Here is a 51,585-nt window from a genome sequence, read left to right on the forward strand (position 1 = left end):
CACGGTCGCCGCCCTGGTCACCATGGCGACTACGCCGCCCGATTGAGTCTGAACCCTAGGCTGCTTCATAGTTGCAGCCCCAGATTTGCTATCAGATGTCAACTGCTTGGGCGCAGTCTGACCGAGAGGCCCGCGCGTGGACCCTACCGAACCGCCGACACTTGCGGTATGCTCTTTGCACCGATGTTGACAACGTAGAATACTGTCCTTCCAAAAAGAGGCTACGCCGGGATGAATGAGCCTATCGGAGGGAACGCAACTTTCGGGTCGACACCGGTCGTTGTCACGGATCCTGTACGGCCGCCAGTGCCGAGACAAGAAAATGTGTCTTCCAGCTTACCGAGCAGCGATGTTGGTACGTTGGTACTGCACTGGATCTCCGTGATCGCGGTGGTGACGAGCCTAGTCACAGGCATCAGAATTTCGGCCGACGCGCTGGATGCCGTCGTCTCGAAATGGATGGAACCAATCTTGCCTCAAGGAGAGATTTGGAGCGTCCATATTTGGGCCGGTCTGGCGCTGTTTGCGACGTCGACCGCCTATTTGATCTTCATGGCGACAAGCGGGCTGTCCGCGCGCATTTCGGCCCGGAGGCTATCGCCGTTGAGGATGCGAGCCCCTGCCAAACTGCGTTGGCTGAGCGTCAACGTCTTGCTCCATTGGCTGCTCTACGGTCTGGTGGTGGCCCTGACGATCACCGGGGTGCTGCTCTATCTTGGTTTCGGCGGGTGGGTCGTCACCGTACATCTTGCGGCAGCCTTCGGCACGTTGGCTTACACCTTGGCCCATATAATCGCGCATTTCGGATATGGCGGCTGGCGCCAGTGGCTGCGCATCTTCCGGCCGGCCCGGCTCGCGCCCTCCGTAGGCCAGCGCAGCCGCTACCCGTTGCTCATCGCCTCGTTCGTTGCCGTTCCGACCGCCGTCGCCATCGCCGCGCTAGACTATGAGAGTCGCGACGAACTTCTCGTGCAGACGACGACGGACATACCGACCCTCGACGGCACCACTGACGATGTCGCATGGCGATCCGCGCGCCCCGTCCGGGTCAGGACGTCCCAGGGCGCGAATCTCGGCGGGACCGGCGAGTCCACCGTCGAGATCCGGGCGGTCCGGGACGCGAACAAGATCTATTTCGCGTTCAAGTGGCAGGACCCGACCCGCTCCCTCGCACGTCTGCCGATGATCAAGCGAGAGGACGGATGGCGATTGGTCGGTCACGATGGCGATCGTGCCGACGTCGTGGATTTCTACGAGGACAAGCTCGCTGTCATCTTCTCGGCGAGCGACGCATTCGCCGGCGGCGGCGCGACGCATCTCGGCCCGAAGCCGCTTCCCGACCGGCCATCGTCCCTGAACGAGCGCGGCCTGCATTACACCACCGACGGCTCGTATATCGACATGTGGCAGTGGAAGGCTTCGCGCGGAGGTCTGATCGGCTACATGGACGACCAATATATCGGTCCCCCCAGGGAAGCGACCGCCGACGAGGCGGCCAAGCGCGCACGCTATCAGGGCGGGTACTGGAACGACCCGGGCCGGACCTTCTACAGCTATAATTTCGGGTTCGAAGGCCCCGGCGGCTACAAGGGTCCCGTCTCCCCAAAGCGCTTGCCGAAAAACGCGGAGGCCGCGGCACGCGCGATCGGGACATTCGACCCGACCAATGCCGATCTGAGCCAGGACGAGGGCAGCATCTGGTGGCTGACCGAGGCGGAGAGTGTGCCCTACACGATTGAGGCGGATGCCCGATTCCCCGTCGGTAGCATCATGCCCGGCGTTCTAATCCAGGGCGACTACGAGGGTGATCGTGGTGATATCCGCGCCGGCGCTCGGTGGAAGGACGGATACTGGACTGTAGAAGCGTCTCGGAACCTGAGCACGGCGAGCCGCTACGATGCCGACTTCACTGGAAAGAGCCCCCTGTACATGTGGGTGTCCGTCTTCGACCATAACCAGACTCGGCACACGCGCCATGTCAGGCCGGTTGAGGTCAGGCTGCGCTAGACTGCGCATGGTGAAAGTCTTGTCCCAAAGGTCCCGATGAAACGGACGGCGTCGCTCGTTATCAATGCCAAGAAGATCTCAGCCACCACGGGCCAGACCGTGCTGGACGCCGCGATGGGCGCGGGCATCTTCATTCCACATGATTGTTCGTCGGGCCAATGCGACACCTGCCGCGTTCGGGTCTACGACGGCGTCGTGGATGATCGAGGCACGCGTCGTGGCGCTACCGTGCTTGCTTGCCAAACGCGGGTCACGGGCGACGCCGTCCTCGAGTTCGACGCCGTGCCGGAGCCGATCAAGGTTCCGGCGATCCTGACGGGCATCACACCTCTTTCGCCGGCTATCCTGGAACTTGCGATCGGGCTTCAAAAAAGCTTGCCCTTTTTGCCCGGACAGTACGTGAAATGCGCCTTCGGCGGCTTTCCGGGGCGGGACTACAGCCCCACCCAACGCGTCGACGGAACCGGCGCGATCGATGAATTGATCGTCCACGTCAGGCGACTGCGCGATGGGGTGGTGTCATCCCGGCTAGGCACCAGTATCGGCATCGGCCACAAGGTGACGGTCCACGGACCCTTCGGCAGCGCGTTCCATCGCCTGGGCGAGGGTCGGATCGTCCTGGTCGCCACCGGCACGGGATGGGCGCCGGTCTGGGCCATTGCGCGAGCGTCGCGGTTTCGGCAGCCCGATCGCGAGATGGTGGTCGTCGTCGGCGCTCGCGCTGTCGAGGACATCTATATGAGGGAGTCGCTGGAATGGTTGGCCGCGACAGGGGTTCGGACGGTCATCGCAACCGCCAGCGCGCCGGTGACCCGAGATGGAGACGGCGTCTTATCTGGTCGCGTAACCGACCATCTCCCGATCTTCGCCGCTGAGGACACGGTCTATGCAGCCGGTAATCCATCGATGGTTGCAGCGGTGCAGGCGCTCTCCCATGAGGCCGGCGCGACATGCCACTGCGATCCGTTCACCGCATCGCCGGTGCAGCAATCGATCGGACGGCGGTTGCTCTCGTTCCTGAAGCGACCCGGCATTGCCGAAGCGGGCCCCACCACGGCGGCGGGCCAACAGGGGTGAAGCAACAGTTCAGTTTGCCGCCGGCAGGGCGCCGTAGCTTCGGATGATCTCTGCTGCCTCTCCCGCCCTGGAGAAGGCGATGAACTTGGACACATCGTTTGGCAGACCTTCCGGGCGGTAGACATAGGCGAGTTCGCCGGTGCTCGGATAGCCGGGCTGCGACGGATGATGGCCGTCGATTTCCAGGACTGTGGTGCCGATGTCGAGTATCTTGCTGTACGGACCAAAGCCGATGGCCCCATCGGTCAAGCGCACGCTTTCGACGGCCTCCTGCGTTGAAACCGCAGTCTTCGACCGTTCCGTGATCTCAAGGTTCTTCCAACCGGGCATGTTGGCACGCAGCGTCGTCAGCGTGCTGTCGGCATCCTCCCGGCGGACGACCCGAATGCGGATATCCATACCTCCGACCTCCTTCCAGTTCGAGATTTGGCCGGAGTAGATCGCCGCAAGCTGCACCGTATCGAGGCGCGATATCCCTGCACTCGGATGCACGAAGAAGGCGCTCGGGATCTTCGCGACAGGCACGTAGGCCAACCCTCTCGCGCGCTCGGCATCACTGAGCGGCCGGGCTACGCGCGCTAGGCGGGCCGCTCCCGATCCGACCGCGGCGATTCCGCCGCCTGAACCGATGCTAGGCGGGATCCGCACCTCGATCGACGGCTCCATTTGGCGAAAGCGAGCTGCGACAGCTTGCAGCATCTCGATGCCGTCGCCGGTTCCTACGACGGATAGCTCTTCTGCAGGTAACGCAGCCGAGCTCGTCAGCATAAGCACTACTAGCGGTAGATATCGCATGGCTCGTTCTCTGCGGTTGGAAACGTGAGCCTACCAGCTGCCCCGTAAACGATTGCTAACCGTAGCCGCGAAACATGGTCGCGTTCCTTTGGAGCATAAGATTTTACCTTGACTTCATGCTTTGTCCCTAACATCCCGCGGTACGAGGATCAAAGAGGGCGGCCTGGTGCCGGAGAAATCCCATAGTAAACCGATGGAGGTCTCGCCGAAGAGGGTGGAGATCGCCGGAGGACTGTGGGCGACAGGCTACCGTCTGATATCGCATGCGGCATCACGAGGATCCCTGTGGTTACGCGCGCGAATGTCGGACACCCATGTCGGGGCGCACCTTGCGTGGGTCGTGCTTTTGACCGGCGCGTTGGCGTTTGCGGCTATTGGCGTCGTCTCTCTCATTCGTCTGAGGGCCGACGCGGAGGAACAGGCGACCGCACTGGCCCAGCTATCGCGTCAGCAGCTTGCTCGGAAGCTCGATGGGGAGGCGCGTCTGGCCGAAGCCAGGTTGCGGGTCTTGTTCGACGAAGCGCACCGCCAGACGCGATATCTCTCGCAGCGACAAGACGTCGTAAAGGCCATCGTCTCGGCAAACTCGGTCGCCATGCAGCTTCTGCTGCACCCTGCGAGCGTCACGGGCGAGCTCGATGCGTTTCTTGTCAGCGATCCGGCCGGAAACATCATAGGATCGAGCCGAACGACCGACCTCCTTGTCGCTCGGGAGGCGATCGCGCGATTGGGACTCGACGATCGTATCGTTTCGGTTCTGACCGATAATCGCCGAAGCGAAAGGAGGTCAGATCGGACGACTTTGCGCGTGATGCCCGACGACGATCGCGCCATCGGCATGCCACTGGGAAGGACGATTGCACATTTCGCCATGGAGCCGGTTTTCGACGATTTCGGCGACGTGGCAGGGGTGTTGATCGGTATCCGTTCGCTGGCGCCTTCAGAGGCCACGTTCGAGAAATTTTCCAGCATCGTGAATGCCGGTGTACTCGTGAAGGATGGAGACCTCACCCTTTCCTCGGGCGGTCTCCCCACCTTCAATTTCCATGCAACGACGGCATTAGCTGACGACGAACTGATATCCGCCTCCGGTGGCAACCGCGTTGGCCGCTGCGCGGCCCACGAGCTCGGCCTCCTTGTCTGTACCCACGTCGAGGCTTCGGAAGTCCAGGAAGCTCAGCAACAGATGCTTCGCGTGAGCGAGCGACAAGCCGGCGCCCTTTTTACGTGGTTCCTCGTGCTCGCGGCGGGCTCGCTTGGCATCCTCGTGTCCGTGGTGCTGGTAGCCGTTAGGCAGGTCACACGAGGCTTGCCGCAGCTCGCATCGGCTGCTGCGTCCGTGGCGCGAGGAGACCTCGACGTGCCTTTCCGCGCAATCGGGGTCGGTGAGGTGCGCAGCCTGGGGCAAGCCTTCGAGGTCATGCTCGCGAACCTGCGCGAGAGCCTCGGCCGGACGCGAACGCTGGCATTCTTCGATCCGGTAACTGGTCTGCCCAACCGTGCCAGCTTGCGGATCGATGGGACGGAGGCGCTGACGTCACGGAGGTCTGACGTCGTATTCCTATTCATCGATCTCGATCGCTTCAAATCGATCAACGACACTTTCGGCCACAAGTCCGGCGACATGCTATTGGGAGCGCTGGCTCAGAGGCTCGCCAACTTCTTCGATAGTCGGGTCCGATCGAATGAGATTAACGCCTTCCGCGTCGGCAGGCTCGGCGGCGACGAATTCCTCGCGATCCTCGATCTCACCGCGACCGAGGCGCGGCTACAACGCCTTGTAGAGGACCTCATCCGGCGTCTTGGCGAAAACTTCGTCATCGGCTCGTCGCACATGACGGTCGGAGCAAGCGTAGGTATCGCCATCGCTGGTCGCGACGGCGCTACATACGACGATCTGCTGATCAGTTCCGATGTAGCCATGTATGAGGCCAAGCGCTCCGGCCGAGATTCATACGCGTTTTTCACTGCGAAGGCGGCTGCGCTGATGCAGGAGCGGCTTGCAATCGAGAAGGAGCTGCGCGTTGCCTTGAGCGAGCAGACCCTGAACCTGCTGTACCAGCCGCTTTTCTCCTTGCGGGATGGCACCATCGTGGGCGCCGAGGCGCTAGTGCGCTGGCGCCATCCGACGATGGGGGACATTCCACCAGGAAAGTTCATCGGGATCGCCGAGGATGCGGGTCTGATATCCGAGCTTGGGCAGTTCGTGCTGGAGCGTGCGGTCACCGAGACGGCTGCGCTCGTGCGCGACAGCAGCGACCTCAGAATCGCAGTGAACGTGTCGGTCCTTCAATTAGAAGATCCGACCTTCGCCAACCGGATCGAGGCTTGCTTGGCCAGGGCCGACTTCCCACTCGACCGGCTCGAAATCGAGATTACGGAATCGGTCGCGATGCGCGACTCCGACGTAGTCCAGCGGCAGATCGTCGATCTGAGACGAGCGGGGGTTCATTTCTCGCTGGACGATTTCGGCACGGGGTATTCGAACCTTTCCATGCTGGCGCGGTTACCGGTCGATACGCTCAAGATCGACCGATCATTGGTCGCCGGCATACATCATAGCGTAGAACAGCAGGCGATCGTCAGAACCATCCTGGCGCTGTCGCAGTCAATGGGTTTTGCTTCTATAGTGGAGGGCGTGGAAGCCGCCGAAGAACGCGATTTTGTGATCGCAGCCGGTGCGGATATCGCGCAGGGATTTTTCTTCAGCCGCCCTGTGTCGTTTGACATGCTCAAAGGCATGCAACTGACGCGAGCACTAAGCAGGGTTACCGATCGTTCGGAAAACGGCGTTGGTCGGTCCAAGGCGGCCTCGAGCCGCTAGCCGGTTACGAAAGAGTACTGCACGGCAACGCTCTTAGCCGATTAGCGCGAGGCTGTGGACAGTGACCACCATCTTGCAATCCATTTCATCGACCGAGCGGAGCCGGCTTTGGCAATCAGGGCGGCGCCCGTACAGACAGATGCCACCCAAGCGGCTCGTTTGGATTGCCGGCGCGAGAGAGCGAGCGTGGCCAGATTGTCGACCTCTCGACGCGTGCCTTGCCCGCCCGGCACGGGCAGACCATCCATCTGCGGTGCCGCAGCGAAGGTGGAGTGAACGCCGGCATGCAAGCCTTGGGATGACATGACGCCGGCACCGCTCTCCGAGACGCCACGAGTTCGCGATCCGGCAGACGCCCGAGCATACATACAGGGCCAAAGACGTCGAGCGTCTCGAACTGCTCGAGCAGCACGATCCCGATCGTGCGCGATTGGGATGGAATTGTCGTCGTCACATTGGGCTTGGTGATGTCGCCTCGCGGGTTACCCACCCTGTCACATGCGACCCGCATCCGACAGGGCAGCAATGCTCGGTGCGCCCGTCACTCAGCGATGGCCGGAAGGCCGGGCAGAAGTTTGTCCAGCGTGATCGGGAACTGCCGCACTCGCACGCCTGTAGCGTTGTAGACGGCGTTGGCGATTGCAGCGCCGGCCCCGCACACACCCAGCTCCCCGACGCCCTTGGCATGCAGCGGATTGGCGACAAGGTCGCGTTCTTCCAGGAACTGGATGTCGATGGCAGGAATGTCGGCGTGAGCCGGCACATGATACTCGCCGAGATCGCGATTGACGATCTTACCGGTTCTTGGATCGTGGACCAGTTCCTCAGTCAGCGCGCCGCCGATGCCGAACACCACGCCGCCGATCGCCTGCGATATTGCGGTTTGGAGATTGAGGATACGACCTGCGGCGAAGACGCTGGTCCAGCGCGAAACTCGCACTTCGCCCGTAACCGCATTCACTCTGACCTCACAGAAATGCGCGCCATAAGAGGTTTGGTTGAAGCGCCGGTTGCTTTCTCCGGGCTCGGTCGCTCCCTCCACCGAAAGCCCGTTGCCGACGAGCTCGGTGATGGGCCGGCTGATACCGGGAGCCGTGAGGATGCCATCCGTCAGAGTCACCGCATCGACACATGCGCCGGCGGCGGCGGCTAGGCGGGCGCGCAGTTCGGCGCAGGCCGCATACAGTGCTGAGCCGCTGGTCGTCGCGCCCCAGCTGCCACCCGAGCCTGCACTACGCGGATCGTCGGTATCACCGAGGCGGACCTCGACCTGCTTCAACGGCACGCCGAGCAGATCCGCCGCGATCTGCGCCAGGATGGTGTAGGTGCCGGTGCCGATATCGGTCATCTCGGTTTCGACCACGACCCGGCCGTCGCCTTGGATCGTCGCGCGAACCCTGCTGGGGCCGAAGAGATTGCCGCGCGCCGCTGCCGCAACGCCGTGCCCGACAAGCCAATCTCCATCGCGCATCTGGCCCGGGCTGGTGTTGCGCCTCTCCCAGCCGAACCGCGCCGCACCCTGGCGGAGGCAGTCAACGAGCGCACGGCTCGAAAACGGCATATCCATCTCGGGGTGGCTTTTGGGCTCGTTGCGCAGCCGCAGCTCGATCGGGTCAAGGCTCAGCGCTTCGGCAAGTTCGTCCATCGCGCATTCGAGCGTCAGCAGCCCGACGGCCTCGCCGGGCGCCCGCATTGACACGGCGAGCTGCTTGTTGGTGCGGACGACCTTGTGATCGACCACCCGGTTCTCGCCTGCATAAAGCAGATGCGTGGCCAGTCCCGCCGGCTCGAAGAAGACCTCGCCTTCAAGTTGGTCGGTGATGGTCTCATGCTGCACGAGGGTGAGCCGCCCGTCGCTGTTCGCGCCAAGTCGTATGCGCTGACGGGTCATCGGGCGCCGTCCGGTGGTCTCGAAAACCTGCTGGCGGGTCATGACAACCTTCACCGGCCGGCCGAGCTGCTGCGCGGCGATGGCCGCGGCCACCGCTTCGGGCATGACTCCCAGTTTGCCGCCGAAGCCGCCGCCGACGAACGGCGACAGCACCCTGATCTGCGAGGGCGGAAGGCCCATCACCGTCGCAAGCTGATCGCGCGTGACGACCGGTGACTGGTAGGAGCCATGGAGCGTGAGTCGCCCCTCCTTCCAGATCGCAACCGAAGCATGGGGCTCCATCGCCGCATGGTTCTGGCTCGGCGTTTCCCACACCGTGTCGACAAGAGCCTGGGCTTCGCCGGCCGCCCGCTCCACATCGCCCTGCTCGGTATGGATCAGGAACAGGCCGAAGATATCATCGGTTGGGGGCAGGGCGCTATCGCGGGCTGCCATCATGTCGAAGACGCCCGGCTGTGACTCGAACGAGACGCGCACGCATAGTGACGCAGCACGCGCGCGCTCCAGACTGTCCGCCACGACGAGCCCAATCGGTTGCCCGAAATAGGCAACCTCCTCGACGCCCTGCACGGGCGCGGCATCTCCTCCGAAGTCGCCGGCATTGCGGATCATCCGCTCATCGCGGATCACCGCAAGAACGCCCGGCATCGCCAGCGCAGCGGTCGCATCGACCAAGCTGATGCGGCCACACCCGACCGGCGCGCGCAGAAGCACGCCATGCAAGACTTCCTCCGGGAAATGTTCGGCAGCATAGCGTGCAGCCCCCGAGACCTTCCGCGGCCCGTCGATCCTCGCGATCTCCCTGCCGATCGTGGGCATGGGGCTTTCGTCGAGCAGGCTGTGCTCGAAGGGCGCGTCCATCTTCACGCTTGCGTCCATCATGGCTCGGCTCCGGTCAGCTTGGTGAGGCAGGAAACCAGCGTTCGCCGCAGCAAGGGGACCTTAAAGTCGTTGCCGCCATGGCCGTTCGCCTCGGCGAGTACCACGTCGGCGCAGCGTTCGAAGAGCGCGGCTGATGGTGCCTGGCCGACCAGCAGTGCCTCCGCCTCGCGATTGCGCCACGGCATGGGGCCGACGCCGCCGAAGGCGAGCGCAGCCTCGGTGATCCGCTCTTCCTCCACGGAGACGACAGCGGCCACCGAAACGAGCGCAAAGGCATAGGAGGCGCGGTCTCGCACCTTGCGATAGCTTTGCTGTCTGGCAGGGGGAGGCGGCAGCACCACTGCGGTGATCAACTCGCCCGGCGCAAGACGATGGTCGACATGCGGCGTCTCGCCGGGCAGGCGGTAGAGCGCTTCGAGCGTGTGCGATCCCGTTTGGCCATCCGGCAGCCTTGTCTCGACGCGGGCATCGAGGACCCTCATTGCGACGGCCATGTCGGAAGGATGGGAGGCGATGCAATGCGCCGAGGTTCCCAGTATCGCCATGATGCGGTTGAAACCGCCGATCGCGCTGCATCCCGCACCGGGCTCGCGTTTGTTGCAAGGGGAGGCCGGGTCGTAGAAAAAGTAGCAGCGCGTCCGTTGCAGCAGATTGCCCGCGGTCGTCGCCTTGTTGCGCAACTGCCCCGATGCTCCCGCGAGGATCGCCTGGGAGAGAACGGGATAGCGCTGCCGAACCAGCGGATGCGCCGCGAGCGCTGCATTCGTCACCAGCGCGCCGATCCGCAGCCCGCCCCCAGGTGTCTCCGTCACCTCTCGCAGATCCAGAGCTCCGATATCGACAAGGTGCCGGGGCCGCTCGATGCCGAGTTTCATCAGATCGAGCAGGTTAGTGCCGCCGGCGATGAAGCGCGCTCCGGGGCGCTCGGTCGCCGCCTGCAGCGCCGCCGTCTCGTCGGCGGGACGGATATAGTCGAAGGCGATCACGTGTCCGCTCCTTCGTGAATGGCGTAATGCTCGATCGCTTCGACGATGCGCGGGTAGGCGGCACAACGGCAGAGATTGCCACTCATCCGTTCACGGATCTCGGCGGCGTCGATCGCCGATGCTGCGCCGGCATGGTCTCCAAGATGGCTCGGCCACCCTTTGCGCCATTCGCCCAGCATGCCGATGGCGGAGCAGATCTGCCCCGAGGTGCAATAACCGCACTGGAAGCCGTCTTTTGCCACGAAGGCGGCCTGGAGAGGATGAAGCTTGTGTGCCGTGCCCAGCCCTTCGATGGTCGTGATCTCGTCGGCCTGGTGCATGACTGCCAACGAGAGGCAGCTGTTGATGCGCCGGCCATCGACCAAAACTGTACAGGCCCCGCACTGGCCGTGGTCGCAGCCCTTCTTGGTGCCGGTCAGTTGAAGATGTTCGCGCAGCGCGTCGAGCAACGTCACGCGCGCATCCAGTTTGAGGTCGTGCCGCGTACCATTGACGCTGAGCGTCACGGCAGCGCCGGAATCCGCTTCGATCCAGGACAAGTCGTGCCTCCTCTGCAGGCGATTGGGAAAGGGTACTGGGTGCCGGTCAGCGCGCGGGTGCGGGCAGCGCGAGGGCTGCCTTGAAGCTGGGAATGTCGAGAAAGGCCGTGACAGCGACGACCCGGTCGTCCTTGACGGTCATGATCCAGAGATAGCTGTTTCTGTAAGTCGTACCGTCGAAGAGCTCGGCGCTGCCGTCCCAATGGACCAGCACATCCTCGCCATCCGCCCAAATCCTGCGGACGACTGGCTTCAGCGGCGTCGTCAGCCTGGCGGCGAGCGGACGGGCCGCGCCGGCCAGCAGCTCCTCGCGGCTATGATAGGTCCGCGCGATCTCCGGATCCGAGCCGATGATCTGCCAACGAGCGTCGTCCGTCAGGAGGCTGAAGACATCGCCGTTCCCGCTTGCCCAGCGCTCGAAGGCAGTTGAGATCACCTTACGATTTCTCTCCTCGACCGGTGACGCCGTGCTGCCGATACCCTGGGCTCTTGGCTGCTCAGGCGCCGCAAGAAGCAGTGTGCCAGCAAGAACCATTGCCATGCGGAATGCCATCGTTGCCGTCTCCGTGTTTGCTGCGGATACGGGCGATAATGCCTGAGCGGCGGGTCAGGTTCGTCTCCGAAACGTCGTGTCAGCGAGGACGCGAGGTCAACATCTCAGCCGGTGAGGCGCCCGAAATCCTGCTCGAAGATGAAGCGCTTGAAGGCCTGGACAGCAGGTGTCGGCCGGGCCGTCCTCGGCGAATAAAGAAAGGCTGGCCAGAGATGATGGTTCCAGTCCGGCAGGACCTCGACGAGCCGGCCGGTGCGCAGATGGTCGATGACCAAAAAATCCAGCAGCCGGACGATCCCGACATGGGTCAGCGCAGCCCCCACCAGCAGCGGGGCATCGTTGACGACGAGCCCGCATGCAGGCTCGACCAGCCGGCGCTCGCCGGCTTCATTCAGGAATAGCCAGCGATAGGGCTTGCCCGTGACGTCGTTCAGCAGACGAACGCAATTGTGGCCTTCCTCGACGTCGCCGGGCGTCTCTGGCATGCCGTGCTCGGCGAGATAGGCGGGCGAGGCACAGGTGATGATGCGGCTCTGCAGGACGGCCCGCTTCTCCAGCCCATCTGAATCCGGTTCCCCGAAGCGAATGGCCACGTCGACGCCTTCGACGAGAAGTTTGTCGATCCGATCCCGAACCAGAAGGTCGATCCGCAGCCGGGGATGCGCGGCGAGCAGAGTTGGCAAGACCGGCATCAGCAGGGCCGGGCCAAACGCGGCGTCGGTAGAAACGCGGAGCCGGCCGCGAATCTCAGCCGGAGAGGTCGGTGCCGCGATGACGCCGAGCCGCTCCAGCAAAGGCGTGACCTCTTCGAGAAACCCGCGACCCTGGTCGGTCAGCTTGAGCGCCCGGCTGGTCCGATCGAAAAGCCGCATGCCGGTTCGGTCTTCCAGCCGTGCGATGGACTTGCCTACCCCGGAGCGTGACAGCCCGACCTGGTCCGCCGCTCGGGCATAGCTTCCGGTGTTGGCCACCGCGACGAAGACGGTGATGCCTGCGATGATCCTTCCGTCAAACAACATGGCCTGGTCCCCCAATGCCGCTCCTCATTGACGCGTGCCGCAGTATGGAAGTCGACGATCGGCCGACTTGCCGACCGATGATCGCATTTTTTAGCAGCGCTGCTGAGGCCGGCAGATTAGCTCAGCGGTTCACCATGGCGAGTGCGGCCGTGCCATAGCGCTCTCCGGAGACCGCGAAGGCGGTGAGTGCCCCATCAAGCCGCTTCACATCATCTGGGTAGAGCTTGAGACTGTCGGCACGGAGGTTTTCTTCGAGGTAGCTTCGCCGCTTCGTTCCCGGGATCGGAACGATGTCATTCTTCCGCTGAAGCAGCCAAGCTAGCGCCACCTGGCCCGCAGTGGCTCCATGAGGCTCGGCGATCTCTCGCACCAGATTGGCGATCCGCATATTGGCGTCGAAGTTCTCGCCCTGAAGGCGCGGATCGCCCTTCGCCCGAAAATCCTCGGCCGGATAGTCTTCGGCCCGCTTAGCTGTGCCTGTGAGAAAGCCCCGGCCAAGGGGGCTGAAAGGAACGAGGCCGATCCCAAGCTCCAGAAGAAGCGGGACGATCTCGTCATCGAGATTCCGTTCCCAGATCGAGTATTCGCTTTGCAGGGCCGAGACCGGCTGCACCGCATGCGCCCGACGAATGGTGTCGGCGCCCGCCTCGGACAAGCCGAAATAAAGGACCTTCCCCTCGGCAATCAGGTCCTTGACCGTTCCGGCAACGTCTTCGATCGGCGTAGCCGGGTCGACACGATGCTGATAGAGCAGATCGATACGGTCAGTCTGGAGGCGCTTCAAAGAAGCGTCGACGACCTCGCGGATATGCTGTGGCCTGCTGTCGGCTCCCGCGAACAGGCCCTTGCCGATCACGAACCCGAATTTCGTCGCGATCTGCACCTGCTCGCGCCGCCCCTTGAGCGCCCGCCCGAGCAGCTCCTCATTGGTGAATGGGCCGTAGACCTCGGCCGTATCGAAGAAGGTACAGCCGAGTTCGATTGCGCGATGAATGGTTGCGATCGACTCCGCATCATCCGGTTGGCCATAGGCATGGCTCATCCCCATGCATCCCAGACCGAGCGCCGAAACCTCCAGGCCCTGCCGGCCGAGCTTACGCCGTGTCAGCATTTCTGCTTTCCAATTCCCAGTGTCGACGATGTGGTGACGGGGTTGCAGGCGATGCGCACGCGCCGCCACTGCGAAAAGCTCGTCCCGTCCCGCTTGGAAAACAATGGGCGATCATGGAAGATGGTCCGCCGATTCTGGAAAATGCATGGACTGGAACGATCTGCGATATTTCCTCGCCGTGGCACGGACGGGCAGCCTTACGCTGGCTTCGTCCAATCTCGGTGCGAGCCAGTCGACGGTCAGCCGGCGGATTGCGGAGCTTGAGAAGAGCATCGGCGCCAGCCTTTTTCGAAGGCATCAGACCGGCTATTTCCTGACCGATACGGGGCAGGAGGTCCTGCGCCATGCCGAGCTGGTCGAGGACAGCGTCATGGCGCTGGAAAGAGCCGCTGCGGGGCTCGATCGAAGCCCGGTGGGGACGGTGCGGCTGGCCACATCCGACAACCTGGCCACCGACCTCGTCATCCCGGCTCTTCCGGCCTTCAGGGAGCGATATCCCGGAATCTGCCTTGAAATCTTGACCAGTACAGCGACGGCAGAACTTGAACGACGAGAAGCGGACATCGCGCTTCGCGTCGTGAGACCGTTGCGCGGGAACCTGAAAATCCGGCGGGTCGGGCATATGACCTATTCGGTCTACGGCAGCAGGGATTATGTCGAGCGCCATCCGGCCCAGTCTGGCGAACCGCTCGGAGGCCGCTATGCGATCGCCTGGGACGCGTCCCACGCACATCTGCCGGCTGCAACATGGCTGGCTCGGGAGCATCCCGGCTGCCGGATCGCCATGATCACCACCAGCCTCGCCACGCAGATCGCCGCCGTACGGGCTGGCCTCGGCCTTGCCGTCATTCCAGATTTTCTCACTGTGAACGAGGACTTCGTCCGCGTGATTCCGCCAGAGCGGATGTTCAGCGCAGAGGTCTGGCTGGTCACCCACGCCGACCTTGCCGCGTCCGCACGTATCCGAGCGCTGGCGGATTTCCTCTGCGTTGAGGTGATGCAACGCAATCGCGACCTTCGCCTGCCCGAGTTGGCTTAGGCCGGACGGCATCTGGCGCCTGGACCTGCAAACGCGTCCTCAGTTCGGCCGCATCTTCGAGGAGGCATCCTCGCCCACGACGGTGGCCCACTCACGAATGCGCCACTCCCGAACGAGACCATTGTTGATATAGGGATCGTCCTTCACGAACCGCTCGACGATCTCCGGGCTATCTCCCTTGAAGAGAATGACACCCGTATCCAGGGGATCGGTCAGTGCTCCTGCCAAAACCAGCTCTCCGCGCGCAGCGGCGGCCCAGGCCTTCTTCAGATGTTCATCCCGAAACTCCGGCCGGCGGGCCTCGTAGCTGTCTGAGAATGCAAGGAAGAGAACATAGTGTTTCACGGCATTGTTGCTCCTCATACAATGTACAGTCTGAGCGGAGGCACGTGGGCCACGAAGGCGCTTGCTGTCGCGATCAAATGTCACCTCGGCGGGCCTTCAGAAAACTTGGTCAGATCAGGTTTGTCCAAAACCCTTGCTCTAAATGGGCGCTAAACATTACACCGCCCAAGGCGTGCGTCAGACGCCGATTTGTCGGTGCAGTGCGGACGATAGGTACGTAACTAGCGATTTCGCCCTTCTTAGTCCGTGTCACAATTCGCCGATCCGAAGCATTTGGCGCCCCACAAGCCTAACCCTTGCGGACTGATAGGACGCCGAGCTCGAAGTATTGGTAGCACCAACTGCGGCCATTAAGGCCAGTGCGCCCGAACCAGGCATCGGTTGGGCAACATGCTACCTGACGCTATTGTTCAAATCTGCGCCCTGTGGCAGCGGTCGCACCAGCGCAATCAATCCGTGTTCGACGCGACGAAGCTGCTCAATGGCGTCGCCTTTGCGGAACAGCGTTTCGCCTGCCGCCAGACAGCGTTCGCGACCGTGCTCGACCCAGAATTCCTGCAGCGCGAAGTCGGACATGATCATGATCAAGTTCTGTCCCGCGATTGCCAGCCGCATCATACCATTTCGCGTTGCTCCTGCAGCGCCTCAAGGTCGGCGGAGCGTTCACTCGACGTGCCATGCACCGCTGCGGGCAACGGTCTGCGGCCCGAGTGTGCCTCATGGCTCCGGTTGGCCGGCGTCGGAGAGATTCTGAACCAGGCAGCGTAGAGAGCCGGCAGGAACAGCAGGATCAGCACGGTGCCGATGGCCGTCCCGCCGATCAGGGTGTAGGCCATCGAGCCCCAGAAGACCGAGTGGGTCAGTGGAATGAAGGCGAGGACTGCCGCAAGAGCGGTAAGAATGACGGGCCGCGTCCGCTGCACCGTCGCCTCGATGACCGCACGGTAGTCGTCTAGCCCTGCGGCCCTGTTCTCCTCGATCTGGTCCGTCAGGATCAGCGTGTTACGCATGAGGATGCCGGCCAGGCCGATGAGGCCCAGGATCGCGTTGAATCCGAATGGCTGGTTGAAGGCGAGCAGCGTCGGAACGACGCCGATTAGACCGAGCGGCGCGGTGAACAGCACCATCGTCATCATGGAGAACGACCGCACCTGGAGCATGACCACGATCAGTGTGATGGCGATCATCAGCGGGAAGATTTTCGCCAGCGCGTCGTTGGCCTTGGCCGCTTCTTCGATCGAGCCGCCCATGTCGATGCGGTAGCCCGCTGGAAGCGACGCGATCAGCGGCTGGAGCGCGGTCAGGACCTGCTTGGAGACTTCCGGAGGCTGGGTCGCTTCGTTGATCTCCGAGCGCACCGTGATCGTGGGCACGCGATCGCGGCGCTTCAGCATCGGTTCCTCAAAGCGGATTTCTGAATGCCCGACCTGATCGAGCGGAATCTGTCGACCATCGCGGCTGATCAGGGAGAAATCCGCGAGCCGCGTCGGATCGAGGCGCTCGGGGCCGGCGCTGCGCGCCACGACGGACACATGACGGATGCCCTCGCGAACCTGCGTGACGGCGACACCGCTGAGCAGGAACTGAAGCTGCTGGCTGACCTGCGCCGGAGAGAGTCCGATGAGATTGAGCCGGTCCTGGTCCGGCACGAAGCGCAGTACGGGCGTGCGGTTCCCCCAGTCGCGGTTGGCTTCCCGGACGTCGGGCACTCCGCGCATGATCTCTAGAGCACGCTCGGAGATCGCATAGAGCTGCGCCGGATCAGGGCCGGTCACGCGGAATTCGACCGGGAACACTGAGGGCGGGCCAAACACGAACTGCGTCGCGCGGACATATGCTTCGGGCGCCAGCCCCTGCGAGATGGCTTGCCGGAGGCGTTGCTTCAGCGCCTCGCGGGTGCCTGCATCCGGCGTCAGAACGACGATCTTGGCGAAGGCCGGGTCGGGGAGCTCGGGCGACAGTGCCAGGAAGAAGCGCGGCGCGCCCTGGCCGACATAGCTCGTCACAATCTTGGCTTCGGGCTGCCTGTCGAGCCAGCGCTCGATCTTCGCGACCGCGGCCGTCGTCGTCTCGATGCTGCTGCCCTCAGGCAGACGCACCTCGACGAGCACCTCGGGTCGGTCCGAGGTCGGAAAGAACTGCTGCTTCAGGCCGCCCATCCCGACGCCGGACACCACGAAGGCGACGGCGACGACCGCGCAGGTCAGAACCTTATGATCGACCGCGTAGGTGATGAGTGTGCGTAGGCGGCGGTAGTTTGGCGTGTCGTAGATCGCCGCGTGGCCGCCGGGAACCGGCTTGATCTCTGGCAGCATCTTGACGCCGAGATAGGGCGTGAAAACCACCGCGACGATCCATGAGACGATCAGGGCGAAGCCGACGACCCAGAAGATGTTGCCGGCATACTCGCCGGCCGTCGAAGGGGCGAAACCGACCGGCAGGAAGCCGGCGATTGTGACAAGCGTGCCCGAGAGCATCGGCGCCGCGGTATGGCTCCAGGCATAGGCCGCGGCTTTGATGCGATCCATGCCCTCCTCCATCTTTACCACCATCACCTCGATGGCGATGATGGCGTCGTCGACGAGAAGCCCGAGCGCGAGGATGAGCGCACCCAGCGTGATCCGGTCGAAGAAGCGGCCGGTTTCCAGCATGATGAAAAACACAACGGCCAGCGTCAGCGGGATCGCAGCCGCCACCACGATGCCGACGCGCCAGCCGAGGCTGAGCAGGCTGACGAGAAGCACGACGCCGAGCGCCATCGCGAACTTCGTCATGAACTCGTCCACGGCCGAGGCGATGTTGACGGCCTGGTCGGTCACCTTCTCCAGCGAGATGCCGAGCGGCAGCGCCCGGCCGATGGCCGCCGTCCTGGCGTCGAGCGCCTTGCCGAGAGCCAGCCCGTCCCAGCCGTCCTGCATGACGGCGGCGAGTATCAGGCTGGCTTCCCCGTGGTGCCGTATGATGAAACCGGGCGGATCTTCATAGCCGCGCCGGACATCGGCGATGTCGGACAGCTTGAACGTGCGGCCGCCGGCGACGATGGGCGTGTCGGCGATCGCGCGAATGCTGTCATAGGCGCCATCGACGCGGATAAAGACGCGCGGTCCTTTTGTCTCGACGGTGCCCGCCGGCGTCACCGTGTTCTGACGCTGCAGAGCCGAAACGACGTCCTGGACAGAGATGCCGAGCGTTGCCAGCCGCTCATGGGAGAATTCGACGAAGATCTGCTCGGGACGCTCACCCAGAATATTGACCTTCTTGACGCCAGGAACGTGGAGGAGATCCTGCCGGATGACCTCCGCCTGCCGGGCCAGCTCCCGCATCGGCAGGCCTTTCGCCTTGAGAGCGTAGAGGGCAAAGCTGACATCGGCGTATTCATCGTTGACGAAGGGGCCGAGCACGCCCTGCGGCAGGTTCCTGGCCTCGTCGGAGAGCTTCTTTCGGGCTTGGTAAAACTCGTCCTGCACGCGTCCGGGCGGGGTGGAATCCTTCAGGTTGACGGTGAGGGACGCGAAGCCCGGTCGTGTCGTCGTCTCGACACGGTCGTACCAGGCCAGTTCCTGGAGCCGCTTCTCAAGGGGGTCGGCAACCAGATCCTGCATCTCGCGGGCCGTCGCGCCCGGCCAGACGGAGGTGACCGTCAGGGTCTTGATCGTGAAGCTCGGGTCCTCCGCGCGCCCGAGCTTGACGAACGCATATGCGCCGGCGGCAATGAGCAGCATGATCGTAAACAGGGTCACCGCCCGCTCGCGGACGGCGATGGCTGAGAGATTGAGGCTCATCGCGAGGCCGCCTCGATGTTGGATGACGGCTTGACCTGCTGGCCTTCGCGCAGGAGATGCGCTCCCAGCGAGACGATCCGACGGCCGGCCTCGAGCCCGGAGACGATGGCCGTCTCTCCGGTCACGCGGACCACACGCACCGGCTGGAAGGTGACGAGCGACCCCGGGTCGTCCAGGCGCCAGACGCCGGTCTTGTGTCCATCGTCGAGGACCGCCCCAAGAGGCACCTCCAGATCGGCTGCCGCCCCACTTGCCGTGATGCCGATCGTGATGGTCGCGCCGAGCGGCGCTGCGGCGGCATCGCCGTCGAGGATGTAGCGGGCTTCGTAGGTTCGGGTTTGCGGATCGGCGGAATCCGACAATTGCCGCAACATGGCCCTTATGCTCCGACCGGAGGAACCGTAGAGCGCTGCTTGCGCGACTGACCCGATCGTTGGCCGCATCGTTTCGGGCAACGCCACCACCGCCTCCCGTGGCCCGGCCTGAGCGAGCCGGATCACGACCTGCCCAGCCGCCACGACCTGGCCGGGCTCGCCCGACGTATCCACGACCACGCCGTCCGCATCGGCAACGAGGATGGCGTAGCCGAGTTCGTTCTCGGCGACTCTCGCCTCCGCATCGGTCGCGGCAGCCTGCGCGGTCGCGGTGTCCAATGCCGCCTTGGCCTGTTCGTAACGCTGGGGGCTGGCGGCGAAGCCGTGTTTGACCAGGACCGCGTAGCGCGCCTCATCTGCCTTGGCCTGGGTCAGCACAGCGCGGGCGGCCGCAGCGGCATTGCGCTTTGCGGTCAGGGCCCAGCGCAGATCGGTCTCGTCGATCCGCAGGAGCGGCTGCCCGGCTTTCACTGGCTGCCCTACGTTGACCAGCCGCTCGACGATCTTCCCGGGAACACGGAACCCGAGATTGCTCTGAACCCGAGCCGCGATGACACCGGTGAAGCGCCTCTCCGCGCGGACGACAGGGTTGGCGATCGAGACAAGCACTGTCGGTGCATCCTGGCGCGGATCGACCTTTACGGAGGCTGCGGATCTCGGCCCCACCAACATGATGGCGCCGGCGATGCCTGCGGCTGCGAGGGTCACGGCACCCGCCGCCAAAGCAAGTTTGAATCTTCGAGACATGAACCACACCAAAATAGATTGTGTTCGAAATCTATGCTGTATATAGAGTTCGAACGCAATCTAATTTTGAGGTTTGGGATGCGCGTGTCACGGCAACAGGCGGCGGAGAACAGGAAGCGGGTGATCGAGACGGCCAGCCGGCTGTTTCGCGAGAACGGCTTCGACGGCATCGGCCTGAAGGACCTGATGGCGGGAGCAGGCCTGACACAAGGCGGCTTCTACAAGCAGTTTGCGTCGAAGGACGAGTTGGTCGCTCTGGCGACGCGTCGCGCGCTGGAGAGCGTTTCCGAGCGCTGGTCGAAGGCGGCGGCGACGCGGCCGGACGATAGCTTGCGGGCGGTGAGCGAGTTCTATCTGAGCCAAGGCCACTCCGCCGAGCGCGCCGATGGCTGCCCGATCGTTGCGCTGGGGTCCGACGCGGCGCGGCAGGGTCCCCAAGTCAAAGCCGTCTTTGAGGCTGGGATGCTCGGCTATCTCGACATGGTCACTGGATGGCTCGGCGAGGGACACGAAGACGAGGCGATGGTCGTGCTTTCGACGATGGTCGGCGCGCTGCTCCTGTCGAGGGCCGTGAATGACGAAACTCTGGCACGGCGCTTTCTGGAGACGGCTGCCGCCAGCGTGACCAGCGAGGATGTCGGGCGCCAGGGCCACGCGGCCGTTGTCGAGCCGGAGCGGATGCAATGAAGGCTCCCCCTGCGGATTTGAGTCGTCCGGGCCCTTTTCCACGCGTGGGCGACCGCCTCGCTGCCAGCGCGGCTCGTAAGGTCACCAGCGATATCGTCATTCTGCTAGCGGGTCTTGCCGCGATTGAGACGCTTGCCACGAACATCATCCTGCCGGCCTTCCCGCGGATGGGGACCGAGCTCGGGCTGACCGGCGCTCAACTCGACGGAGGCAGCCGATGACGGGCACGATCTGGTCGCGCCTCGCCGCGGAAATGAAGGCCTATGGTGAAGCGCTAGCCGCACTCGATGAAGGCCGTGCTGCAATCGACGACGCCAGACTGCGCCGCGTTGAAGATGAATTGGCTGCCTTGAAGGCACGGGTCGCTGCGATGCAGCCCGAACCGATCCCACCGAATGGGGAGTATGCCTGACGCGCCGCAGCATTGTGCAAATGCGGCACGCACACCTTTTTGGGGTCGTCTGCTCGGCAGCAGTAGATCGATTGATGGACGCGAGGCCTCGAAAGTCGCCGCGCAACCGCCCGATCCGCCGCCCGCGCTGCATTGTTTGCAATGGGCAGATCGGGCTGTAACTTTCGGTTGGGCTCGACCAAGGGCGGCCGGCGACGCCTTCGCGTCTTCCCGGCGCCAGAAGCTGAAGCTGGCTCGACGCCGAGAAGGCGACGTTGGAAGCGGCCGGCCACGAGATCGCTTCTTTCAGGGCCAGCTAGTTACGGCAGCTCGATGATCTCGACCCAGTTCGGATTCTTGCCGAGCGCGATCTTCTGAAGCTCTTTCAGCGCCCCGGTGGCCGGATCGATGGCATAGAGCGTCGCGGAATTCGATTTCTGGCCGGCCGCGACCAGAAAGCTCCCCCTCGGGTCTACGTTGAAACCGCGCGGCTGCGTTTCCGTCGCAAAGTTCCCCGCCGGCGTCAGGGCGCCCGTCTCGGCGTCGACCTTGAACGCGGCGATCGTGTTCGAGGTGCGCTCAGAAGCGTAAAGGAAGCGCCCGTCCGGCGCGATGCGGATCTCGGCGGCGGCCGGTGCCCCGCCGCTGAAGCCCGGCGGCACGATGCTGATGCTGCCGAGCTTTGACAGCGTGCCCCTCGCCGGATCGAAACGTTGACTGTCCACCGTGCCGTCGAGCTCGTTCACGAGATAGAGGAAGCGCTCGTTGGGATGGAAGACGATGTGGCGCGGCCCGGCGCCCTGCTTGGTTTCGACGACGGCCGGCTCATTGGGCACGATCTTCCCCGTCACTGCGTCGAAGCGGAACTGCAGCACGACGTCCCCGCCGAGATTGGTGGCGAAGAGATGGCGATTCGAGGGATCCGTCAGGATCGCATGAGCGTGCTTGCGCGTCTCGACGACCTGCACCGGCTCGCCCTGTGCGAAGCCCTGCGGGCTGATCGGATTGATCGCGATCTTGTGGCCGGTATAGGAGGCGCTGAGCAGAAAGCGGCCGGTCCGGTCGGTCGCGACATAGGCCATGTTGTCGGGCAGCGGCGCTGTCGAGAGCAAATCGAGCTTGCCGCTCTGCTGGTCGATGGCAAAGGAGCTGACGGAAAAGGGCTGCGAGCGCAGCGAGACATAGAGATGGCGCTTGTCGGGCGAGATCGCCATCGGCATTGCCGTGCCGCCGACGGCGACCGTCTGGACAGGCTTCAATTGGCGTGAGGATGCGTCGAGCTCCAGCACGCTGATCTCGCGGCTGTCGGCATTCGAGACGTAGACGATGGTCTTCGCAGCGGCGGGCATGGCGCCCAGGATGAGCGCAAGCAGCGCTGCCGCGCCAGTCTTTGTCCTCGTCATTGTCTTCCCCCTGTCGGTCTTTCGTTGGCCATGGCTGGCGGCGCGACCTCGAGGGGCGATTATTCGGGTCAGAATCGGTCACGGACAGCTCAAAGGCCGTATCGATCCATCCAATCGGCGCATCGAAAGAGCAAGATCGCTCCGCTAAGGGGAAAACGCCGTCGCCCCGATCGGAGCGACGGCGTCGATCATTCTCTCGAAAGAGGCTCAGGCCGCGGCGCGTTCGCGCGTCGCGTATTCGCTCTTGTCGAGTTTTGCGACGAGGGCGGCGAGTTCCGCCGTCTCACTTTCGGTGAGATCGGTCAGCGGGGTCCGCACCGGGCCGGAATTGCGGCCGATCACCTTCATGCCGGCCTTGATGATCGAGACGGCGTAACCGCGCTTGCGGTTGCGGATCGCGATCAGCGGCAGGATGAAGTCACGCAGGCCAGCCTGCACCATCTCGCGGTCGCGGCGGCGCACCGCTGCATAGAACATCGTCGAGAACTGCGGAACGAAGTTGAACACGGCCGAGGAATAGGTGGTCACGCCCATTTCAAGATAGGGGAGGGCGAAGGTCTCGGCCGTCGGCAGGCCGCCGATATAGGTTAGGCGGTCGCCTATGCGCAGATGGATGCGTGTCATCAGCTCGATGTCGCCGATGCCGTCCTTGTAGCCGACGAGGTTGGGATTGCGCTCGCAAAGCTTCGCCAGGGTCTCTTCGGTGACGATCGCGTTGTCGCGGTTATAGACGATGACGCCGAGCTTCGTCGCCTTGCAGACCGCCTCGATATGAGCGGCTAGACCATCCTGCTCGGAGAAGACGAGATAGGGCGGCAGCAGCAGGATGCCGTCGGCGCCGGCCTGCTCGACGCCGGCCGCGAGCTCGGTCGCGATCTGCGTGCCGTGCCCAACACCGGCGAGGACCGGCACACGGCCGCGGGTCTCCTGCACGGCGGTTGCTACCACCTTCAACACCTCGGTCGGGGAGAGCGAGAAGAACTCGCCCGTGCCGCCGGCTGCGAAGAGACCGGCGACCTCATAGCCACAGAGCCAGTCGAGATTGGAGCGGTAACGCGCCTCGTCGAAGACGTTGCCTTCGGTGAAGGGCGTGACGGGAAAGGAGAGCAATCCATTGCCGATATGGCGGGCCATTTCCTGCGGGGTCATCTTGCTCATACTCGGCTCCCTGACTGAATGCAGCGCAGGAGTAGATCAAGAGCGATGCCGAAAGTGACCAAACACTGTATCGGTCGATCCAATCATTGGATCGCTCCGTCGCACTTTCACCGGATCATGCGCGATACGTTTCGCCAGAGCAGCGACGATCGGGAGGAGCGGGTTGTCGTTGTCCTCGCGGCTGACGAAGAAGAGTTCCGCGGGACGCTGTCGCGGCAGGTCGACCGGGCGCAGGGCGACTCCGCTGAAATGCAGGTTCATAGCGGCTTCCGGCACAAGCGCGACGCCGACGCCGGAATGGACCATTGCGAGGATCGAATGGATCTGGGCGAGGTGCTGGACATAGTTCGGCACGAGGCCTGCGCGCGAGAACAGCTCCACCAACAGGTCGTGGAAATAGCGGGCTTCATAGGGCGCGTACATGATGAAGGGCTCGCTCGCGAGATCCTCGATCGCGATCGTCCTGGAACGTGCCAGGCTGTGGCTGGCGTTGACCGCCGCGATCAGCGGCTCGGCCATGACACGAAAAGCGCTCAAGCCGGTGCGCGGGATCGGCGGTCGTAGCAGGCCGATATCGATCTCGCCGGAATCGAGCCGTTTGAGCTGGTCGCCGCTAACCATCTCCTTCAGCGAGATCTCGACATCGGGCATCTCGCGCCGGCACGCCGCGACCAACTCCGGCACATAGGAATAGGCCGAGGTCGCGGTAAAGCCGACATTGATCGAGCCGGCCTTGCCCTTGGCGACGCGCTTGGCCAACAACGCCGCGCTCTCCGCGAGCTTGAGCAGGCGTCGCGCCTCGGCGAGGAAGCTCTGGCCGGCGGGCGTCAGCTTCACCGTCCGGTTGCTGCGCTCGAGCAACACGACGTCGAGCACCCGTTCGAGGATTTGGATTTGCCGGCTGAGGGGAGGCTGCGTCATGTTCAGACGCAGCGCCGCCCGGCCGAAATGCAGCTCTTCCGCGACGGCGACGAAGCAGCGTAGCTGGCTCAGCTCGAACATCCCCAGCCTTCCTTTGCGCCGCCCGAAGGCCCTGCTTTCGCGGCGAGGCTCAGTTTTGGATGGTGATCCCGGCCTTGTCGATGATCCCCTTGAACTTGGCGATCTCGCTCTGCGCCTTCGCCTTCGCCTCCTCCCCGGTCGAAGGCGTCGCGGCCGCGCCCAGCTCCTCGAAGCGTGCGACGACGGCGGGATCCTTGAGCACGGCCTGCATCTCGGCGATCAGCTTGTCGCAGATCTCCTTCGGCGTGCCCCTGGGCGCCAGAAAGCCGTTCCAGGAGCTGATGTCGAAGCCAGGGAGGGTTTCTGCCAAAGCGGGAACTTCCGGTGCGATCTTGGCGCGCTCCGTCGTCGTGACGGCGAGGCCGCGCAGCGTGCCTGCCTTATAGTGCGGATAGGGCGAGGTGAAATTGTCGAAGGAGATCTTGACGTTGCCAGCGATCAGATCCTGTACCAGCGCACCCGAGGAACGATAAGTGACGTGCTGCATCTTCACGCCGGCGAGCTGCATGAAGAGTTCGCCGGAGAGGTGGATCGATGTGCCGATGCCAGAGGACCCAAAATTCTCCTTGCCCGGATTGGCCTTCAGATAGGCGATGAGCTCGGCGACGTTCTGCGCCGGGATCGACGGATGGATGCAGAGGAAATTCGGCTGCGACGAGGCCAGCGAGAGAAACTCAAAATCCTCGAACGGCTTGAAGGGCAGCTTCTCCTTGTAAAGGTTGGGGTTGATCCCGTGCGTCGACGGTGTGGTCATGCCGATGGTGTAGCCGTCGTTTGCTGCATGCGAGAGCGCGGCCACCCCCGTATTGCCGCCGGCACCGGCGCGATTCTCGATGATGAAGCCCTTGCCCATCCGCAGCGTCAACTTCTCGCAGATAATGCGCCCGACAAGATCCGTGGTGCCGCCAGCGCCGAAGGGCACGATCACCGTCACAGGCTTCGCCGGATAGGCCTGGGCGAAGCCACTGCGCGAAGACAGCGGAGCGGCGAGCGCGCCGCCTGCCAACTTCAGCGCCGCACGGCGCGTGATCGACAGGTTCATTTTTCCCTCCCATGAGATGTTGCGGCTTTGCCGTCTCAGCTGGAGAGTAGGCGGGACCCAGTTCCGGGCAACCCCCTTGGCGCTATCGTACGATCCAAAAAAGGTATGGTTTCATTGCCAATCTAACTCACCGGCGCATCGTGCCCATCCTATCCTGCGTAAGACGAGGCAGCTTGCAAGACTGTCTGCGACCTTGGCCGAACGGCCGGTCCGCACCCCACAGGAGGACACGACAGATGAGCCGATTCCTACTTCCGTTCCGTTTGTTCGCAGGCTCGATGAAGAGCCTTGCCGTTACGATGATGGCCGGGCTCGCGTTCGCCGCGCAGCCCGCCGGCGCCCAGAATTTCGAGCGCCCGGTGCGTCTCGTGGTGCCGTTTGCGCCCGGCGGCACCTCCGATATCCTCGCCCGCCTGATCGGTCCCAAGCTCTCGACTGCGATCGGCCAGCCCGTCGTGATCGAGAACAAGCCGGGCGCGGCCGGCAATCTCGGGGCGGACGCCGTCGCCAAGGCGCCAGCCGACGGTCATACGCTGCTGCTGATGGATGTCGGCTCGCTGGCGACCGCGCCCAGCCTGTTCTCGGACCTGACATATGATCCGGCCAAGGACCTGGCGCCGGTCTCGATGGTGATGTTCGGCCCTTATGTGCTCGCCGTGAACGAATCGGTCCCGGCCAAGACGGCGCAGGAACTGGTCGCCTATGCCAAAGCGAACCCGAACAAGCTCGCGGTCGCAAATTCCGGCGTCGGCGCCGCCAATCACATCACCGCCGTTCAGATGGCCAAGGAACTCGGCATCACCTGGAAGAACGTGCCCTATAAAGGCGGCGCTGCGGCTTCGCGCGCCGTCGTCTCCGGCGAGAGCGGCGTCATTATCAACGGCTCGACCGCGACATTGCCTTTCGTCTCGAACAAGCAGCTCGTCGGTCTCGCCGTTACCGGCGAGGATCGCGTCGCCGGCCTGCCGACCTTCAAGGAGGCCGGCTTGCCGGGCGGCGATGCCGGTACCTGGCAAGGCGTCCTCACGCGGGCCGGCACGCCGCCCGCAGTGATCGCGCGTCTCAATGCCGAGATCGGCAAGATCCTGCTGGAGCCCGACATCAAGGCCAAGATCGCCGAGCAGGGCGGCGTGGTGAAATCCGGTTCCCCGGCCGAATTCTCGACCTGGCTGCAGGACGCCACCACACGCTGGGGTGGCATCATCCGCGAGGCGGGTATCAAGGGTAGCTAGATGAGCGCTCCGATGGCCCCTTCGCGGATCGACTGGCGCGATCTCCTGCTCGGCCTGTTCCTAGTCGGGGTCGCGACAGGCACGCTCTTCGCCACCCGCAACCTCGCCGTCGGTCATGCCGCCGATATGGGGCCGGGCTACATGCCCCGCGTCATCGCGCTGGCGCTGCTCGGCTTCGGCCTATTTTTCTGCGCGCGCGGCGCCTGGCGCGCCGGGGCGGCGCAGGCGATCGAGCCTGTGCTGGCGCGGCCGTTGCTCGCGGTGCTCGGCGCCGTCGGCATCTTCGCGCTGACGGCTGAGAAACTCGGCCTCGCCATCGCCTCCGTCGTCACGGTCGTACTCGCCAGCTTCGCCACGCGCGAAGGGCGAGTACTCGAAACGGTCCCGTTCGCGCTCGTTCTCTCGGGCGCAGCCGTATTGCTCTTCATCAAGGTCCTGGCGCTGCCGGTGCCCGTCTGGCCGCGCTGAAGGTTGCCTTACCATGGAACTGTTCGACAATCTGCTGCTCGGCCTCTCGACCGCGCTCGAACTCAACAATCTCGGCCTGTGCCTGATCGGCGTGCTGATCGGAACGGCGATCGGCGTGCTGCCGGGCATCGGGCCGATCCCGACGGTGGCGCTGCTCCTGCCCTTCACCTTCGGGCTGAACCCGGCCGGCGCCATGATCATGCTCGCCGGCATTTTCTACGGCGCGCAATATGGCGGCTCGACCACGGCCATCCTTGTCAACGTGCCCGGCGAGACCTCTTCCGTCGTGACCTGCATCGACGGTCACGAAATGGCCAAGCAAGGCAAGGCCGGCACGGCGCTCGCCATCGCCGCCATCGCCTCCTTCTTCGCCGGCACGCTGGCGACGGTCGTGATCGCGCTGTTAAGCGTGCCGCTCTCGGTGCTGGCGCTCAAATTCACCGCGGTCGAGTATTTCAGCCTGCTCGTGCTCGGCCTGATCGCGGCTGTCGTGCTGGCGCATGGCTCGGTGGCCAAATCGCTGGCAATGGTGCTGCTGGGACTGCTGCTCGGCCTCGTCGGTATCGATGTCTCGTCCGGCGCGGCGCGGATGACATTTGGCATCGCTGAGCTTTCGGACGGCCTCGATTTCGTGCCGATCGCTATGGGCCTGTTTGGCCTCGGCGAGATCATCGCCAATCTGGAGCGACCGACGGAGCGCCGCGTCGTCAGCCAGAAGGTCCGTGACCTGATCCCAAGCCGGGCCGATCTGCGCGCCGCCTTTCCCGCCATGCTGCGCGGCACCGCCCTGGGCTCGGTGCTCGGCGTGCTGCCCGGCGGCGGCGCGGCGCTGCCGCCCTTCTCCTCCTATGCACTTGAAAAAAAGCTGGCGAAGGACCCGTCCCGCTTCGGCAAGGGCGCGATCGAAGGGGTTGCCGGTCCGGAAGCCGCCAACAATGCCGGCGCGCAGACGAGCTTCATCCCGCTTCTGACGCTCGGCATTCCGGCGAACGCGCTAATGGCGCTGATGATCGGCGCGTTGATGATGCAGGGCATCCAGCCTGGGCCGCAGATCATGACCGAGCAGCCAAAGCTGGTCTGGGGCGTGATTGCCTCGATGTGGGTCGGCAACCTGATGCTGCTGGTGATTAACCTGCCGCTGATTGGGCTCTGGGTCTCGATGTTGAAGATTCCCTACCGCCTGCTCTTCCCGGCGATTGTGCTGTTCTGCTGCATCGGCACCTATGGCATCGCCAACAGCCTGTTCAATGTCTGGCTGATGCTGGGCTGCGCGGGCATCGGCTACTTCTTCATCAAGATCGGCGTCGAGCCGGCCCCGCTGCTGCTCGGCCTCGTGCTCGGGCCACAACTGGAAGAGAACTTCCGCCGCGCCATGCTGCTCTCGGACGGCAATTTCTCGGTCTTCCTGTCGCGTCCGATCAGCGCGGTGCTGCTGGCGGTGGTCGCGGTGCTCCTGCTGGCGATGCTGTCGCCGACAATCCTGCGCAATCGAAGGGCGGCTCTGGCAGATAGCGCGTGAAATCTCCATCGGTGCCGCGTTGGCCTCTTCGACTATCGCGTGCACCTGACGCATATTGATGGGTGCATCATGATCGCCAGCGATCGATAGGTGCGATCGGCAAATGCGAACTGCTGGAACGCGAACTGCGCGCCAACTCCCGACATTGGGACTTCGCCCGGAAGCGGACGTCATCGGATAGGGCTAAAGCAGCTTTCCGCGCCTCAGCAGTCTTGCGCGATGCCAAGCTGAAACATCACGCCCGCAAGGGAAGCCCCTTCGGCGATACAGCGCCGGTCATTTCGGAAACACGCTCTTCAAGCTTCAGGAATAGGGGCGATGACCTTGATCTCGAAGGCTAAGCTCGCCAGCTAGTTCACGCCGATCGCCGTCTAGATCGGGTAGGGTGCCTGCGGAAATATCTTGCTCTTGACGTTCATCACCGTGCCGAACTGGTTTTCGGGATCAGTATGAAACGTCGTGATGTCTACGATATCGTCGAAGCCCACCTAGCTCACTGTTTGTGGCGGCGACTACACCGAATACATTGCCCGCACCCGTCATACACGCTCGGCGAGTACGCGGTAATGTGCCATCTGCCCTGCTGCCCAAGTCTCAAACTCCGACAGGAAGTCTGCCGAAATGGCAACGCTGCGACCGCCGCGGGCGACGCTGAAGCATCCGCGTCGTTCCGCGCTCGAGAGGATATTGCCGATGTGCTGACGGGAGACTCGAAATCGCTCGGCCAATCCGCTGTAGGATAGGGGCGCCGGGGCGGCGACGCCCGACAGCGCGGCATAGTGTGTGGCCAGCACGGCCGACAGCACGGAGTACCCACAATCCTGACCGGTGAATTCGACTACGTTGCAAAAGGGACCGAAGTAGACGTCCTCCTGCAGGAACATCTCATAGGAGGCTCCGAGCCAATCCGCTAACGCAGCAGCATCCAACCGAAGCTTCGCAACCATCGGCGACGCAGCCGGAACCAAGCGTTCGGAGGCCTCCAGAAAAGCGAGGGGAGAGCGGCCGATTTCCTGAAGCAGTGTCATCGAGGGGCTCAACCGCAAAGCTCGACGGTCTGCGGGCAGTCGCTGCGCGGTGACGTAACCGCCCAGCCTGAGCGTGACGACCAGCTCTGCGATCTGCCGAGCGCTGGCTGGCGCGACACGCTGGAGTGTAGCGAGCGTCGGCGCCTCGCCGCCCCCCCGGCGCCAGCGCGCATCGAGACCGATCAGAGAAAAAGACACAAGATAGCGCAGCCTCTGGCCGAAGAATTTATCCGCCGGCCAGGGCATCTCCGGTCGCTGGATCACTGCAGCGCAATATAAGCGTAGCGCATCGCGGAACCCGCGGTGGTGGATCAGGCTGGCGGCATAGGGCCATGGACCTCTGTCGGCATGGAGCGCGATTGAGCGGTGGAGCAAATCGGCGCGCGCAGCCGGTTCCGGAGCATCATGCATGGCCGGATGCGTGCAGATTTTGGACTTTGCAACGCAAGGTCGGCATGGCTTGATGCGTCTGCCCCGACGACAATCGACTGAGCCGATTCATAGCCTGCCATGCGAAAGACCGCTACTCGCCCGGGGGATCCAGCAGGCATCCGACAACAGGCTGGTGGTACCGCTCAATCAGCGAAATCAAAACGCTCAACGTACAAAGGACGAATTCTTCTCACGTTCTTAGTTCTACTTATTCAGAGCGCCCACTGTAAATTTGCGATCTCCCAAACTGTTGGCAACATTGGAGGCTTAGCAGAAGTTTCGACTGATAACCCATTCCCCTACGACAGGGTTATGTTCGTGGGAACGGCGGGCCATATCCGCGCTCTCGACGATATCAGCCTTGGTAGCAGAATAATCGCGGATACAGGGTCAGTCGGTCGGATATCTGCGGTTGCCGGACATTCCATGAATGTCTACTTCCACGGTTTCCTAACAGGAGCGACTGTCTATTTCGGGTCGGCCTCGGATACGGGCAATATCAACTTCAATGGCTGGGAAGGGGCAGGAGGAATCGGTCTCAATATTGTCGTGGACGGCGGTACCTTGACGTCTATGCTCGTACGGCCCGGTGGCGTCGTCGTTCATTCGCTCAGCGCCGTGTTGAGCCAGGCTAAATCCCTCACGATCAACAACAATGCGACAGTCTATCTCTCGAGTGACGCGACCACGATCTCCCGTCTTGAGGGCAATGGCCAGATCGGCATTGCCGCGCCGCTGACGATTGGTGGAGGAACATTTTCGACCAGTATAACGGGAGCGTCGCGGCTCACCTTCTCCGGGGATAGCACCTGGACGGGTGTTGGTGCCAGCATCGGGACGCTCGAGGTTCGGCCCGGTGTGACATTGACGACCACCAGTTCCGACGCTGTGGAAGCTTCTACCGATCTCCAGATCGATGGTACGCACCAGCTGAACGCTTCGCTGTCGGTCAATGGGCTCAGCGGCAGCGGGCTGATCGTCCTCGGTCCCGGAGTGAATCTGAGTGCAGGCTCGCAGAATGCCACTTCCGCTTTCAGCGGCACGATCTCGGGCTACGGTGGCTTCACCAAGGATGGCGCGGGCGCGCAGACGCTCTCCGGCGCCAACACGTTTACCGGCGGCACGACGATCAATGCCGGCATGCTCGCGCTGAGCGGCGCCGGCAGCCTCGCCGCAGGCGGCAGCTTGACCCTCGCTGCAGCGGGGTCGGCTTTCGACATCAGCGGCGCGACCGGCGGACGGACCGTCGGTGGGCTGTCCGGAGTCAGTGGCAGCACCGTCGCCCTCGGCGCCAATACGTTGACCTTTGGCGACGCGACGAACCAGACGTTCGGCGGGGTCATCAGTGGCACGGGCGGCATCATCAAGCAGGGCGCTGGCACGCAGACGCTGACCGCCAGCAATATCTACGCCGGCGGCACAACGATCAATGCCGGCACACTCGCGCTGAGCGGCGCCGGCAGCCTGGGCGCGGCCGGCGCGCTGAACCTTGCCGGCGCAGGCGCTGCGTTCGACATCAGCACATCCGTCACCGATCAGACCATTGGAGGGCTATCCGGCGCGGCCGGCAGCGTCGTCACATTGGGCGCCAGGACGCTGACCTTCGGCGATGCGACTAGCAAAAGCTTCGCCGGCTCGATCGGTGGTACCGGCGGTGTCGTCAAGCAGGGCTCCGGCAGGCAGACGCTGAGCGGGACCAGCAGCTATGCCGGCACAACGACGGTTTCCGCCGGAGAGCTGCGCGTCGACGGCGCGCTGATCGGGCTCGGCGCGGTGACGGTCGCAGCCGGCGCGACCCTGTCCGGGACCGGCAGCATCGCCGGGGCTGTGACCGTGGACGGCACTCTGTCGGCGGGCCACAGCCCAGGCACGCTCACGGTCGGATCGCTGACGCTCAACAGCGGCTCGACCTCGGTCTTCGAGCTGAACACGCCGGGAGTGGTCGGCGGTAGCGATCCCGTCACCGGCAACGACCTCGTTGAAGTTACGGGCAACCTCACGCTCGGCGGCGCGCTCGACGCGCGCGCTGCGGCGGCCGGCTATTATCGCCTGTTCGACTATGGCGGCACGCTCACCGGCAGCTTCGACAGCCAGAGCGTGACCTCGACCCGCGGCGACTTCGCCATCGCCAGCGCGCAAGTCGATACGGCCGTGGCGGGACAGGTCAATCTCGTCGTGCTCGGCACCGGCCAGACCATGCAATTCTGGGACGGCGCGAACACCACGGCCAATGGCACCGTCAACGGTGGCGCCGGTACCTGGTCGGCGTTCGGCACCAATTGGACCGACAGCGCCGGCAGCACCAATGGGGGCTGGGGCGGTTCGGTTGGCATCTTCGCCGGTGCCGCGGGCGGTGCGGTGAGCGTGTCAGGCACGGTGAGCTTCGACACTCTGCAATTCTCGACCAGCGGCTATGTGCTAAGCGGCGGCACGCTCTGGATCGCGCCCGCGAGTGGAGGGGACGGTACCTTCAATGTCGACAACGGCGTCGTCGCCAGTATTGCCTCGACCATTGTCGATGGCACCGGCACGGCCATCGTCAAGGTCGGCGGCGGCAGGCTCATTCTCTCGGGCAACAACAGCTACACCGGCGGAACGGCGATCGATGGCGGCACGCTGCAGGTTTCGGCCGATGCCAATCTCGGCGCGATCTCTGGCGGCCTGAGTCTGAACGGTGGCACGCTGAGGACGACGGCAAGCTTCTCCTCTACCCGCAATGTCGTACTCAATGCCGCAGGCGGCATCTTCCAGGCCGATGCCGACTTGGCCTGGTCGGGTGGCATCAGCGGCAGCGGCGCCCTCGCGAAGACCGGGAACGGTACGCTGGTGCTAACCGGAACAAACACCTATGCCGGCGGGACCACGATCACCGACGGCGTCCTGCAGATCGGCGATGGCGGCACCTCGGGCTCGATCACGGGCGCTGTCGTCAACAACCGCACGCTCGCCTTCAACCGCTCGGACGACATCGCCTTCGCCGGCGCGATCTCGGGCTCGGGCGACGTGCAGAAGCGCGGGGCCGGATCGCTGACCATGACCGGCGCCAACACCTATTCCGGCGGAACATTGATCGCGCAGGGCACGCTGATCGGCTCGGCCAGTAGCTTCGGCGTCGGCCAAATCATAAATAGCGGCGTGCTCGTCATCGACCAGCTGACGGATGCAAGCTTCGCCAACGCGATCAACGGAACCGGCTCCTTCACCAAGCGCGGTGCGGGCAATCTCGACCTGACAGGCACGAGCGCTCTGGTCGGCTCGACTACGGTCGAGGCCGGCAAGCTCTCGGTCAACGGATCGCTCGCCTCCTCGGCGGTCACCGTGATGAGCGGGGCGACGCTCGGCGGCTCGGGCACGGTCGGCACGACGGTGGTCAATGCCGGCGCGACGGTCGCGCCGGGCAACTCGATCGGGACGCTGACGGTGTCGGGCAACGTTTCCTTCGCAAGCGGCTCGACCTATCAGGTCGAGGTCAACGCCGCGGGTCAGGGCGACAGGATCGTGGCGTCCGGCAGCGCCAGCATCAGTGGCGGCAATGTGCAGGTGCTGGCCGAGAGCGGCAATTACGCGGCGGCGACCAGCTACACAATCCTGACCGCCTCAGGTGGCGTCAGCGGCACCTTTAGCAGCGTCACCTCGAACCTCGCCTTCCTGACGCCGTCGCTGACTTACGACAGCCAGAACGTCACGCTGACGATGACGCGCAACGACAACTCCTTCGGCCCCGAGGGTGGCGGCAGCTCCGGCGGCACCTCTGTCGCGCAGACCCGCAACCAGAGCTTCATCGCGATCGCGGCCGAGCGGCTCGGGGTCGGCAATGCGGTCTACGACGAGCTGATCTCGGCCACGGCCGATCAGGCGCGGGCCGGCTTCGATCTGCTCTCGGGCGAGGCGCATGCCCAGGCGGTCAGCGTGATGATCGACGCGAGCCGGCTTGTGCGCGACACCATACTCGGCCATCTGCGCGGCCCACTGCTGACCGCGCCGGGGCAGCAGGTCGCTGGTGCCTTCAGCGCCGACCTTCCCGGCCGCAAGGGCGCGGTCATGATGCCCGCCCCGGTGCCGCAGCCGCGCTATGGCCTCTGGGGCACGGCCTTCGGCAGAGCCGGCAACACCGACGACGACGGCAATGCCGCCAGCCTGAGCCGCCGCAGCGGCGGGGCGCTGCTCGGCGCAGATCTCATGGTCTACGACGCGCCGGGCTCATCGCTGAAGCTCGGCGTCGCTGGCGGCTACAGCCAGTCGCGCTTCGATATCGATGCTAGGCTTTCCAGCGGCAAGCTCGAGAGCGGCCATGCCGCGCTCTATGCCGGCGCCCGCTTCGGCAACCTTCGCCTCGATGCCGGCGCGGCCTATAGCTGGTCGGATAGCGACATCCGCCGCCAGGTCCAGATCCGTGGCTTCGGCGATCTCTTGCGCCTGCAGCGTCCGGGCTCGGTGACGCAGGGCTTTGCCGAGCTCGGCTATGGCTTCGCCTTCCAGGGCATTGCGCTGGAGCCCTTCGCCCAGCTCGCCTTGATCCGGGTCTCGACCGATGCCGGCACCGAGCGTGGCGGCGCGGCGGCCTTGCGGGTGCTCTCCAGCGACCAAACGCTTGGCTTCACCACGCTCGGCCTGCGCGCCGAGGCGCAGATCGGGGCGATGCCGCTGTTCGCCCGCGGCATGCTCGGCTGGCGCCATGGCTTCGGCGATCTCACGCCGCAGGCCCGCACCGCCTTCGTCGCCGGCACCACGCTGGCCACGGTCTTCGCCACCCCGATCGACCGCGAGGCCCTCGTCGCCGAGGCCGGCCTCGATTGGCGCATCTCCTCCGCCACCGCGCTCGGCCTGACTTACTCCGCTGCCATCGGCGAACGCTCCCGCGACCACGCCCTCAAGGGACGCGTCGAAATGCGGTTCTGAGCAAAGTTCGCTGCGCCGTCATTTGCGGCGGAATTGCCCCGCCCGAAGGAAGCCATCATTCTGACAGTTGCGGGCAAGGTCACCGACCGCAACGGCCTGCGCTTGGCGCCGCCATAGCCGCCGGACATGGGCGAGCCGCCCACGGCCGCACCGCTCGATACCACGAGGACCCGGCTTCCCGATGCGAGCGGCAGGTTCAACGCCGCCTGCAGCCAATGCAGCGGGGCCGAGGAATTGGACCGGCGACATTCCCAGAATTTCACCCGGGCGATGCGATTTCGCAACTTTTTCCGATCCGCTTCGCGACGCGATGCGGCGCGACGACGCAACCTAAGCTTGGCACTGGCGGTATGCCGAGGCTCACCGAGGAGGGAACTCTAATGCTCAACACTGAATGGCAGCTCAGCGGCAACATCGCGGAGCGATACGAGGAGTTTCTGGTTGCCGTGGCGGAAAAGCATGCCGCTGGCGCCAAGCTATCGTTTCGCCACGCCGACGCGCAGGCACTTCCGTTCGCTGATCAAAGCTTTGATGCGGTAATCTGTCAGCAGGGATTGCAGTTTTTCCCTGACCGGCGAGCGTCTGCAGTGGAATGCCTACGGGTCCTGAAGCCCGGCGGTCGCGCTATTTTTTGCACTGCACGAGGACTGTCAGAAAATCCGTTGATGCAGGCGCAGGCAGCCGCATTCAGCCAATACTTTGGAGATGGAGCCGCGGCTCCGATTCGTGCTGTCTGTGCGTTTGCGGATGCTGATGAGACGCAATCTTTGTTTGCTGATGCCGGTTTCTCACCAGTCCGGGTAGACAAAGTCGTTCTAGATCTTTTCGTCGAGGACGCCGTTGGCTTTGTGGATGGCATGATGATGGCAACCCCGGTTGCCGACAAAATCGGAACGCTCGAAAGCGCAACGCGGCAACAACTCAGGAGCACTATCATAGACGAGTTCGGCGCCTGCTTTGACGGCTCGTCCCTCAGATTTCCGCACAGCGCCAACGTTGCTGTGGTATCCCGACCATAGGCAAACCTGTCCGGCTCAACCCGCGATCCACAGCGGTACGATTGGATCGACAATGCGGGCTGCACCCGACGAGACAGCATTGCGCCAATTCCGGACATTTGGCCACTGCCAGCATGCGGACATTCAAGGGCGGCCAAACGCAATCACAGCCCCCACCCGTTAGGCCGGGCGCTTGGAGTGTCAAACGGCCCGCAATGTTGCCCCCCGATCAGCGTGCGGATCTTGCCGCTTGATCTGCTGAGGCGGTTAGGAAACGGCGGGCTGGTTTGGGTTGCGCAGCCGCGCCGGCTCCGGGTCGCAGGGCGGCGCGCCTGGTTCAGAGCCCGATCTTGAAGCGCCAGCTCTCGTTTCCGGTCTCGACGATGTCGCCGTGGTGGGTCAAAGCAGCGGATGCTCTCCGGCGTTGCCTAAGGACGACCAAACCTGGCAGCGGTCACGGCTTGGATTTCTGATACCACCGGCGCGCTTCGGCCCGATCCACAGGACCACCTTGGCCCTTTTCGAGCATCACGGCCAAGCTATACATCGCGTTTTTGTCGCCAAGGTCTGCTGCCTTGCGAAGCCAGTCACGGGCCCCACTCTGATCTTCTGGGCCGCCCTTACCATAGCGAAGCATGAAAGCGTACTCAAGCATTCCAGCCGAATTGCCAGCCTGTGCTGCTTTGCCATACCAGGTCCGTGCTTCTGCTAAATTGGCAGGCCCTCCATGACCATGTTCGTTAGCTTTTCCATAACCGTACATGCAATGCGCTACGCCAGCCCGAGCAGCTTTTTCAAACCACTGACGAGCCTCAATCATATTCTGAGGACCACCATCTTCGGTAGTTAGAGCCAGGGCGTAGTGGCACATCCCTTCGATATTGCCGTGTTCGGCGGATGCTTTGAACCAGCGTCGAGCTTCGACTGGATCCTTGAGGCCACCAAGTGCCGTATCGAACATGTACCCTAGACGATACATTGCAAACGCATCGCCTGCTTTGGCTCCCTGCTCGTACCAACGTTTTGCCGCTGGCAGATCTACCGGACCGCCTTGCCCGTTCTCCATCATGTACCCAGTCCAACTCATCGCTAGGGCATCGCCGGCCTTCGCCGCTTTTTCGTACCAGGACCGAGCTTCTGGAAGATTTGCAGGTGGCACCCACCCATTTTGCAGCGCAAGTGCAAAATTACGCATTCCCAAGACATGACCGTTCTGCGCTGCTTTCTCGTACCAGCGTTTCGCTCCCGCGAGATCCTTTGCACCTCCCACTCCATTTCCAAGCAAAGCACCAAGGCTATTCATTGCTTCGATATGTCCAGCCAGCGCCGCCTTCTCGTAGAGTTTCCGCGCTTCGGCTTCGTCCTTCGGAAGACCCTCCCCGTCCCGAAAAAAGAGCGCGAGGTTATGCGCAGCTGATGCACTGCCGCTGTCTGAAGCCTTGCGATAAGCCGACGATGCGTCGAGATAGCGCTTAGCCTTGTCATAGGCACGACCGAGCTGAAAATTCAGTCGACGTAATTCCGGGTGCTGCTCCGAAGCAAGTTGGCACGCGGTGATGGCTTGCTCAGCGGCCAGGTTAGCGAACGCTACACCCGGCACATCACGATTTCGATCGAGGTCACCGGGACTGCCAGCGAGTTCGTCGCACTTGCGGACGGCTCCATCTCGTGCGGCAAGCAAATCCGGTAGATAGTTCTCGGCAAGCGTCCGATATGCGCAGATTGCACCGCAGTTTTTTAGGTAATCAGCGTACTTGCCTTCACGGCTGAGGCGCTGCCAGTTCTGTCGGTCAGCCGCTACCTGCGTGTCGCGCTGAAACTGACGCAAATGCCTCAGCGCCTCTTCGCGATAACGGCAGACGGACCCGCAGTTGGCGATATAATCCTCAAGCGCGCTGCGGTCGCTGGCGGCCTTGGCACGCTGCCAATTACTATCGTCCTGTGCCGCCGCGACGGCGCTCGCCACCGCCGGCACAGGCTGGCCTGGTGGCAGGGCGAACGAGGCCTCGTCGATTTCCGGCGCCTGCTCGCGCCCGCTGTCGCGCCGTGCCGCCGCCGCAACGCTCACCTTCAGGTAGCGCTGCAGATCCGGCCAGGCGAGCAAACCGCTCTCGGGCGCGCCCTGGGCCCGCGCCAGCCCGGCGGCGCCCATCAGGAATCGGCTCGTGAAGAGACCGAGCTTCGCCTCCTGGTCCCAGTTCGCCGGGGCCGTGCCGGAGGTCGCGACCAGCTTGACAATGCCGCCGCCGCTGCGTGGCCTGGCCGGGGTGAAGCCCGGCGCCGAGACGGCGAGCAGGCTCTCGCCCTTGCGCCCGGTCTCGCCGGTGAAGCAGGCGTCGATCATCACGATGAGCTGCCGCTGCGCGCCGATCTTCTGGCGGACCAGTTCCAGGTTCCGGTAGAGCGTCTGCAGCCCGTAGCCACTCTCGCTGATATTGGGATTGCCGTCCTGTGGTAGAAGGAATGGTTGGCCGCTTATGAGGTCCGGCACGCCGTGGCCGGAATAATAGACGAAGACGTTTGAGCGGTCGGCGACGACGCTGCGCCAGATACGCCCAATTTGGGGATTCGACTCAGTGCCGAAGCTTTGTTGAAGCTCGCTGAGCGTCGCGTCCTTGATTAGATGGACGTTCTGCTCACGGAAGCCGAGCGTGCCAATCAGATACGCCTTGATCGCATCGGCGTCGTTATGCGCGAAATCCACCGTGCTCGTCTGCTTGTAGGCCTTGTTGCCGATCACCACCGCGATCGACTCGGCGTTGTCGGAGAGGGTGGTTGTTTGAGCAGTAGCGCCCGCCAGCCAGAAGCAAGCCAGCGCCAGAACCACCCAACTCAAAATCGCCCGCATGATCCATGCCCTTGACCTTGCGGCATGCTGGCATGTTTCCGGTTCGAACGGGAGTGCAATGCTGCCACAGGCATCGCGTTCCAACTGCTCAGCAGTGTTGGCGAGTGCTACGGCGCTTCTAAAGCTGCTCCATCTGCCGGCCCGGGCATCCCTGGAGCAACCCAGGCGAAACGTGAAGGGCTATGGCTGGCGCGGCTTCTGACGGCGTCGGGATAGAGACGGTCGATACAAGCGGGACATTCAAGCACTCCTATCGAAGCCGGCGCTGCATCATTCCGGCCAGCGGGTTCTTCGAATGGATTGGCGAGAAGAAAGACCGCGTGCCGCATTTCTTCTCTGCCGCCGATGGCGAATTGCTGGCGTTCGCGGAGCTTTGGGAAAACTGGCAAAACCCTGACACGGGCGACGATATCACTACCTGCACGATGATAGTCCGCGAGTCCAACGCCTGGACAGCGGAGTATCATGACCGCATACCGTGCATGCTGTTGCGCCAGGATTTCGAAGCGTGGCTGGACGGTTCCGGAGGAGGCTTTCGATACTGACCGGATCAGCGCTCGAGTGTGGACCAGCTGACGCGCGCGAAGTCGGCGAGGCGCCACAACGGGACTCTGGCTCAATGCTGGTTAGCGGACTTTGAGTGTCGACTCCGGGGATCCAACTGGGCCGGATTTCGACTGTCGTTGCTCAGAGGACTTGCCGCCGGTGGGTAGCCGAAGCCGCGGCGAACAGGGTGGTTCTTGTGGTGAGCGCTGCGCGCGGCGGCGCGCCGGCCGACCGGGAAGCATTTCAGCCGTCAAGTGGCGCAGACGTCGGCGACGTAGACTGGGAGTTGAACGAGCATTGCTGGCAAGCACCGGTACAGGACGCTATCGAGGAGCATGATCGCTCCGCGGCGCCTGTCGCCCTATCTGAAGACGGTCGCGCTCGTCGCTCTCGCTACAGCGCTCGCCGGCTTTGTCGTCTGGTCGACGCCGCTCGACAGCGTCTCCGCCATCTACATGGCGCCCGTCCTGATCACCGGCGTGCGCTACGGCACCGGCCCAGCCATTTTGGCGGCGCTGCTCGGTGCCCTGATGACGTCGCTGTTCTACCCGCCGCTGTTCAGCCCGCTCGTCTTCAAACCGGCGCAGATGATCGACCTCGTCACCTCGCTCGCCGTCGCGCTGACGGTCGGCCCGCTGGTCGATCGTCAGCGGGCGCAATCCCGTATCCTCGAGCAGCATCGACTTCGCGAGCGCACCGACGAGTTGCGCGACATCCTGGTGGAGTCAGTGTCGCATGAGCTACGCACGCCACTCGCCGGCATCATGGGCGCAGCGAGTGTGCTGACAGCTGCTCCCGAGCTCGCCGGGCGCGAGTCGCTGCACGCGCTGGCGGCCGGCATCGAGCAGGAGGCCGGCCGGCTCGACCGGCTGATCCAGGATGTGCTCGATCTCGGCCGCATTCGCGCCGGCGCGCTTCAACCCCATCTCGACACACTCGATCCCTGGGACATCGTCAATGATGCGCTCGCCACCGCCCAGGACCGGCTGCGAGCCCATGACGTGCGGCTGGACCCCGCCGGGCCGTTGCCGCTCGTGCAGGTCGACCCGGCGCTGACGGCCCAGGCCCTGGTCAACGTGCTGGAGAACGCCGCCAAATACACACCCTCCGGCGGCTCCATCCATATCTCGGCGCAGGCCTTGCCGGGAAGCGTTGCCATCGCCGTGCGGGATGAGGGAGCAGGCCTCGAAGCCGGCGAGACCGGCTTGATCTTCGAGCGCTTCCACCGCGGCGAGCGCCATGCCGATATCGCCGGCGGCAGTGGCCTGGGCTTGACGATCGCACGGGTATTCGTTGAGGCCAGCGGCGGGCGCATCGTCGCGCTCAGCGCGGGACCGGACCGGGGCACGACCCTGCGCCTGATCCTGCCCGCCACAGAAACGAGGGAGGGTGACCATGATGACGACTGAGGCCGCTTCCGCCGCGACGACCCATGGACCTCTCGTTCTCGCCGTCGACGACGATCCCGCTATCCGCCGCTTTCTGCGCACGGGCCTGGAGATGCACGGCTTCCGCGTCGTCGAGGCCGAAACCGCGCGGCAGGCGAAGGAGCTCGCCGTGATGCGTCAGCCGGACCTCGTCGTGCTCGATCTCGGTCTGCCCGATGCCGACGGCGCCACCGTCGTCGAGGCGCTGCGCGGCTGGTCGCATGCCCCGATCATCGTGCTCTCCGTGCGCAAGTCGGAAGCCGAGAAGGTCAAGCTGCTCGAAGGGGGGGCCGACGACTACATCGTCAAGCCCTTCGGCATGGCCGAGCTTCTGGCCCGCGCCCGCGTCGTGCTGCGGCGTGCCGTGCGGCAGGACACGCCCGAGCCGGTCATCCGCGTTGGCGGGCTTTCAGTCGATCTCGCGCGCCGGCTCGTCAGCCGCGACGGCAGCGCGATCATACTTTCGCCCAAGCAATTCGCGCTGCTGCGTATTCTGGCCGTTCACCACGGCAGCGTCATGACGCATCGGCAACTGATGCGGGAGCTTTGGCCGCAGGAGCCGGACGAGGATGTGCAATACCTGCGTATCCTGATGAAAAAGCTGCGCAATCGCATCGAGCCGAATCCGGCCCGGCCGATCTATGCGGTGACCGAGCTCGCCATCGGCTATCGGCTGCGGACGCAGGAGCAGCTCGATGCGGTCGGCTATGCGCAGGTTATGCGCTAGGCAAGCTGCCGACATGGAACGGCTAAGCGCGTAGCTGCTAGCGACGGACTCCGAGAAGCGCGTGGGGACGCGTCCGGAGCTGGGAACGCCTTTCATGTTCAAACTCTGGTTGGCGCTCGCCACGGTGGGCGGCATGGCCGCGGCCGTCTGGTTGGCCTGGATCTTCTGTCGCCAGCTGATGCCCGTGGCCCGGGCGATCGACAGGCTCGGCAGCTCGCTTGGCGTGATCGCGAGCTGGCTCGTCCTGCTCGCCTGCCTGATCAGCGCCGGCAACGCCACGATCCGTTATCTGTTCTCCTACAGCTCCAATGCCTGGCTTGAGCTGCAATGGTACATGTTCGCCGGCATGGTGCTGCTCGGCTCGGCCTATACGCTGCGGGTCAACGAGCACGTCCGCGTCGACCTGTTCTACGGCGTCGTCTCCGACCGGACCCGGCACTGGATCGACCTCGTCGGCGGCGCGGTGTTCCTGATGCCGATGTGCCTGGTGATGATCTGGTTCACCTGGCCCTGGTTCGTGCAGTCCTGGACGCTGAATGAATCCTCCAGCAATGCCGGCGGCCTGATCCGCTGGCCGGTTATCCTGCTCCTGCCGGTCGGCTTCGCCCTGATCCTGCTCCAGGGCGTCTCGGAGATGATCAAGCGCGCCGCAGCGCTGCGCGGCTTCCACCAGCACGAATACGCCTACGAGAAGCCGCTGCAATGATCGACGCCGTCCGCGCCAATCTCGGCCCCATGATGTTCGGGGGCCTGATCGTCTTCCTGTTGATCGGCTACCCTGCAGCGTTCTCGCTGGCGGCGGTCGGGCTGTTCTTCAGCTTCATCGCGATCGAGATGGGAGTGATCGCGCCCCAGTACATGGGCAACCTCACCTTCCAGCTCTATTCGATCATCTCGAACGACCTTCTGCTCTCGATCCCGTTCTTCACCTTCATGGGGGCGGTGCTGGAACGCTGCGGCCTTGCCGAGGATCTGCTCGATTCGATCGGCCAGCTCTTCGGCAGCGTCCGCGGCGGCCTGTCCTATGCCGTCATCTTCGTCGGCGCGATCCTCGGCGCCATCACCGGCACGGTCGCCGCCTCGGTCATCGCCATGGGCGTGATCTCGCTGCCGGTGATGATGCGCTACGGCTACAACATGCAGCATGCGACCGGCGTCATCGCCGCGTCCGGCACCATCACCCAGCTGATCCCGCCCTCTCTCGTCCTCGTCGTCCTCGCCGACGTGATGGGCAAGTCCGTCGGCGACATGTATGCCGGCGCGATCGGCCCCAGCATCGTCCAGGTCGCGCTGTTCTGCATCTGGGTGGTGATTCTCAGCATCGTCAGGCCGCACCATGTGCCGGCGCTGCCGCCCGAGGCGCGCACGCTCAAGGGCTGGGCGCTGGCGATCAAGTGCGTCCGCGGCATCGTGCCTTCGGCGGCGTTGATCTTCCTGGTGCTCGGCACGATCTTCATGGGCCTGGCGACGCCGACGGAAGCGGGCGCGATGGGCGCGGTCGGTGCGCTGGCGCTGGCAGCGCTCTATCGCACGCTGAGCTGGAAGCTGACCTATCAGGCGATGTCCTCGACCATGCGCATCACCGCCATGGTGACGATGATCCTGATCGGTGCGCGCGTCTTCAGCCTCGTCTTCCAGGGCGTCGGCGGCGGACTCTGGATCGAACACATGCTGACCGGGCTGCCCGGTGGTCAGGTCGGATTCCTTGTCTTCAGCATGGTGTTCGTCTTCTTCATCGCCTTCTTCCTCGACTTCTTCGAGATCGCGTTCATCATCATCCCGCTGCTGACCCCGGCGGCGACCAAGCTCGACATCAACCTGATCTGGTTCGGCCTCCTGATCTGCGCCAATATCCAGACCTCGTTCATGCATCCGCCCTTCGGCTTCGCGCTGTTCTATCTGCGCGGCATCGCGCCGCCGACGGTGAAGAGCCGCGACATCTATCTCGGCTCGATCCCGTGGATCGTGCTGCAGCTTGTGCTCGTGGCGCTGATGATCGCCTTCCCGGAGATGGTGACCTACTGGCTGGACAAGCCGGTGACGCTCGATCCGGCGGCGCTGGAGAAGCAGCTCAATTCGATGCCCTCCTTCGGCACGATCGAGCTCAATGGCCTGACACCGCCCAAGCCTTGAGGGGAAGGTCTCAGCATCTTCAATCGGTCGAGAGCCAAGCGCCCCGCCGTCGGTCGCAGCAACCTTTCGCGGACGACCATCTGATGAATACGGGTCTGGCGGCCGACATCATCGTCGCTCTCGACCGTCATCCGAACGCCACAGACATCATCCGCGCCAAGGTTTTAGAGATTACCGACCATCGCTATGCGCTTCCAGAAATACGCGAGACTTATCTACGCGAGGGACATTCCGACTGGCTGGCTTGGGCCTATGCAGTAGGTTCGCGCGCAATGTACAAGCAGGCGCGAAACTATCTGTTCGATTATTTCAAAAATGTGTCGGACAAGAACGGTATAATCGCTGAAATTATCGAGAGCGATTGAGCGATGTAGCCTAGCGGTCGCGGCCTGCTCGCGTTCATCCCTTCTCGTGCATTCGTCCACCCGGGATCGGACGTCCACAGCGTCAGGTATGGGACGGAGACCAGAGTTGACACGTCGGAAATCAGGCTTCCCTCAACCCAAGGCCCACGCCCGCGCTCATTGCGGCTCGATGCCGAACTCCTTGATCAGCGCCCCCATGGTCGCGATCTCCTTCGCCAGGAACGCGCTGGCGCCGGCGGGCGTCGCGAGAGGACCGACGTCGACATCGAAGCCGAGCGTCGGCGCGCGCTCGCGGACATCAGGGAGCTGAAGGACCTCGGCGATCTTCTGGCTCATCGCCTGGACGATCTCGAGGGGCGTCCCGGCCGGTGCCATCACCATGAACCAGCCGCCGATATCGGCGCTGGCGAGGGTTTCGGCGATGGCGGGCGTCCCCGGGAGCGAGGCCAGCCTCCTGGTGCCGGCGACCGCCAGTGGACGCAACGTCCCTTCCTTGATGAAGGGCTCCGCGACTGAGGCGGACTGGATCGTCGCCTGGACGCGGCCGGCGATGGTGTCCTGGATCGAATTGGCGGCCGAGGCATAGGGCACGAGCACCATCTTGATGCCGGCGCGCCGGTTGATCGTCTGGCCGATCAGGCCGGAGATGTTGCGCTCGCTGTCGACGGCCAGGCTAATCTCGCCGGGCTTGGCCTTTTCCTGCGCGACCAGGTCCTCAAGCGTCTTGAAGGGCAGGGCGGGGTTGACCAGCAGCACATGATGACTGCGGGCCGCCATCGCAACCGGCACGAAGTCCTTAAGCGGATCATAGGGCAACTTCTTGAAAGTGTGTGGGTTCGTCGAGAGCGAGGCCGAGGTGGCGAAGAGGAAGGTGTATCCGTCCGGCGTCGCGCGGGCGACCGCCTGCGTCCCGACGATATTGGCGGCGCCGGTGCGGTTTTCGACATAGAGCTGCTGGCCGAGACTGCGGGACAGTTTGTCGGCCAGCACGCGCGCCAGAATGTCGGGGCTGTTGCCGGCGGCCTGCGGTACGACGAGCGCGATCGGCCGCTGCGGCCAGGCCTGAGCCTGCGCGCCCCCGATCGCGACCAGCGCGAATGCGGCGCCGAGCGCCAGTGATCTGAATTTGGACATCGTGTCCTCCGGGCTCTTCTAGGATTGGGGGAAGTGCCGTCGGGCGTGCTCCGCGAGCCTCGAAGGCGCGCTTCCGGCGGCGTCGAGGGTCAGGCTTCGTCGGCGATGCCGTTGCGCAGGATGCCGAGGCGGTCGATCTCGACCTCGACGACGTCGCCGGGCTTCAGCCAGAGCGGGGGATTGCGCTTGGCGCCGACGCCGCCGGGCGTGCCGGTGGCGATCACGTCGCCGGGCTCGAGCCGCGTGAAGGAGGAGCAGTAAGCGATGATCATGGGGATATCGAAGATCATCTGCTCGAAGGTCGCGTCCTGCACGACCTGTCCATTGACGCGTGTCTGCAGGCGCAGATCGGGCAGCGGGCCGAGTTCGTCGGGCGTCATCATCCAGGGGCCGAAGGCGCCCGTATCGGGGAAGTTCTTGCCCGGCGTGAACTGGTGGGTATGGCGCTGGAAGTCCCGGACGCTGCCGTCATTGTAGCAGGCATAGCCGGCGACATGGGCGAAGGCGTCCTCGCGGGCGATGTAGCGGCCCGGCTTGCCGATGACGATGGCGAGCTCGCCCTCGAAATCGAGCTCGTGCGAGATGCGCGGCCGGACGATGTCGGCGCCATGGCCGATCTGGGAATTGGCGAAGCGAGCGAAGATCGTCGGGTTCTCGACCTCGGCCCGGCCGGTCTCCTTGCGGTGCATCTCGTAATTCAGCCCGACGCAGAGGATCTTGTCGGGATTCGGCACGACCGGGAGCCAGGTCACCGCCGAGAGCGGATGGCATGGGGCGCTCGCGGTCGCCGCAGCGACCTCAGCGAGCGCCGAGGCGGCGATGACGCTCTTTAGATCGGGATAGCGGGCCGACAGGACGGCGCCGAGATCGACGGCTTCGTCGCCCTTGATCAGACCCCAGCTCGGGCCGCCCTGAAGGCGGAAGGTGGCAAAACGCATCGGAATGAATCCTCTCAGGACTAAGCGTGTGCAATGGGAGCGGCTGGTGCCACAGGAGCGGGGGCGGCGAGGCCGAGGCTGAAGGCCTCGATCAAAGCGGCAAGTGCCAAGCCTTCGGCGGCCGTGCCGAAGACGTAATGGTCCGGCCGCACGATCGCGGCAGCGCGACCGCAGGCGGAAAACCAGTCGCGCACGACGCCGTCGCATTCGACGACCGTGACATCGGCCTGCGCGAGGGGCGCGGTTCCCGACTGCGCCAGAGCGATGACGGTGAGGCCCGCGGCCCGAGCCGCCGCGAGAACGCCTTCCGTCAGGGTGCGGGCCCATGCGGTCTCGATCACGAGGCGGCTTCCCGCTCCCGCGACGGCATCGAGGCGGGCGCGCCCCTTGGCCGTCTCGACCCAGGGTTGAGGGAAGAGCTTCCCCCGCGCCGGATCGGCTTCGTCGGCGAGAACACCGGACGTCAGCGGCGGCACGATCTCCTGGCGGGTGAGGGTGCGTGGCTTGCCACCCCCCTCGGCGAGGATACGCGCGTCACGGGCGCGCGCAGCTACCGGATCGCGCTCGCAGATCACCTGGCCGATCGCCTTGATCCGCGTCGTCAGCTCGCGGACATGCGCACTGCGCTCCGCTTCGTAGCTGTCGAGAAGGGCCTCGCCCGACGATCCGTCGAGCACGCGAGCGAGCTTCCAGACGAGATTGGCGACGTCGCGCACGCCCTGGCACATACCCTGGCCGATGAAGGGCGGTTGCTGATGCGCGGCGTCGCCGGCGATGAAGACGCGGCCGGCGCGCCAGCGCTCGGCGACGAGCGCGTGGAAGCGGTAGCTCGCCGCCCGCCACAGCGTCGCATCGGCTGGCGTCAGCCAGTGCGCCAGAAGCTCCCAGACGCGCTCCTGCGTCTGCGCCACGCGCGGGTCCTCGCCCGGCAGCAGCATGATCTCCCAGCGGCGATGGTTGCCCGGGCCGATGATGAAGCTCGTCGGCCGCTGCGGGTCGCAGAACTGCGCCGAGTTCTGCGGCAACTTCGCCAGCGCGGCCTCGTGCACCAGCATGTCGACCACCAGCCATGGCTCGTCAAAGACGAGATCGGTTAGACGGATCCCGAGCCGCTCGCGGACGCCGCTGGAGGCGCCGTCGCAGGCGATGACGTAGTCGGCGGTCATGGTACGGCGCGTGCTGTCATCCCCCCGCAATGTCAGCGTCACCCTGTCGGGCGCCGCGTCGAGATCGACGAGCTCGGATCCCAGCGAAACCTCCACGCGGGCGAGGGCCTGTGCATGAGCCCGCAGCGCCGCCTCGACGGGCGGCTGTGTGAAGACCATCGTCGGCACATAGCCCTGCGGATAGGGCTCCGGCACGGTGTCGATCCGGCGGATCAGCTGCCCGTCCGCGCCGAAATGGTCCGACGCATGGAACGGTGCGACATGCGGCAGCACCGCCTCCGCCAGGCCGAGATTGTCGAGGATGCGCAGGATTTCGTGGTCGATCGCGATGGCGCGCGGCTTGTCGTAGACCTCGCGCTGCTTGTCGATGACGAGGCTGCGGATGCCATGCTGCCCCAGCAGATTGGCGGCGAAGGCGCCGCTGGGACCGAATCCGACCACGACGACTTGGAAATGCTCGGGATCGGGATGGACTGCTTTGCTCACCTGATCGAAGGTCCTGTGCTGGGCGTTCATCGGGACCCCGCAGGCGAGGCCATCGGGCGATAGGTGATCGCCGTCTGGGCCGCCTTCACATGATCGGGTTTGGGCGGGGCGATGCCCCACTGGTCCGTACGCCCCGGCGGCCACACCCACTCATGCGGCCCGCGAACGCGGTAGCTATCGTCGACCTGCAGCACTTCCGCCGTGAACTCGACGACGAAGCCGACGGGATCGACGAAATAGGCGAAGACGTTGTCACCGGGGCCGTGGCGGCCGACGCCCCAGCCGATCGGATAGCCGGCGTCGATGAGGCGGCCCGACGCCCGCATCACCGATTCCCAGTCCGGCACGAGAAAGGCGATGTGGTTGAGGCCGCTGACTTTCGCTTCGGCCAGGACCACTGCGTGATGATCGCTGTTGCAGCGCAGGAAGGCCATCAGCTTCGAGCGGTCGGTCAGCGCGAAGCCGAGCCCCTCTTCGAAGAAGCGCGCCTGGGCGTCGACATCGTTGCTGTTCAGGTTGACATGCGCGAGCCGCGACGCCCGGTCGGGCCTATCGTCTGCATTGTCATGGGACGCATCGCCCTGGACGAAGCGGTAGACGCCGCCCTGCGGCTCGGCCAGTTCGAGTAGGATGCCGCCGCCGGGCTCGATCGTGAGCGCGGGCCCCGTCAGTACCCGGGCGCCGTGGCGCCCGGCACGCTTCGCGAGGACTGCCAGATCGGTCGCCACATCGACCCGGAACGTCACCGACAGAATCTCCGCCGCCGCGCTAGGCTGCAGCGACAGAATGTGGTGATCCGCGCCAGTCGCCCGCAAATAGACGGTCTCGCCCTGCCGCGCCGCGATCTCCAGCATCCAGACCTCGGTATAGAAACGTTCGGAGACGGCGATGTCGGGCGTGCCGATCTCGACGGAGCGCAGGGCGGCGACGGGAAAACGGCTCACGGCGAGACCTCGCTCAGGCGGCCGAGGAAGGTCGCCGCATTGTCGCGCAGCAGCCGCACGCGCAGCGCCTCGTCGGCGAAGGCGGCCTCGATGCGCGCGACGGGGCGGCGCTCGTGGAAATTGAAGGGGTAGTCCGTGCCGATCATAACCTGCGTCTCGCCGAAGAGCCGGACCAGATGCTGAAGCGTCGGCTCGTCATAGACGAGCGCATCGTAGAACAGATGCCGGGCCTGCTCGGTCGGCGAGGCTTCGATGCTCTCCTGTAGAGCCGGGAAGACCCGGCGGCCTTCCTCCAGCCGCGGCAGCAGCAGCCCGAGCGTTCCCCCGCCATGGCTGAACGCGATCCGCAGGCGCGGACGCCTCAGCACCAGATTGGAACAGATGACAGAAGCCGCGGCGAGGCCGACATCCCCGGGATAGGCGAGGACTTGCTGGAGCTGCCCCGGTCCCACCAGCCGCTCCTGCCCGCAGGGACGCACCGCATGGACGAACACGGCCGCACCGAGCTCTTCGGCCACCGCGAAGAAGGGGTCGAAATCGGGGGCGCCGATCGGGCGGCCATTGACGTTGCTGCCGACCTGCACGCCGACAAAGCCAGGGTCGCACATCAGCCTTTCCAGCGCGGCCAGCGCCCGGTCCATGTCCTGCAGCGGCAGGGCGCCGAGTCCGACCAGGCGCCCGCCGGATTCGGCCACCATCACCGCGATCTGATCGTTCACATAGCGCAGCAGCTCGTCCGCATCGGCGGCGTTCATCCAGTAGGACATCAGCTCGGGCATCGCCGAGATCGCCTGGAGTGAGAGTCCCATTTCCTCCATGTCGGCCAGGCGCTTGGGGACGTCCCAGCAGCGGTCGGAGACGGTGCGATAAGTGCGCCCGTCGATGACGACGTGACGATGGCAGGGCTGCGCTTCCGCCATGGCGGGCCAGCCCTTCGGCGCCGGACCTTTGAGATAGGCCGGGAATCTCGCGGGGACCACATGGGCGTGGATGTCCACGCCGCAGCGACAGCCCCCGAGCTTCTTCCAGCTCCGCTCCGATTCCGCGCTCGTCACGAACCCTCCCGAGGACTCGATTTTTGTTGTTGGCGCAGAGAATATTCGATAATCCGATGCCGTAAAGCGAAATTTATAAATTCTGCGCGAGCGAGGCAGCGTGTACAGATCGCAGAGCGGCAGCATGCCAGGCGGCAGCGCCCGCTGGCCCGCCTCGCAGGAGATCGAACCCCTTCGCATGACAGCGCCGACCCCATCGACCCGTACGCTAGATCTCTATGACAAGCTGCGCGAGGACCTTCTCAACGGACGGCTCAAGCCTGGCCAAAAGCTCCAAATGCGATTCCTGATGGAGGCCTATCAGGCCGGCCAGACGCCGCTGCGCGAGGCATTGAACCGGCTGACCTCCGAAGGGCTGGTGCAGTCGCGCGAGCAGCGTGGCTTCGTCGTCTCGCCCGTCAGCAAGTTGGAGCTGCAGGAACTGACGATGACGCGCTGCTGGCTCGAGGGGCTGGCGCTGCAGAAATCCATGGAGGCTGCGACGCCCGAATGGGAGGAGGCGCTGGTGGTGGCGCATCATCGCCTCGCCCGGACGCCGCGCTCGCTCAATCCCGAGCAGTTCGAGGACAATCCCGACTGGGAGCGCCTGCACCGGATCTTCCACCGCACCCTGATCAGCCAGTGCGGATCGGCCTCGCTCATCGGCTTCTGCGATCATCTCGCCGACCAGCTCTACCGCTATCGCCGCGTCTCGATCCGCCGCGTCTTTTCCACGCGCAAGATCGGCGACGAGCACCAGGCTATTCTGACGGCAGTGCTGGACCGGGAAGTCGACCGCGCGGTCAAGCTGCTGGAGAAGCATTACCGGCACACCGCGGATGTCATTCTCGATGATCCAGCGTTTTGAAAAGCCGCGCCTCCTGGTCTCGCGTCGCCGATGGAACAGAAGATCGGCCCATGCCAAGCCTACGCTGGACGCGCTGTCCAGTGTCCGGATTGTCCGACGCCGTTTAGCCCTGAACGTCCCTCAGACTATTGGCCGCGAGACATTTACGTTGAGCTCGGCAACACCGCATGGGTCGGTGGATTGCAACGGTAGCAGAGTTGCCAGCACCTGCCCTCCCACGAGGCTGGCCATCGCATTGAGTCCGGAGGGCAGGAACCCGCGGGGCGAGCGTCCCTTTTGAGCAAGCGCTTGTTCCACCAGTTCCGCAGCGTCCACGGCACAGAACAGCAACTGAACATAATCGGGGTGTCGGGGGCTGCCGCCGCGGTGCGCCAGAGAGGGTAAAAGCGCCATAACCCGACATTGGGTCCTCCCCTTAAACCAGATGGGGTGGATGGCTCCCGCTCCCGGCGCTGCAGCGCCACAGTGGTGCTGTCACGCAGCACGAGCTTGGAGCGACCACGATGGAGATCACGACTGTCGGCATCGACCTGGCCAAGAATGTCTTCCAGGTGCACGCCATCAACGGAACAGGAGAGGTCCTCGCCCGACGAGCGCTGAGGCGAGCTCAGGTCATGCCCTTCTTCCGCAAGCTTGCTCCCTGCCTGGTCGGCATGGAGGCCTGCGGCACGAGCCATCATTGGGCGCGCGAACTGACCGCTCTGGGGCATACTGTGCGATTGATGCCGCCGGCTTACGT

General features: G+C 64.3%; 42 protein-coding genes and 3 pseudogenes (1 of these 45 cut by a window edge). 20 read left to right on the forward strand and 25 right to left on the reverse strand.

Features of this window, described 5'->3' with window-relative positions:
• From BMZ21_RS26420 to BMZ21_RS26430, 3 genes are all read left to right on the forward strand, one after another.
• Nucleotides 1–46: the final stretch of a DUF1697 domain-containing protein gene (locus tag BMZ21_RS26420; protein WP_091841890.1), read on the forward strand. 473 nt of this gene lie to the left of the window's left edge; the window shows 46 of its 519 coding nt (coding positions 474–519); the start codon falls outside the window, past its left edge; it ends in the stop codon at nt 44–46.
• A 314-nt stretch (nt 47–360) separates the two neighbouring features.
• On the forward strand, nt 361–2,007 hold the full coding sequence (locus tag BMZ21_RS26425) for an ethylbenzene dehydrogenase-related protein (RefSeq protein WP_244544025.1): 1,647 nt from the start codon (nt 361–363) through the stop codon (nt 2,005–2,007).
• A 36-nt stretch (nt 2,008–2,043) separates the two neighbouring features.
• Nucleotides 2,044–3,084, forward strand: coding sequence for a 2Fe-2S iron-sulfur cluster-binding protein (locus BMZ21_RS26430; RefSeq protein ID WP_091841896.1), 1,041 nt, complete (start codon nt 2,044–2,046; stop codon nt 3,082–3,084).
• A gap of 9 nt (nt 3,085–3,093) precedes the next feature.
• Here the strand turns inward: BMZ21_RS26430 and BMZ21_RS26435 are convergent, their stop codons facing one another.
• Entirely contained in the window at nt 3,094–3,852 is a 759-nt protein-coding gene (locus tag BMZ21_RS26435) for a PstS family phosphate ABC transporter substrate-binding protein (RefSeq protein ID WP_244544026.1), read from the reverse strand.
• A gap of 328 nt (nt 3,853–4,180) precedes the next feature.
• Between BMZ21_RS26435 and BMZ21_RS26440 the strand changes: the two genes are divergently transcribed.
• Nucleotides 4,181–6,703, forward strand: coding sequence for a putative bifunctional diguanylate cyclase/phosphodiesterase (locus tag BMZ21_RS26440; RefSeq protein ID WP_167561765.1), 2,523 nt, complete (start codon nt 4,181–4,183; stop codon nt 6,701–6,703).
• 41 nt (nt 6,704–6,744) lie between these two features.
• Here the strand turns inward: BMZ21_RS26440 and BMZ21_RS31180 are convergent, their stop codons facing one another.
• From BMZ21_RS31180 to BMZ21_RS26475, 7 genes are all read right to left on the reverse strand, one after another.
• Nucleotides 6,745–7,071, reverse strand: coding sequence for a DJ-1/PfpI family protein (locus BMZ21_RS31180; protein ID WP_091841903.1), 327 nt, complete (start codon nt 7,069–7,071; stop codon nt 6,745–6,747).
• 173 nt (nt 7,072–7,244) lie between these two features.
• A complete protein-coding gene (locus BMZ21_RS26450) occupies nt 7,245–9,476 on the reverse strand; it encodes a xanthine dehydrogenase family protein molybdopterin-binding subunit (RefSeq protein WP_244544027.1) in 2,232 nt (743 codons plus the stop codon).
• Complete coding sequence (locus BMZ21_RS26455) at nt 9,473–10,462, reverse strand: FAD binding domain-containing protein (RefSeq protein WP_091841906.1); 990 nt, start codon at nt 10,460–10,462, stop codon at nt 9,473–9,475. The genes BMZ21_RS26450 and BMZ21_RS26455 overlap by 4 nt, the downstream gene beginning before the upstream one ends.
• On the reverse strand, nt 10,459–11,001 hold the full coding sequence (locus tag BMZ21_RS26460) for a 2Fe-2S iron-sulfur cluster-binding protein (protein ID WP_244544028.1): 543 nt from the start codon (nt 10,999–11,001) through the stop codon (nt 10,459–10,461). Before BMZ21_RS26460 ends, BMZ21_RS26455 begins: the two co-directional genes overlap by 4 nt.
• A 46-nt stretch (nt 11,002–11,047) precedes the next feature.
• Nucleotides 11,048–11,437: a nuclear transport factor 2 family protein gene (locus BMZ21_RS26465; protein WP_167561766.1), complete on the reverse strand. Its 390-nt coding sequence runs from the start codon at nt 11,435–11,437 to the stop codon at nt 11,048–11,050.
• A 221-nt stretch (nt 11,438–11,658) separates the two neighbouring features.
• The gene (locus tag BMZ21_RS26470; protein ID WP_143079816.1) at nt 11,659–12,588 is read right to left on the reverse strand and encodes a LysR family transcriptional regulator; all 930 of its coding nucleotides are present in this window, start codon (nt 12,586–12,588) and stop codon (nt 11,659–11,661) included.
• A gap of 106 nt (nt 12,589–12,694) precedes the next feature.
• Nucleotides 12,695–13,684, reverse strand: coding sequence for an aldo/keto reductase (locus tag BMZ21_RS26475; protein ID WP_091841915.1), 990 nt, complete (start codon nt 13,682–13,684; stop codon nt 12,695–12,697).
• A 145-nt stretch (nt 13,685–13,829) separates the two neighbouring features.
• Here BMZ21_RS26475 and BMZ21_RS26480 point away from each other — a divergent pair, with 145 nt between their 5' ends.
• Nucleotides 13,830–14,723: a LysR family transcriptional regulator gene (locus tag BMZ21_RS26480; RefSeq protein WP_091841918.1), complete on the forward strand. Its 894-nt coding sequence runs from the start codon at nt 13,830–13,832 to the stop codon at nt 14,721–14,723.
• Nucleotides 14,724–14,762: 39 nt separating this feature from the next.
• Here BMZ21_RS26480 and BMZ21_RS26485 read toward each other — a convergent pair whose 3' ends face one another.
• From BMZ21_RS26485 to BMZ21_RS26500, 4 genes are all read right to left on the reverse strand, one after another.
• On the reverse strand, nt 14,763–15,068 hold the full coding sequence (locus BMZ21_RS26485; RefSeq protein WP_244544029.1) for a YciI-like protein: 306 nt from the start codon (nt 15,066–15,068) through the stop codon (nt 14,763–14,765).
• 393 nt (nt 15,069–15,461) lie between these two features.
• Nucleotides 15,462–15,650, reverse strand: coding sequence for a cyclic nucleotide-binding domain-containing protein (locus BMZ21_RS26490; RefSeq protein ID WP_143079817.1), 189 nt, complete (start codon nt 15,648–15,650; stop codon nt 15,462–15,464).
• 32 nt (nt 15,651–15,682) lie between these two features.
• Nucleotides 15,683–18,850 carry an efflux RND transporter permease subunit gene (locus BMZ21_RS26495; protein ID WP_091841925.1) on the reverse strand — a complete coding sequence of 1,056 codons (3,168 nt, stop codon included), beginning with the start codon at nt 18,848–18,850 and terminating at the stop codon, nt 15,683–15,685.
• Nucleotides 18,847–19,971, reverse strand: a complete 1,125-nt coding sequence (locus BMZ21_RS26500; protein WP_091841927.1) for an efflux RND transporter periplasmic adaptor subunit — start codon at nt 19,969–19,971, stop codon at nt 18,847–18,849. The genes BMZ21_RS26495 and BMZ21_RS26500 overlap by 4 nt, the downstream gene beginning before the upstream one ends.
• 78 nt (nt 19,972–20,049) lie before the next feature.
• Here BMZ21_RS26500 and BMZ21_RS26505 point away from each other — a divergent pair, with 78 nt between their 5' ends.
• Together BMZ21_RS26505 and BMZ21_RS26510 are read left to right on the forward strand one after the other, a co-directional pair.
• Nucleotides 20,050–20,658: a TetR/AcrR family transcriptional regulator gene (locus tag BMZ21_RS26505; protein WP_091841995.1), complete on the forward strand. Its 609-nt coding sequence runs from the start codon at nt 20,050–20,052 to the stop codon at nt 20,656–20,658.
• A 217-nt stretch (nt 20,659–20,875) separates the two neighbouring features.
• Nucleotides 20,876–21,070 (forward strand): hypothetical protein, encoded by a 195-nt coding sequence (locus BMZ21_RS26510; protein ID WP_091841930.1) that lies wholly within the window; start codon nt 20,876–20,878, stop codon nt 21,068–21,070.
• Between the two features lie 299 nt (nt 21,071–21,369).
• Here BMZ21_RS26510 and BMZ21_RS26515 read toward each other — a convergent pair whose 3' ends face one another.
• The 4 genes from BMZ21_RS26515 to BMZ21_RS26530 all read right to left on the reverse strand — a co-directional run bounded on the left by BMZ21_RS26515 (nt 21,370) and on the right by BMZ21_RS26530 (nt 25,654).
• Nucleotides 21,370–22,452 (reverse strand): lactonase family protein, encoded by a 1,083-nt coding sequence (locus tag BMZ21_RS26515; protein ID WP_091841932.1) that lies wholly within the window; start codon nt 22,450–22,452, stop codon nt 21,370–21,372.
• Between the two features lie 207 nt (nt 22,453–22,659).
• The gene (gene kdgD, locus BMZ21_RS26520) at nt 22,660–23,610 is read right to left on the reverse strand and encodes a 5-dehydro-4-deoxyglucarate dehydratase (RefSeq protein ID WP_091841934.1); all 951 of its coding nucleotides are present in this window, start codon (nt 23,608–23,610) and stop codon (nt 22,660–22,662) included.
• A gap of 36 nt (nt 23,611–23,646) precedes the next feature.
• Nucleotides 23,647–24,612: a LysR family transcriptional regulator gene (locus tag BMZ21_RS26525; protein ID WP_091841937.1), complete on the reverse strand. Its 966-nt coding sequence runs from the start codon at nt 24,610–24,612 to the stop codon at nt 23,647–23,649.
• A 49-nt stretch (nt 24,613–24,661) separates the two neighbouring features.
• Nucleotides 24,662–25,654, reverse strand: a complete 993-nt coding sequence (locus tag BMZ21_RS26530; RefSeq protein ID WP_091841939.1) for a Bug family tripartite tricarboxylate transporter substrate binding protein — start codon at nt 25,652–25,654, stop codon at nt 24,662–24,664.
• Between the two features lie 236 nt (nt 25,655–25,890).
• Between BMZ21_RS26530 and BMZ21_RS26535 the strand changes: the two genes are divergently transcribed.
• From BMZ21_RS26535 to BMZ21_RS26545, 3 genes are read left to right on the forward strand one after another with little or no spacing between them, the layout of a single operon-like run.
• Nucleotides 25,891–26,886 carry a Bug family tripartite tricarboxylate transporter substrate binding protein gene (locus BMZ21_RS26535; protein WP_244544030.1) on the forward strand — a complete coding sequence of 332 codons (996 nt, stop codon included), beginning with the start codon at nt 25,891–25,893 and terminating at the stop codon, nt 26,884–26,886.
• Nucleotides 26,887–27,354: a tripartite tricarboxylate transporter TctB family protein gene (locus BMZ21_RS26540; protein ID WP_244544031.1), complete on the forward strand. Its 468-nt coding sequence runs from the start codon at nt 26,887–26,889 to the stop codon at nt 27,352–27,354.
• 13 nt (nt 27,355–27,367) lie between these two features.
• Complete coding sequence (locus tag BMZ21_RS26545) at nt 27,368–28,873, forward strand: tripartite tricarboxylate transporter permease (protein ID WP_091841943.1); 1,506 nt, start codon at nt 27,368–27,370, stop codon at nt 28,871–28,873.
• 350 nt (nt 28,874–29,223) lie between these two features.
• On the opposite strand, the pseudogene BMZ21_RS30895 reads toward BMZ21_RS26545, so the two are convergent.
• A pseudogene (locus BMZ21_RS30895) lies at nt 29,224–29,355 on the reverse strand (RidA family protein); the annotation flags it as partial.
• Nucleotides 29,356–29,412: 57 nt separating this feature from the next.
• On the reverse strand, nt 29,413–30,312 hold the full coding sequence (locus tag BMZ21_RS26555; RefSeq protein ID WP_143079818.1) for a MarR family transcriptional regulator: 900 nt from the start codon (nt 30,310–30,312) through the stop codon (nt 29,413–29,415).
• Between the two features lie 885 nt (nt 30,313–31,197).
• Here BMZ21_RS26555 and BMZ21_RS26560 point away from each other — a divergent pair.
• A complete protein-coding gene (locus BMZ21_RS26560; protein ID WP_167561768.1) occupies nt 31,198–35,232 on the forward strand; it encodes an autotransporter domain-containing protein in 4,035 nt (1,344 codons plus the stop codon).
• Nucleotides 35,233–35,330: 98 nt separating this feature from the next.
• Here the strand turns inward: BMZ21_RS26560 and BMZ21_RS30900 are convergent.
• Nucleotides 35,331–35,459 (reverse strand): annotated as a pseudogene (locus BMZ21_RS30900) (short-chain dehydrogenase); the annotation flags it as partial.
• 153 nt (nt 35,460–35,612) lie between these two features.
• Here BMZ21_RS30900 and BMZ21_RS26565 point away from each other — a divergent pair.
• Nucleotides 35,613–36,251 carry a class I SAM-dependent methyltransferase gene (locus BMZ21_RS26565; RefSeq protein ID WP_167561769.1) on the forward strand — a complete coding sequence of 213 codons (639 nt, stop codon included), beginning with the start codon at nt 35,613–35,615 and terminating at the stop codon, nt 36,249–36,251.
• A gap of 433 nt (nt 36,252–36,684) precedes the next feature.
• On the opposite strand, the gene BMZ21_RS26570 is transcribed toward BMZ21_RS26565, so the two are convergent.
• Nucleotides 36,685–39,078, reverse strand: coding sequence for a caspase family protein (locus BMZ21_RS26570; RefSeq protein WP_091841954.1), 2,394 nt, complete (start codon nt 39,076–39,078; stop codon nt 36,685–36,687).
• Nucleotides 39,079–39,260: 182 nt separating this feature from the next.
• Here BMZ21_RS26570 and BMZ21_RS26575 point away from each other — a divergent pair, with 182 nt between their 5' ends.
• From BMZ21_RS26575 to BMZ21_RS26600, 6 genes are all read left to right on the forward strand, one after another.
• On the forward strand, nt 39,261–39,623 hold the full coding sequence (locus BMZ21_RS26575) for an SOS response-associated peptidase (RefSeq protein WP_091841957.1): 363 nt from the start codon (nt 39,261–39,263) through the stop codon (nt 39,621–39,623).
• Between the two features lie 336 nt (nt 39,624–39,959).
• Nucleotides 39,960–41,033, forward strand: coding sequence for an ATP-binding protein (locus BMZ21_RS26580; protein WP_091841960.1), 1,074 nt, complete (start codon nt 39,960–39,962; stop codon nt 41,031–41,033).
• Entirely contained in the window at nt 41,020–41,778 is a 759-nt protein-coding gene (locus BMZ21_RS26585; protein WP_244544032.1) for a response regulator, read from the forward strand. Before BMZ21_RS26580 ends, BMZ21_RS26585 begins: the two co-directional genes overlap by 14 nt.
• Nucleotides 41,779–41,911: 133 nt before the next feature.
• A complete protein-coding gene (locus BMZ21_RS26590; RefSeq protein ID WP_091842004.1) occupies nt 41,912–42,484 on the forward strand; it encodes a TRAP transporter small permease subunit in 573 nt (190 codons plus the stop codon).
• Nucleotides 42,481–43,911, forward strand: a complete 1,431-nt coding sequence (locus BMZ21_RS26595) for a TRAP transporter large permease (protein ID WP_091841962.1) — start codon at nt 42,481–42,483, stop codon at nt 43,909–43,911. Before BMZ21_RS26590 ends, BMZ21_RS26595 begins: the two co-directional genes overlap by 4 nt.
• A gap of 83 nt (nt 43,912–43,994) precedes the next feature.
• Entirely contained in the window at nt 43,995–44,276 is a 282-nt protein-coding gene (locus BMZ21_RS26600) for a hypothetical protein (protein ID WP_091841964.1), read from the forward strand.
• 156 nt (nt 44,277–44,432) lie between these two features.
• Here BMZ21_RS26600 and BMZ21_RS26605 read toward each other — a convergent pair whose 3' ends face one another.
• The 5 genes from BMZ21_RS26605 to BMZ21_RS26625 all read right to left on the reverse strand — a co-directional run bounded on the left by BMZ21_RS26605 (nt 44,433) and on the right by BMZ21_RS26625 (nt 49,999).
• Nucleotides 44,433–45,410 (reverse strand): Bug family tripartite tricarboxylate transporter substrate binding protein, encoded by a 978-nt coding sequence (locus BMZ21_RS26605; protein ID WP_091841967.1) that lies wholly within the window; start codon nt 45,408–45,410, stop codon nt 44,433–44,435.
• A gap of 89 nt (nt 45,411–45,499) precedes the next feature.
• Entirely contained in the window at nt 45,500–46,348 is an 849-nt protein-coding gene (locus BMZ21_RS26610) for a fumarylacetoacetate hydrolase family protein (RefSeq protein WP_091841970.1), read from the reverse strand.
• Between the two features lie 20 nt (nt 46,349–46,368).
• Nucleotides 46,369–48,000, reverse strand: a complete 1,632-nt coding sequence (mhpA, locus tag BMZ21_RS26615; RefSeq protein WP_244544033.1) for a bifunctional 3-(3-hydroxy-phenyl)propionate/3-hydroxycinnamic acid hydroxylase MhpA — start codon at nt 47,998–48,000, stop codon at nt 46,369–46,371.
• Nucleotides 48,001–48,026: 26 nt separating this feature from the next.
• On the reverse strand, nt 48,027–48,944 hold the full coding sequence (locus BMZ21_RS26620) for a VOC family protein (protein WP_091841976.1): 918 nt from the start codon (nt 48,942–48,944) through the stop codon (nt 48,027–48,029).
• On the reverse strand, nt 48,941–49,999 hold the full coding sequence (locus BMZ21_RS26625; protein ID WP_244544034.1) for an amidohydrolase family protein: 1,059 nt from the start codon (nt 49,997–49,999) through the stop codon (nt 48,941–48,943). Before BMZ21_RS26625 ends, BMZ21_RS26620 begins: the two co-directional genes overlap by 4 nt.
• A 178-nt stretch (nt 50,000–50,177) precedes the next feature.
• Here BMZ21_RS26625 and BMZ21_RS26630 point away from each other — a divergent pair, with 178 nt between their 5' ends.
• A complete protein-coding gene (locus BMZ21_RS26630; RefSeq protein ID WP_091842007.1) occupies nt 50,178–50,846 on the forward strand; it encodes a GntR family transcriptional regulator in 669 nt (222 codons plus the stop codon).
• 503 nt (nt 50,847–51,349) lie between these two features.
• Nucleotides 51,350–51,585: pseudogene (locus BMZ21_RS26635) on the forward strand (IS110 family transposase); the annotation flags it as partial.

It is taken from the genome of Allobosea lupini (genome assembly GCF_900109525.1).
Taxonomy (GTDB): domain Bacteria; phylum Pseudomonadota; class Alphaproteobacteria; order Rhizobiales; family Beijerinckiaceae; genus Allobosea; species Allobosea lupini.

Coding starts and splice junctions, on each gene's coding strand:
- BMZ21_RS26430 (WP_091841896.1), top strand. CDS start 2,044: ATGAAACGGACGGCGTCGCTCGTTATCAATGCCAAGAAGATCTCAGCC.
- BMZ21_RS26435 (WP_244544026.1), bottom strand. CDS start 3,852: ATGCTGACGAGCTCGGCTGCGTTACCTGCAGAAGAGCTATCCGTCGTA.
- BMZ21_RS26440 (WP_167561765.1), top strand. CDS start 4,181: ATGTCGGACACCCATGTCGGGGCGCACCTTGCGTGGGTCGTGCTTTTG.
- BMZ21_RS31180 (WP_091841903.1), bottom strand. CDS start 7,071: ATGTATGCTCGGGCGTCTGCCGGATCGCGAACTCGTGGCGTCTCGGAG.
- BMZ21_RS26450 (WP_244544027.1), bottom strand. CDS start 9,476: ATGATGGACGCAAGCGTGAAGATGGACGCGCCCTTCGAGCACAGCCTG.
- BMZ21_RS26475 (WP_091841915.1), bottom strand. CDS start 13,684: ATGCTGACACGGCGTAAGCTCGGCCGGCAGGGCCTGGAGGTTTCGGCG.
- BMZ21_RS26480 (WP_091841918.1), top strand. CDS start 13,830: ATGGACTGGAACGATCTGCGATATTTCCTCGCCGTGGCACGGACGGGC.
- BMZ21_RS26490 (WP_143079817.1), bottom strand. CDS start 15,650: ATGATCATGTCCGACTTCGCGCTGCAGGAATTCTGGGTCGAGCACGGT.
- BMZ21_RS26495 (WP_091841925.1), bottom strand. CDS start 18,850: ATGAGCCTCAATCTCTCAGCCATCGCCGTCCGCGAGCGGGCGGTGACC.
- BMZ21_RS26500 (WP_091841927.1), bottom strand. CDS start 19,971: ATGTCTCGAAGATTCAAACTTGCTTTGGCGGCGGGTGCCGTGACCCTC.
- BMZ21_RS26505 (WP_091841995.1), top strand. CDS start 20,050: ATGCGCGTGTCACGGCAACAGGCGGCGGAGAACAGGAAGCGGGTGATC.
- BMZ21_RS26510 (WP_091841930.1), top strand. CDS start 20,876: ATGACGGGCACGATCTGGTCGCGCCTCGCCGCGGAAATGAAGGCCTAT.
- BMZ21_RS26515 (WP_091841932.1), bottom strand. CDS start 22,452: ATGACGAGGACAAAGACTGGCGCGGCAGCGCTGCTTGCGCTCATCCTG.
- kdgD (WP_091841934.1), bottom strand. CDS start 23,610: ATGAGCAAGATGACCCCGCAGGAAATGGCCCGCCATATCGGCAATGGA.
- BMZ21_RS26525 (WP_091841937.1), bottom strand. CDS start 24,612: ATGTTCGAGCTGAGCCAGCTACGCTGCTTCGTCGCCGTCGCGGAAGAG.
- BMZ21_RS26530 (WP_091841939.1), bottom strand. CDS start 25,654: ATGAACCTGTCGATCACGCGCCGTGCGGCGCTGAAGTTGGCAGGCGGC.
- BMZ21_RS26535 (WP_244544030.1), top strand. CDS start 25,891: ATGAGCCGATTCCTACTTCCGTTCCGTTTGTTCGCAGGCTCGATGAAG.
- BMZ21_RS26540 (WP_244544031.1), top strand. CDS start 26,887: ATGAGCGCTCCGATGGCCCCTTCGCGGATCGACTGGCGCGATCTCCTG.
- BMZ21_RS26545 (WP_091841943.1), top strand. CDS start 27,368: ATGGAACTGTTCGACAATCTGCTGCTCGGCCTCTCGACCGCGCTCGAA.
- BMZ21_RS26555 (WP_143079818.1), bottom strand. CDS start 30,312: ATGCATGATGCTCCGGAACCGGCTGCGCGCGCCGATTTGCTCCACCGC.
- BMZ21_RS26565 (WP_167561769.1), top strand. CDS start 35,613: ATGCTCAACACTGAATGGCAGCTCAGCGGCAACATCGCGGAGCGATAC.
- BMZ21_RS26570 (WP_091841954.1), bottom strand. CDS start 39,078: ATGCGGGCGATTTTGAGTTGGGTGGTTCTGGCGCTGGCTTGCTTCTGG.
- BMZ21_RS26575 (WP_091841957.1), top strand. CDS start 39,261: ATGGCTGGCGCGGCTTCTGACGGCGTCGGGATAGAGACGGTCGATACA.
- BMZ21_RS26580 (WP_091841960.1), top strand. CDS start 39,960: ATGATCGCTCCGCGGCGCCTGTCGCCCTATCTGAAGACGGTCGCGCTC.
- BMZ21_RS26585 (WP_244544032.1), top strand. CDS start 41,020: ATGATGACGACTGAGGCCGCTTCCGCCGCGACGACCCATGGACCTCTC.
- BMZ21_RS26590 (WP_091842004.1), top strand. CDS start 41,912: ATGGCCGCGGCCGTCTGGTTGGCCTGGATCTTCTGTCGCCAGCTGATG.
- BMZ21_RS26595 (WP_091841962.1), top strand. CDS start 42,481: ATGATCGACGCCGTCCGCGCCAATCTCGGCCCCATGATGTTCGGGGGC.
- BMZ21_RS26600 (WP_091841964.1), top strand. CDS start 43,995: ATGAATACGGGTCTGGCGGCCGACATCATCGTCGCTCTCGACCGTCAT.
- BMZ21_RS26605 (WP_091841967.1), bottom strand. CDS start 45,410: ATGTCCAAATTCAGATCACTGGCGCTCGGCGCCGCATTCGCGCTGGTC.
- BMZ21_RS26610 (WP_091841970.1), bottom strand. CDS start 46,348: ATGCGTTTTGCCACCTTCCGCCTTCAGGGCGGCCCGAGCTGGGGTCTG.
- BMZ21_RS26630 (WP_091842007.1), top strand. CDS start 50,178: ATGACAGCGCCGACCCCATCGACCCGTACGCTAGATCTCTATGACAAG.